The organism is Burkholderia sp. Bp9143, assembly GCF_003853645.1.
Taxonomy (GTDB): Bacteria; Pseudomonadota; Gammaproteobacteria; order Burkholderiales; family Burkholderiaceae; genus Burkholderia.
The window spans coordinates 57672-108482 of sequence record NZ_QTPO01000029.1 but is presented as its reverse complement, the minus strand read 5'-3'; the positions used below and the strand labels follow the sequence as shown (position 1 = coordinate 108482).

The 50811-nt window shown below is 62.8% G+C and carries 38 protein-coding genes and 2 pseudogenes; 14 read left to right on the top strand and 26 right to left on the bottom strand.

Annotated elements, in window-relative coordinates; translation table 11 throughout:
• Positions 1-760 precede the first annotated feature (760 nt).
• The 4 genes and pseudogenes from DIE23_RS22130 to DIE23_RS22115 all read right to left on the bottom strand — a co-directional run.
• A pseudogene (locus DIE23_RS22130) lies at positions 761-880 on the bottom strand (IS5/IS1182 family transposase); the annotation flags it as partial.
• Positions 881-974: 94 nt separating this feature from the next.
• Positions 975-4442: an adenylate/guanylate cyclase domain-containing protein gene (locus DIE23_RS22125; protein WP_124614082.1), complete on the bottom strand. Its 3468-nt coding sequence runs from the start codon at positions 4440-4442 to the stop codon at positions 975-977.
• Positions 4443-5018: 576 nt separating this feature from the next.
• Complete coding sequence (locus DIE23_RS22120) at positions 5019-5318, bottom strand: H-NS family nucleoid-associated regulatory protein (protein WP_124614081.1); 300 nt, start codon at positions 5316-5318, stop codon at positions 5019-5021.
• A gap of 150 nt (positions 5319-5468) precedes the next feature.
• Positions 5469-5816: a VWA domain-containing protein gene (locus DIE23_RS22115; RefSeq protein WP_260436139.1), complete on the bottom strand. Its 348-nt coding sequence runs from the start codon at positions 5814-5816 to the stop codon at positions 5469-5471.
• Positions 5817-6477: 661 nt separating this feature from the next.
• Between DIE23_RS22115 and DIE23_RS22110 the strand changes: the two genes are divergently transcribed.
• A complete protein-coding gene (locus DIE23_RS22110) occupies positions 6478-7593 on the top strand; it encodes a porin (protein ID WP_260436138.1) in 1116 nt (371 codons plus the stop codon).
• 80 nt (positions 7594-7673) lie between these two features.
• On the opposite strand, the gene DIE23_RS22105 is transcribed toward DIE23_RS22110, so the two are convergent.
• The 5 genes from DIE23_RS22105 to DIE23_RS22085 form a co-directional block, all read right to left on the bottom strand.
• Positions 7674-8369, bottom strand: a complete 696-nt coding sequence (locus DIE23_RS22105; RefSeq protein ID WP_124614079.1) for a GntR family transcriptional regulator — start codon at positions 8367-8369, stop codon at positions 7674-7676.
• A 146-nt stretch (positions 8370-8515) separates the two neighbouring features.
• On the bottom strand, positions 8516-10129 hold the full coding sequence (locus DIE23_RS22100; protein ID WP_124614078.1) for a bifunctional 3-(3-hydroxy-phenyl)propionate/3-hydroxycinnamic acid hydroxylase: 1614 nt from the start codon (positions 10127-10129) through the stop codon (positions 8516-8518).
• A 90-nt stretch (positions 10130-10219) separates the two neighbouring features.
• Positions 10220-11653 (bottom strand): aldehyde dehydrogenase family protein, encoded by a 1434-nt coding sequence (locus tag DIE23_RS22095; protein WP_124614077.1) that lies wholly within the window; start codon positions 11651-11653, stop codon positions 10220-10222.
• 75 nt (positions 11654-11728) lie between these two features.
• Positions 11729-12292 carry a VOC family protein gene (locus DIE23_RS22090; RefSeq protein WP_043184200.1) on the bottom strand — a complete coding sequence of 188 codons (564 nt, stop codon included), beginning with the start codon at positions 12290-12292 and terminating at the stop codon, positions 11729-11731.
• 28 nt (positions 12293-12320) lie between these two features.
• Positions 12321-13169, bottom strand: coding sequence for a fumarylacetoacetate hydrolase family protein (locus tag DIE23_RS22085; protein ID WP_124614076.1), 849 nt, complete (start codon positions 13167-13169; stop codon positions 12321-12323).
• Positions 13170-13289: 120 nt separating this feature from the next.
• On the opposite strand from DIE23_RS22085, the gene DIE23_RS22080 reads away from it, so the two are divergent.
• From DIE23_RS22080 to DIE23_RS22065, 4 genes are all read left to right on the top strand, one after another.
• Complete coding sequence (locus DIE23_RS22080; protein WP_124614075.1) at positions 13290-13871, top strand: amino acid synthesis family protein; 582 nt, start codon at positions 13290-13292, stop codon at positions 13869-13871.
• 161 nt (positions 13872-14032) lie between these two features.
• Complete coding sequence (locus DIE23_RS22075) at positions 14033-15115, top strand: alcohol dehydrogenase catalytic domain-containing protein (protein ID WP_260436137.1); 1083 nt, start codon at positions 14033-14035, stop codon at positions 15113-15115.
• A gap of 80 nt (positions 15116-15195) precedes the next feature.
• Positions 15196-15732, top strand: a complete 537-nt coding sequence (locus DIE23_RS22070) for a cupin domain-containing protein (protein ID WP_124614074.1) — start codon at positions 15196-15198, stop codon at positions 15730-15732.
• A 44-nt stretch (positions 15733-15776) separates the two neighbouring features.
• Positions 15777-16370, top strand: coding sequence for a malonic semialdehyde reductase (locus DIE23_RS22065; RefSeq protein ID WP_124614088.1), 594 nt, complete (start codon positions 15777-15779; stop codon positions 16368-16370).
• Positions 16371-16541: 171 nt separating this feature from the next.
• Here the strand turns inward: DIE23_RS22065 and DIE23_RS22060 are convergent, their stop codons facing one another.
• On the bottom strand, positions 16542-17492 hold the full coding sequence (locus DIE23_RS22060) for a LysR substrate-binding domain-containing protein (RefSeq protein ID WP_124614073.1): 951 nt from the start codon (positions 17490-17492) through the stop codon (positions 16542-16544).
• Positions 17493-17622: 130 nt separating this feature from the next.
• Between DIE23_RS22060 and DIE23_RS22055 the strand changes: the two genes are divergently transcribed.
• The 6 genes from DIE23_RS22055 (at position 17623) to DIE23_RS22030 (ending at position 21861) form a co-directional block, all read left to right on the top strand.
• Positions 17623-18810 (top strand): acyl-CoA dehydrogenase, encoded by a 1188-nt coding sequence (locus DIE23_RS22055; protein ID WP_124614072.1) that lies wholly within the window; start codon positions 17623-17625, stop codon positions 18808-18810.
• A gap of 6 nt (positions 18811-18816) precedes the next feature.
• Positions 18817-20055 (top strand): CaiB/BaiF CoA-transferase family protein, encoded by a 1239-nt coding sequence (locus DIE23_RS22050; RefSeq protein ID WP_124614071.1) that lies wholly within the window; start codon positions 18817-18819, stop codon positions 20053-20055.
• A 4-nt stretch (positions 20056-20059) separates the two neighbouring features.
• Positions 20060-20326, top strand: a complete 267-nt coding sequence (locus DIE23_RS22045; protein ID WP_124614070.1) for a hypothetical protein — start codon at positions 20060-20062, stop codon at positions 20324-20326.
• A 559-nt stretch (positions 20327-20885) separates the two neighbouring features.
• Positions 20886-21092 (top strand): type II toxin-antitoxin system VapB family antitoxin, encoded by a 207-nt coding sequence (locus tag DIE23_RS22040; RefSeq protein ID WP_124614069.1) that lies wholly within the window; start codon positions 20886-20888, stop codon positions 21090-21092.
• Positions 21089-21472, top strand: coding sequence for a type II toxin-antitoxin system VapC family toxin (locus DIE23_RS22035; protein ID WP_124614068.1), 384 nt, complete (start codon positions 21089-21091; stop codon positions 21470-21472). Before DIE23_RS22040 ends, DIE23_RS22035 begins: the two co-directional genes overlap by 4 nt.
• Positions 21473-21546: 74 nt before the next feature.
• A complete protein-coding gene (locus DIE23_RS22030) occupies positions 21547-21861 on the top strand; it encodes a helicase (protein ID WP_124614067.1) in 315 nt (104 codons plus the stop codon).
• Positions 21862-22022: 161 nt separating this feature from the next.
• Here DIE23_RS22030 and DIE23_RS22025 read toward each other — a convergent pair whose 3' ends face one another.
• The 4 genes and pseudogenes from DIE23_RS22025 to DIE23_RS22010 all read right to left on the bottom strand — a co-directional run bounded on the left by DIE23_RS22025 (position 22023) and on the right by DIE23_RS22010 (position 33945).
• A complete protein-coding gene (locus DIE23_RS22025) occupies positions 22023-30530 on the bottom strand; it encodes an RHS repeat domain-containing protein (RefSeq protein WP_124614066.1) in 8508 nt (2835 codons plus the stop codon).
• An 83-nt stretch (positions 30531-30613) separates the two neighbouring features.
• Entirely contained in the window at positions 30614-31690 is a 1077-nt protein-coding gene (locus DIE23_RS22020) for a hypothetical protein (RefSeq protein WP_124614065.1), read from the bottom strand.
• Positions 31691-32389: 699 nt separating this feature from the next.
• Positions 32390-32527, bottom strand: a pseudogene (locus tag DIE23_RS22015) (helix-turn-helix domain-containing protein); the annotation flags it as partial.
• A gap of 299 nt (positions 32528-32826) precedes the next feature.
• Entirely contained in the window at positions 32827-33945 is a 1119-nt protein-coding gene (locus DIE23_RS22010; protein WP_124614064.1) for a hypothetical protein, read from the bottom strand.
• Between the two features lie 626 nt (positions 33946-34571).
• On the opposite strand from DIE23_RS22010, the gene DIE23_RS40305 reads away from it, so the two are divergent.
• The 3 genes from DIE23_RS40305 (at position 34572) to DIE23_RS21995 (ending at position 36861) form a co-directional block, all read left to right on the top strand.
• Entirely contained in the window at positions 34572-34904 is a 333-nt protein-coding gene (locus DIE23_RS40305) for a hypothetical protein (RefSeq protein ID WP_260436136.1), read from the top strand.
• Positions 34905-35203: 299 nt separating this feature from the next.
• Positions 35204-35476 carry a helix-turn-helix transcriptional regulator gene (locus DIE23_RS39655; protein ID WP_185646513.1) on the top strand — a complete coding sequence of 91 codons (273 nt, stop codon included), beginning with the start codon at positions 35204-35206 and terminating at the stop codon, positions 35474-35476.
• Positions 35473-36861, top strand: coding sequence for a HipA domain-containing protein (locus tag DIE23_RS21995; protein WP_057929648.1), 1389 nt, complete (start codon positions 35473-35475; stop codon positions 36859-36861). Before DIE23_RS39655 ends, DIE23_RS21995 begins: the two co-directional genes overlap by 4 nt.
• Before the next feature lie 546 nt (positions 36862-37407).
• Here the strand turns inward: DIE23_RS21995 and DIE23_RS21990 are convergent.
• From DIE23_RS21990 to DIE23_RS21935, 12 genes are all read right to left on the bottom strand, one after another.
• A complete protein-coding gene (locus DIE23_RS21990) occupies positions 37408-37932 on the bottom strand; it encodes a hypothetical protein (RefSeq protein WP_124614063.1) in 525 nt (174 codons plus the stop codon).
• The gene (locus tag DIE23_RS21985) at positions 37929-39473 is read right to left on the bottom strand and encodes an NAD(P)/FAD-dependent oxidoreductase (RefSeq protein WP_124614062.1); all 1545 of its coding nucleotides are present in this window, start codon (positions 39471-39473) and stop codon (positions 37929-37931) included. Before DIE23_RS21985 ends, DIE23_RS21990 begins: the two co-directional genes overlap by 4 nt.
• Positions 39470-40882, bottom strand: a complete 1413-nt coding sequence (locus DIE23_RS21980; RefSeq protein WP_124614061.1) for a radical SAM/SPASM domain-containing protein — start codon at positions 40880-40882, stop codon at positions 39470-39472. The genes DIE23_RS21985 and DIE23_RS21980 overlap by 4 nt, the downstream gene beginning before the upstream one ends.
• Positions 40872-41735, bottom strand: a complete 864-nt coding sequence (locus tag DIE23_RS21975) for a hypothetical protein (RefSeq protein ID WP_124614060.1) — start codon at positions 41733-41735, stop codon at positions 40872-40874. The genes DIE23_RS21980 and DIE23_RS21975 overlap by 11 nt, the downstream gene beginning before the upstream one ends.
• The gene (locus DIE23_RS21970) at positions 41725-43161 is read right to left on the bottom strand and encodes a hypothetical protein (protein ID WP_124614059.1); all 1437 of its coding nucleotides are present in this window, start codon (positions 43159-43161) and stop codon (positions 41725-41727) included. The genes DIE23_RS21975 and DIE23_RS21970 overlap by 11 nt, the downstream gene beginning before the upstream one ends.
• Before the next feature lie 9 nt (positions 43162-43170).
• Complete coding sequence (locus tag DIE23_RS21965) at positions 43171-44697, bottom strand: ferritin-like domain-containing protein (protein ID WP_124614058.1); 1527 nt, start codon at positions 44695-44697, stop codon at positions 43171-43173.
• Positions 44698-44918: 221 nt separating this feature from the next.
• Positions 44919-46910 (bottom strand): hypothetical protein, encoded by a 1992-nt coding sequence (locus DIE23_RS21960; RefSeq protein ID WP_124614057.1) that lies wholly within the window; start codon positions 46908-46910, stop codon positions 44919-44921.
• A 33-nt stretch (positions 46911-46943) separates the two neighbouring features.
• Positions 46944-48140 carry an FAD-dependent oxidoreductase gene (locus tag DIE23_RS21955; RefSeq protein WP_124614056.1) on the bottom strand — a complete coding sequence of 399 codons (1197 nt, stop codon included), beginning with the start codon at positions 48138-48140 and terminating at the stop codon, positions 46944-46946.
• Between the two features lie 1004 nt (positions 48141-49144).
• On the bottom strand, positions 49145-49465 hold the full coding sequence (locus DIE23_RS21945; protein WP_124614054.1) for a DNA-binding transcriptional regulator: 321 nt from the start codon (positions 49463-49465) through the stop codon (positions 49145-49147).
• Between the two features lies 1 nt (position 49466).
• Positions 49467-49592 (bottom strand): hypothetical protein, encoded by a 126-nt coding sequence (locus tag DIE23_RS40300; RefSeq protein WP_260436135.1) that lies wholly within the window; start codon positions 49590-49592, stop codon positions 49467-49469.
• 50 nt (positions 49593-49642) lie between these two features.
• On the bottom strand, positions 49643-50176 hold the full coding sequence (locus tag DIE23_RS21940) for an RES family NAD+ phosphorylase (protein ID WP_124614053.1): 534 nt from the start codon (positions 50174-50176) through the stop codon (positions 49643-49645).
• Positions 50173-50604, bottom strand: a complete 432-nt coding sequence (locus tag DIE23_RS21935; RefSeq protein WP_124614052.1) for a DUF2384 domain-containing protein — start codon at positions 50602-50604, stop codon at positions 50173-50175. The genes DIE23_RS21940 and DIE23_RS21935 overlap by 4 nt, the downstream gene beginning before the upstream one ends.
• Between the last annotated feature and the right edge of the window lie 207 nt (positions 50605-50811).

Here is a 50811-nt window from a genome sequence, read left to right as displayed (position 1 = left end):
AATAACCACCGACAATCACCCGGTCGACCGGCCAAGATGGTTGTCGGTAAACCGGCCAAGCTGCTTGACGCTATCTAGTGTTGGCGCGTTGCATGGCGAGTTGCGCCTCTTGTAATCGGGTATGGACGAATTCTTCCAGATGTCGCGCGTCATTCAAGGGGTTGTCGTGCTTTCTATGCACGAACTGGCGGTTTTGTCCTAAAAGTCAATATCGATCAAAGACTTACAGAATCGCACCTCGTACCAACGATGAAGAGCTGCGGAGCCTTACTGCAAGGCGCTCCCCCGTCGTTCACCGCCACAATCTGCACGGAAAGTACGACACCCCCCTCTACGAGGCCGTTTCGCCGCAGTCGGAGTAGGTAGAGCGAAAGAAGCTGAGTGCTTGCTCGGCTTCTTTGCTTTGTACCTTGAAACGGGCTTGGTTTGGAAGGTTGCGACGACTCGCGACGTAATGCGTTCCAATCCGTCGGAGCGTTGCAAGCTCAACAGTCTTGATGAGCTAAGTGAATCGCGTGGGACGGCCCGGCAGATCTTCGCGCAAATTTGCTCGCGAGCAAGGAAGTCCTAGATCAACTACGCAGCGAGATTCGTGCAATGAATGCACGGGAGGCCATGCTTGTTGAGGCGCGAACCATCGAGGTAGATGACGCTATTCGTCGAAATGCCCTGATGAATGCGGCGACGACACTCGTTGGACTCGCTGGCGGTGCGGCGATGCTGATCTTTACGATCCGTATTGTACGGCGGGTTCGGCGGTCAGCGCGGCGCGATTCGAAACCGGCAGGCGGCCTAAATTCTTCTCTCGCCGTGGCTTGACTGGCGGCAGTAATGGCTCGATCAGTCTCCACAATTCGTCATCGATGATCGGCTTGCCCATCTCCTCTGCCTCGGTTGTTCCGATGCCTGAGGTTACAGCTCACCGCACAAGTTAACAACCCCACGGGGCCTTTTTGAAACCGTCTCTAAGAGCGTCAGCGTCTCGTCGGCAATGTTGGCGCAAGGGCATCAAGCAATTCCTTGGCCTCTCGCAAGTCAGCGGTGTCGAAACCCTCCGTAAACCTGCCGTAGACCTCGGATAGCGCTTGCCGGGCCTCCGCGATTTTGCCTTTGCGCTGCCAAAGCCGGGCCAGGCCCAACGCCGCGCGCAATTCCAGCGAGCTCGCACCTTGATGGCGAGCCAATGCGATCGCGTCGCGAAAACAGGTCTCCGCTTCGCCGCTGCACGCGGCCAGGCAATCGTCAGTGTTCAACGCGCCGAACAGTATGCTGCCCTTGAGCCGATGCAACTCCGCCTCGTGGCAGCGCTCCCCGGATTTGTGGACGAACGTCATTGCCTCTTCGAGCATTCCGAGGGCAGTTTCCCCGTTGTCCGCGCGCCGATAGCCGTCGGCAAGAAGGGCCAGAAAGTACGATCGCTGGTCCTCGCCGCCGGCAGCCCTGACGGCGGCCAGGCCTTCGCGCATTTGGGCGACTCCCTCCAGGGGGCTTTCGCGCTCAGTCAGGGCCCAGCCCCGGAAAAAGGTTCCCCACGCGAGCCAATATGGCAGCCCTTCCTCGGTCGAGAGCGTGATGAGAGCATCGGCGTGCTCGAGGACCTGCGATGACTCTCGCCGGAGCTGATGCAACTCGGCCGCGTAAGCCAAGGCGTTTGCCAGGGCTGGACCAAAGGCAAGCTTTTGTGCGAGCGCAAGTGCCTCGAGGTTTCGCTTGTACGCCTGTTCGGGGTAACCCTGAAGCCACAAGGTCAGAACCAGGATGTCCAAAGCCCAGATGCCGGGATCCAACGCGTGAGCAAAGACATGTGCTTGATGCTGCTCAGCGTCGTAGAGGGCAAGCGCTTGTTCCGCGTGCGTGCGTGCGGCTTCGAGCTCCCCCTGGAGGAGGAGGCACATACCTAGTGCGTCGTGCGCGTTGACGAGCAAGGCCGGATCCTGCGCGCGCCGCGCCATGTGGAGCATCCGTTCGGCCAATTCGCGCGCAGTGGAATACTCGGCGCGCGACACATAGTGGATCCTCAGTCCAAGTTGCACCGCGAAAAGCTGTGATGTTTCGCCGATCTGCTCGCACAATGCCAGCGCGCGGGTATAGGTCGCGGCCACCTCCGGCGCGCCATAGCCTCTCACGTCCATCAAGGCCGGACCCAGGGAAAGCAACAGCGTCAGTTCCCAATGCGCGCGTGCCGGTGTATCGGGCAGACGCTTGAGCAACTCGAGCGCGATGCCGAGGTGATGCATCGCGTCCAGATGGGCCGCATGTCGAACGGCCTGTTGCGCGGCACGATGCAGGTACTCCACGGCTTTTGGAATGTTGCCGCTCAAGCCGTAGTGATGCGCCAGTTCGCTGCAGTAATCCGCGATACGGGTGGGAAACAGCGTCTCGATCGCCTGCGCAGTGCGCTCGTGCAGTGCGCTCCGGCGTTCCTTGAGCAGTGAATGGCCGGCAACTTCCTGTGTCAGTGCGTGCTTGAATGAATACTCGACCTCCGGAAACGCGGGCCGTTCGTAAATGAACTCGGCGGCTTCCAGGTGGGCAAGAAGCTTGCGCAGGTGGTCATCCGTGTACGCAATCGAGTCGCCACACAGGCGCTGAATCAGGCTGAACGGAAACTCCTTGCCGATGACGGCCAGCGTCTGCAGCAAATCCTTTTCCGCGACGGGGAGCCGGTCGATACGGGCGGCGAGCACGCCCTGAACGGTAGTGGGAATATGCAGCGCCGCCGGGGTCTGCTCGACCCTGCAATGGCCGGGATCGCCGAGCAGTGCTTTCTCCTCACCCAGCGTCTGGACCACTTCCTCGATGAAGAACGGATTGCCCTCCGTCTTCTCCAGGATGAGCTGCTTGAGTGGCACGAGGGAGAGGTCGTCACCGAGCAGTGCCGTGAGCAGTCCCTGGGCTTCGGCCGGGCCCAGAGGTTCGAGACGCAGCTGGCTGCAGTGATCCGCGTGCTGCCAGCCAGGCTGATACTCGGGCCGGAAATTCACAAGCAGCAGGATCCGGGTGCCTGATAAGTGTTCGAGCAGGTACGCGAGGAAGGCTTCCGTCTCGCGGTCTAACCATTGCAGGTCCTCGAACAACAATGCGATCGGCTGATTACAGCTTTCGCGTGCAAGCAGTTGCGTGATCGCGTTCAGTGTCCGGTCCCGCCGGATCCGGGGATCCATCTCCGCCAGCGCCGAACCGGCTTCACCGACGCTCAGCAGATAGAGCAGGTAAGGCACGAGATCCTCGAAGCTGCGCTCAAGCGTCAGCACCTTGCCCATGACCCTCTCCCGGCACCCTCGCACGTCGTCTTGACTAGTGATCTGGAAATAGTTCTTCAACAGCTCGATGAGCGGCAGATTGGCGAAAGCCTTGCCGTGTGATACCGAAAACGTCTCCAGTACCAGGCAGCCGCGCCGGGAGCGCTCCTTGAATTCATGGAACAGTCGCGATTTGCCAACCCCGGCCTCGCCGACCACAGCAACCACTTGCCCGCGGCCAGTTCTGGCCTCTTCCAGCGCCCGGTTCAGGTGCTCCAGTTCGGCCTTGCGGCCTACAAACCTGGCGAGACCACGGTGCGCTGCCAGTTGCAGGCGCGTCCGCAGCGCGCCGAGACCCAGTACCTCATACACCGAGAGCGGTTCAGGAATGCCTTTGACCTGGGTGGCTCCCAGGGCCCTGAACTCGAAATAACCTTCGGCCAGCTTGTGGGTCGCCTCGCTCACGAGAATAGACGAGGGCGTGGCGATCCCTTCCATCCGGGACGCAATGTGGATCGTGTGTCCGACCGGATCGTAATCGGTGTGCAGGTCGTCGGTGCGGATCGAGCGCACCACGACCTCCCCGGTGTGGACGCCGACGCGAATCTGCAGCGGAATGCCTTCCTCCAGTCGAATGCGATCGCTGTGGTGGCGCATCGCCTGCTGCATGCGCAGCGCCGCGAAGAGCGCGCGCTGCGGATGGTCTTCGTGCGCGATGGGCGCGCCGAACAGAGCGAGGATGCCGTCGCCCAGCGACTTGGCCACGTAGCCCTCGTAGTAGTGCACGGCTTCCATCATCAGGGCGATGACAGGCTCGATCAGTCGATGGGCCTCTTCCGGATCCATGTCGTGGATCAATGCGGTGGAACCGGCCATGTCGGCGAACAACGCCGTAACGGTTTTGCGTTCTCCGGCGGTCTCACCTCTCGCTTCCATGGCCGCCTGCTCGGCGCGGATACGTTCGGCAAGATGGTGTGGCGTGTAATGAACCGGCGCTCTGGATGGCTCTGGAATAAGCTGCGAACGCGGAGATGGCGCGGCCGGCGCCTCGGTTAGGGGGGTGCCGCACTCATTGCAGAATCTGGCGGAAGGCGTCGCGTCGTGTCCACAGCGAGGACACGCGCGCGTCAGAATGGCTCCGCACGCTTCGCAGAATTTGGCTCCGGTGAGGTTCTCGTATCCGCAGTTTGCGCAGTGCATAACATCGTTTCCCTTGCCAACCGCTCCATTTAAACATTATGCGCCGCATCCGCTAGCAACGAAGAGAGGGCCGGATGGGAAGCAAGGAGTCGAGGACATCAATCGCGCGTAGTGCCTCGGCGACACTCGGGGGACCTTTACTTTCCGTGCATTTTTCGGGTTAGCAGACTTTAAGCCTGGCCACGCTTTGTTTTGTAACCCCAATTCGCTATCGTTTTAAATCAATGCGTTGCTATCTACCAATCGATCGAAGCGTCGATGGTGGGTCAAGTCCAGCGGACGCAATCGTGCCCCTTACCGCACTCGGAGGCTAGCCTCGAGCTGCCCGAATCTCATGTCATCGACCTGTTCATTGGCCTGTATCCAGTGACAATTGGACCGTTCGACCGACGGGGGTAGGTGACATGCGAGCAACGCGACAAAGCCATTTGCACGGTCGCCCTCGAAAATCCAATCCTGCTTGTGAATGCATCACGGTGATGCACCATTTCCATTCAGCGATCTCCGGACTTGCTGCGTGGCAGATGCCGGATCTCGGGAAGTCCGGCACCTGCTTCCTGTTGGAGTCTGTGAAAGTTATTGCGTCACCTCCGCCGCCTTTTCGATCAGAAATTGCGCGGGATTATCGCCGAGCCAGCGCGGTCGCTTGCCGCGGCCGCTCCAGGTCGCGCCGGTATCCGGGTGTCGATACTTCGGTACCGCCGGTTGCCCCTTTCGGCCGCCGGCTTTCATGCGGATCTCGTCGATCGAGATGTCGTAGAGCCGCATCGTTTCTTGAATCGACTCGATTTGCGACGCGCGCTCTTGGTCGCGTACCGATGCAATTTGTTGATCGAGGTGTTTTCGCTGCGCCAAAAGCTCCAAATACCCCGCCATGTGGTTTTCTCCTCGTCGTTGGTGAATGACAAAGTGATATTGCCAGCTGTCTTAAAAATCGAGAAATGGAGTTGCGTCGAAAGCCGGGTCATTTCAATCGAACAAGCAAAAAAAATCCTCCCGGACGCAGGCGCCTGGGAGGAAGGTGGATCAAATTGATCGACGAACAGCTTCGATCACGCATCGCGGAAGCTCATCGGGGCTCTTTACGACAGACATCTGTTCCGCGTAGCCGCCCGACTTCATCGCGGCCCGTGTCTGATGAACGCCGCGGGTGCTATCGCCAATAAATATCGTCACGACCTCAATATCCGCAGACTTCGCATACGCGTACGCGCTGGCCAGCATCTCAGGATCGCCCGCTTCGCCGTCCGTCAATACGATCAGCAGACGGCGTGCCTCATCACGGAAGTCGAGCCGAGAGAGCGCGATAGTCATCGCCATCCCGGTCGCCGTCGCGCCAGCGCGAAGTGCGACGGCATCACTTCGACCGGAAATCGACGACCACGTATCGTCGAAAGACTTGATGATCTGATAAGCACGACCGAAGCCAATTACTTCGTTTGGTATTTGGGGTGATCGTACCTTTCGTGCAAAAAGTGGCGGTGATCAACCGAGGAGCCGCCTACAGCAAGGCTTTGCCGCTTTCCGCCTTTCGCACGAATAGCGATATTGCAACTTATTGATTCGCAGTGGCTTTTTCGCCCAGGCTGCCAGATTCCACACGAAAGGTACGATCACCCCTCGAACCATTTCCATTTCAGAAGCAAGTCCATCGGCCAGCCCGATTCGGGCCGCTTAGCAACGCCACCGGCGTGCGCTCGACAGCACCAATGCGTCTGCATTTCCTGACGAGGCTGCAGAAGGCGAGGTCGAGCGACGCCGGTCTGCCGACCCGGCAATGCATCGGCCCGTGGCACCCGCCAGCCAATTGCGGCGGACACCCTCTGAATCCGTCACGGCACTTCGAATCCCGGCCTCCGGCGCGCTTCCCACCATCCATGTTGCGGCGCACTAGCGCGTAAACACGGGGTTCTGCAACTTGCGGCGCCGTATAAAATGTGCGCACTAAATATAAATATGCACAAAATACGATGACGTGCTCGAAGTTGTAATTTGTGCGCGTTGATGCTTCGCAATTGGTCTGGAGGAGACGTCGGTGAAAAAATGGGTCATTACGTCAATTGCCTGCGCGACAGCAGGCCTGGGTCCGGTATCGTGCGCCTACGGGCAAAGCAGCGTGACGCTCTGGGGTTTGCTCGATGCAGGTGTGTCATACATCAGCAATACGTCGGGCCACTCCGCCTGGCGGCTCGATGACGGTATCGCGTTGCCCAATCTGCTGGGATTTCGCGGGACCGAGGATCTCGGTGACGGCACCCGAGCTGTGTTCCAGCTGGTGACGCAGTTCACGCTGCAGGGCAACCTCGTCGCTCAAAAGAGCAACGGGAGTGGCACCGGGACCGGGCTTTTCGCGCGCAATGCGTGGGTCGGACTCGACAACACCCGCTTCGGCAAGCTGACGCTCGGACGCCAGTACGACTTCATGGTTGATACGTTGTTCGCCGATGTCGGGGCCGATATGGCGATGTATGGCGGCGGATTCTACGGCTTCCGGGATGGTCCGTTCGCGAAGCTCGGCATTCCCGATTCTCCGCCGAACGAGGCGTTCGACTTTGATCGCATGAACGGCGACACGCCTCTTGGCAATGCGGTCAAGTACGCGAGCCCGTTGCTGGGCGGATTCCGATTCGGCGGGATGTACGCGTTCGGCGGCACGGCTGGAAATTTCCGGCAGAACAGCGCGGAAAGCTTCGGTGCCAGCTACAGCGCTGGCGCGTTTGCATTCGGCGCGGCTTATACCGACGTGCGTTATGCGTCATTGCTCGGCGACAGCATCAGGAACTACGGGCTCGGCGCGAAATATCGCGGCGACAAGCTGCTGCTGACGGCGCTGTTCACGGACACGCGCAATACGCACAACGGCGCGGTCGTCAACGCGGCAGAGGTCGGCGCACTGTATCAGTTCACGCCGGCGTTCTCGACGAGTCTCGCCTACACCTACATGTGGGGGAATGACGTCGTCGACCGCAACCACGCCCATCAGTGGGGGGCCGTTGCGAAGTACCATCTGTCGAAGCGGACGGCCGTCTATCTGCAGTCGGTGTATCAGCTGACGAACGGGGGGGCGAACGCGTCGATCAACGGGACGTTCGGCCCGTCGAGCAGTCGCTCGCAGTTCATCGGCCGGATCGGCATGCAGACGATGTTCTGATTGATCCGTGCGACGGCGGCGGGAGTCGTCGTCGCAATGGGGTTCATTCGTAGACGCAGCATCGGGGCACTGCGCGCGACTTACTGCACCGATGCCAATTGCCGTTCCAGTGCGGCGGCAACACGAGTCAACGTCCCTTCGATATGCTTGCGCAGCAATTTCGCTGCCTTGTCCTTTTCCCGTCCGATCGCCGCTTTCATCAGCGCCTCGTGTTCCGCGCCCTTGTGGCGTTCCTCCGTCCGATGGAGCGCCGAGTAGCGCCGATAGCGTTCGGCGCGGTCGAACAGCGATCCGACCATGTTCAGCAGCAGCGGGCTCGGCGTCGCGGACAGCAACGCCATATGGTAGGCGCGATGGCGCTCCGACCAGTCGTCGTCGAGGGCCACCGGGCCGGTACCCATCCGCTTTTCGGCGAGGCTCAGCCGATGGAACGCCGTCAGCACGGCAACTTCCCAGTCGTCGTCGCCATGCTCGATGGAATCCATCAGCGCTTCGTGTTCAAGCAGGATGCGCAGGCGCGTGATGTCCTTGAAGTCGTCGATACTGATCGGTGCGACCCAGAAGCCGCGATTCTCGGTCGCCTGCACGATCCCGTCCTGCGCGAGACGGTTCAGTGCCTCGCGGATCGGCGAACTGCTGAGACCATAGGTCTTCGAGAGGCTCTCGACTTTCAGGCGCGTGCCGGGCTCCAGTTCACACCGGATGATCGAAGTCTTCATCCGCGCGAAAGCAACATCGATGAGCGGGGCACCGTTGGAGGCAGGTGTCGGATCCATGGCGTGGCATTCCGGATTGTCAATGCGGTAATTTTATGCGCAAAGCTCACTTCTATGCAAGATTGAGTCGGAAGGCTCGCCGGACAAAAAAAGCGCTCGGGCGAAGCACCGAGCGCTGAAGGCTGTTACATGACGCGCGTTCCGGATCAAAGGCTCGTTGCCGGCGCGTCAAGTGCTTGCGAGCCGTTGGTCGCCAGCGCGCCCACGAGCTCGTCGAGCAGCGCAAGCGCCTCATGCGGCTCACGGCAACCACCGTACACATAGTGATCGGGGCGGGCGAGAACCACACGGCAATCGTGTTGCGCCATCCAGCCGGTCAGCACGCCACTAACGTCCTGATACGTATCCGGCGAGGCATCGGGCGCGAGCGCGTCGGGCCCGATCGCGACGAACCGGATCGCCGGATACTGCAGGCGATCGCATGCCTGCCGAAGTTGCGCGACAGTCGCGGCATCGGTACGTGCGTCCACCGCGAGCCGGAAGGTCGCGCCGGTCACGTCGTCGAGCAGGCGCTCGTCGCCGGTGGACGTCCGCACGCGTGGTTGCGGAAACAGCAGCCCGCGTGGCCCGTCGCTCGAAGCGGACAGAAAGCCGTTGCTCAACCCCGGGATCAACGATTGCCGGACCATTCCCCGCGGATTGGCGGCCATCTCCGCATGCAAGCGCTCGTCGCGCGCGCTGGCCGCGACCGGATCGCGTTCACAGATCAGCTTGCCCAGTTCCTTCGTCACGAGTGTCGTGCGCTTGACGTGCGGCAACCGTTCAGCCTGGTAACTGTCGAGCAGTGCCGTACCGGCCTTGCCGCGCGTAACCATCGCGAGCTTCCAGACGAGATTGGACGCATCCCGAATGCCCTGACACATTCCCTGCGCGAGGAACGGCGGTGTCATGTGCGCTGCGTCACCGAGGAAGAATATCCGCCCGGCTCGCCAGCTGCGCAGCACGAGCGCGTGAAACCGGTAGGCGGATGCACGCCAGATCTCGTATTCGTCGTCGGCGAGCCAGCGCGAAATCAGCTTTTTCACGAACTCGGGCCGGCAGGCCTCGGCAGGCGTCTCGTCCGCGTTGATCATGAACTCCCAGCGGCGGCAGCGGCCGGGGCCGACGACGAACGTCGACGGGCGCGCGATCTCGCAATACTGCACGTTGGTTGCCGGCAGGCTCTCGCCGGCACCGTCTTTGAGCATCACGTCGACGACGAGCCACGGCTCGTCGAAGTCGAGATCCTCCATGTCCAGGCCGAGCCGCGTACGGATCGGGCTCGTTCCTCCATCGCAGGCCAGCACATGGCCTGCGGTGAACGTGCGTTGCTCGCCCGACGCCAGCGAGATCGTCACGGATGCGGCATCGTCGTGTGATTCGACCGCGGTCGCTTCCGCACCGAGCTCGACCCTGACCGACGGGTAGCCGGCGAGATTGTCGCGCAGGATCCCTTCGATTTGCGGCTGCATGAACACGTAATTCGGCGCCCAGCCGAGCTGGTATGGCGGGGCTGCCGCGTCGATGCGGCGGATCACCCGCGTGTCGGTCGTCCGGTATTCGGACGGGCGGTACGGCATCACGTATTGTGCGATCCTGTCTGCGATCCCGAGGTTGGCCAGGATCCGCATGATTTCCTGGTCGAATCCCATTGCCCGCGGCTTGTCGTAGACAGTAAGCGACTTGTCGACGACGAGCGTGCGCAGGCCGGCCTGACCGGCCAGGTTGGCGGCGACTGCGCCGACCGGGCCGAGACCGACAATGATCAAATCGAAGTCCACATCTCCTCCATGTTCATATTCGTTCCGCCAGAGCCGAACACGTTCGCCCGGCGGCGGGGGCGGGTCCACCGGACCGTCGCCCGACTGATCTCAGTATGCCTTCGTGTAGGCGGTCTTGACGGTCGTGAAGAATTCGGCGGCGTATCGGCCTTGCTCGCGCGGGCCGTAGCTCGACGACTTCGTGCCACCGAACGGCACGTGATAGTCGACCCCCGCGGTGGGCACGTTGACCATCACCATCCCGCTGCGCATGTGTTGCCTGAAATGCGCCGCATATTTCAGAGACGTCGTACAGATGCCGGCTGACAACCCGAACTCGCTGTCGTTCGCGATCTCCAGCGCCTCGTCGTAGTCCTTCGCCGGAATAGCGCACGCGATCGGGCCGAAGATTTCCTCGCGCGCGATGCGCATCTTCGGCGCCGCATCGGAGAACAGCGCTGGCGTCAGAAAATGGCCTCGTGTGCTGCGGGCGACGGTCGTACCGCCGCAGATCAGCGTCGCCCCTTCATTCCTGCCGATTTCCACGTACGCTTCATCCAGTCGCAGTTGCTCGCTGTCGACAACGGGCCCGATTTGCGTGTCGGCGTCGAGCGCATGCCCGACGCGGAGCTGCTCGAGCGCCTCCGCGACACGGGCGATGAAGCGCGGATAGATGCCTTTCTGCACGATGAAACGGGATGACGCGGTGCAGCGCTGCCCGGTCGAGTAATAGGCGCCCTGTATCGCACAGTCGACGGCGACGTCGAGGTCCGCGTCGTCGAGGACGACGAGTGGATTCTTGCCGCCCATCTCGAGCTGCATCCGCTTGAACTGGCGTGCGCCCTGCAGCAGCAGGTTCCGCCCGGTATCGACCGATCCGGTGAACGAGATCGCGTGGATGGTCGGCGAGGCGACCATCGCGTTGCCGACGACACTGCCGCGTCCCATCACGAGATTGAATGTGCCGGGCGGAATGCCGCTGCGGTGGATGATGTCCGCGAGCGCCCATGCGGATCCCGGGACGAGGTCCGCCGGCTTGAAGACGACGCTGTTGCCGTACGCCAGTGCCGGCGCGATCTTCCAGGCCGGAATGGCCATCGGGAAGTTCCACGGCGTGATGATGCCGACGACACCGACCGGCTCGCGCGTGATACTGACGTCGACGAGCGGCCTGACCGACGGCAGGGACTCGCCGCCCGAGCGCACTGCTTCGGCGGCGTGGAACTTGAATATCTGCCCGGCACGCGCGACTTCGGCAATGCCCTCGGCAAGCGTCTTGCCTTCTTCGCGCGATAGCAGCGTACCGAGTTCGGTCTGCCGCGAGAGCAATTCGCTGCCGATCGCGTCGAGTGCATTCGCTCTGGCCTGGATGCCGCTGTCCCGCCAGCCGCGCTGAGCGTCGCACGCGGCGTCGATTGCCTCGTGTGCCTGCTCGACATCCGCGTGCGCATAGTCGCCGATCGCGTCGTCGAGATCGGACGGATTGATGTTGCGGCGTGAAGTGGCGCCGGTGCGCCACGACCCGCCAATCAGATTGCACTTCATGACCAGTGATCTCCCCCAGTTTCGCAGGGTGGCGTCCGCCTGCCGTCGAACGCGGCGGACGCTGCGGATTGGTGTCTATTCGTCGAACGCGGTGCGCTGGGCGGCGATGCGTTCGCGCATTGCCGCGATCCATGCGTCGCGCGTCAGGAAGCCCGGGCGGCGCTGGCACATCGCTTCCGTCCGTCTCAGGACTTCAGCGCTCGGGAGATCGAGATCGAGCGGCTCGCGACAAGGCTGCGCGGTGAAGAACGGGCTGTCGACGTAGAGTTCGATCGGATTGCCTTCAGGATCCTTGAAATAGATCGACCACGCGTTGCCGTGATCGACTTGCTCGATACCGGCGACGCCCGCGCGTTTCGCGCGTTGGTAATACGTGCGCAGATCGTCCAGCGAATCGAGCAGGAAGGAAAGCTGGTTGACCGGGTTGAAGGGGAGGTCGGTGGGCTTTCCATCGAACAACACGAGCTGGTGATGGATTTCCGGATCCTGCGTCATGAAGTACAGATTGTGTCCGGTCGACGCGACACCCTTGTCGCTGATCACGAATCCGAGTGCCTTGCGGTAATAGTCGACCATCCTGTCGAGGTCGCTGCAGAAGATTCCGCAGTGGGTGAACTGAATTTTCGGCAATGCTGCCATGATCGTCTCCTGATAGTTCGAGTATCGCTCACGCTTCGTCGGCCACCGGGTTCGACAGCGTGCCGACCCCCGGAATCACCACGTCGAAGGTGTCACCGGGCTTCAGGAATACCGGCGGCTGGCGCTTGAAGCCGATCCCGCTCGGGGTTCCGGTCGCGAGGATGTCGCCCGGCTGCCAGTCGAGCGCCTGCGATACGTACGCGATCAGGGCCGGAATGTCGAAGGCGAGTTCGGACAGCTTGCCGATCTGCATCTGTTCACCATTCAACAGACCGTGCACCGAGAGTTCGCGGTAGTCCGGAATTTCGTCGGCCGTGACGAGCCACGGGCCGAGCGCGCCGGTGCCGCGGAAATTCTTGCCCATTCCGTACTGGTGCGTATGGAACTGCCAATCACGGATGCTGGCGTCGTTGAAGCACGTATAGCCGGCTACGTGGCTCATCGCGTCTTCCGGTGCGATATGCGAACCGCCGCGGCCGATCACGACCGCGAGTTCGGCCTCGAAATCGAAATTGTCTGAAATGGTCGGACGAATCAGCGGCGCACCGTGCGGCAACAGGGTTTCCGCGTAACGATGGAAGATGACGGGGTACTTGCCGACCGTGCGCCCGGCTTCCGCTGCGTGCGCGACATAGTTGATGCCGACGCAGATGATCTTGTTCGGGCGTGGAATGACCGGCTCGAGTTCGACATCGGCCAACGGGAAATCCGCGGCCGCGGTGACGAGCCGGCGTGCTTCCTCCAGCGCCGCGTCATCCGCGAGCAGCGATGCGAGATCGGCCAGCGCGGGCAAGCGCGACGCGAGATCGACGATCCCTTCTTCCTTGATTGCACCGAAAGCGGCCTTACCGGCCCGGCGATACGACACGAGTTTCATTGCTCCTCCATTTGGGCACAAAACATGTTTTTGTGCATATTACATCGGAATGGATATAATGCAAGCACGGGAGCACAAACTGGCTCCCGGCGATCCGAACAATTTCCGTGGAGCAGAAAGATGCCGCTGGTCAATGTCAGAAAGATCAAGCTCGACCTAGAGGAGGTCTGGCACGAAGGGGGAGAGCGCGTGAGCGAGCCGCTGCGGGTTGCGGTCGCGACAGCCATCGTCGCGAATCCGTATGCGGGGCGGTACGAGCCTGACCTGTTGCCGTTCATGCAAGCGCTGCGCGAACTCGGGCATGACCTGTCGTCACGCGTCGTGGCGCTGCTCGGCGGCGCGGAGAACGTCGAGGCATACGGAAAGGGCGCGATCGTCGGCGAGGATGGCGAACTCGAGCATGGCGCCGTATGGCACGAAGCCGGCGGCTGGGCGATGCGGGAATCGCTGGGCCAGCCGAAGGCAATGGTGCCATCGGCCAAGACGATCGGCGGCGTTGGTACGCGCCTGATGGTACCGCTGGGCCATATTCAGGCGTCTTATGTCCGCAGTCACTATGGCACGTGCGAGGTGACCGTCTGGGATGGCCCGCGCCGCAACGAGATCGCGTTCGCACTCGCGATGGCGACGGGCGGGCGCGTGCATGCGCGACTGGGCGGCCTCGCGGCGTCGGACGTCAAGGGTCTCGACGGCCTGCGATGAAGTTCAGGCGGAATTTGTATTTTTGTGCATAAAAATTGATATCATGCATTTAGCCTGGCTTGAGTCGCAGACAGATGACCGGGCCGGTGAATGTGTGTTGTGAATACACGAAGAGTGACGGACAGGAGACAGGCATGACGAAGATGATGCGAGCAGCACGGATGCACGATGTCGGCGCACCGATGGTGGTGGAGGATATTCCGGTGCCGTCGCCGCGGCCGACCGACGTGCTGGTGAGAGTCAAGGCATGTGGCATCGTGCCCAACCTCGGCAACGTGCTGAGCAACTGGCAGAAATGGTTTCCCCACTTGCCGCTTCCCCGGCTGCCGGCGATTTTCGGTCTCGACGCGACGGGTGTGATCGAGGAAGTCGGCAGTCAGGTCCACGCATTCAACGTGGGAGACCGCGTTTATGTGAATCCGGCGCGCTATTGCGGCGGTTGCCGCGCGTGCCGCTCGGGTGATACCACGGCCTGTCCGTACTACACATTCAATGGTTATTTCGGGTTCAGCCAGCGATCGCAGGTTATCTTCGACGACTATCCGTACGGCGGGCTGTGCGAGTTCATGACCGCGCCGCAATACAGCCTGGTCAAGATACCCGAGAACCTGAGCCATGAGACCGCAGCGCGCTTCGGCTATCTTGGCACCGCCTATCGTGCGCTGAAGAAGGCGGAAGTCGGGCCAAGCAGCACGATCCTGATCAACGGCATCAGCGGGACGCTCGGTATCGGGGTTGCACTGTTCGGACTCGCGCTTGGTGCGCGGAAGATTCTCGGTACCGCACGCAACAAGGAGTTGCTTCAGCGCGTGAAGGCGATTGCGCCGGATCGCATCGAGATTCTAGCGCTCGACGACGAACCGGTCGACACATGGGCGGCGCGCATCACGTGTGGAGAAGGTGTTGACGCGGTGATCGACGCCCTGGGGCCGGGCGCGCCGCATACGACGCTGCAAGAATCGTTGAAGACGCTGCGCCGCGGCGGCCATCTCGTCAATATCGGCGCGGTTGCCGGCGACGTGCCGGTCAATCTTCACTACATGATGGACAATGACCAGCGCCTGAGCGGCTCCGCCTGGTTCACGGCCGGGCAAGGACAGGAAATGGCGGACATGGTCGAATCCGGCGTCGTCGATCTGTCGGTCTTCGAACACTGCACGTTCAAGCTGGAGGACATCAATGTCGCGCTGGGCGGGATCGAGAACCGCAACGGCGGCTTCAGCAACTACGTGATCTGTCCGTAACGCACATCGGCGACACTTCTGCACCACATCGGCGCCGGGGTGTCGTCGGCCGAAAGCGTTTCCTTTCAGCGAGGCAGCTCATGCACATTCGACGCGTGGTGACCGGCCGCGATCCGCACGGCCGGTCCGTCGTGGTTTCCGATGGCCCGACACCCCGAACTGTTCTGTTCGACTTCATTCCCGGGCATGCATTCGCGCAGGTGTGGACGACTGCGGCTTCTCCGTCGCTGGCGACGGCGGCCGATCCGACGATCGGAAAGGACACCCTGATTCCGCCGGCCGGCGCTACCAGCCTCCTGGTCGTAACTTTTCCGCCGGATCAGGTCATGGCGGCTCCGCAGTTCGATCCCGCAGCAGCGGCAAGCGAATGTGTCGCGCGCATGCCGGATCTCGCAGCGACGTTCGAGCCCGACCATCCAGGCATGCATGCGACCGAAACGGTCGACTATGCGATCGTGCTGTCGGGCGAGATCTGGCTGGAGCTCGATGACGGGCAGGCGACGCGGCTCGGGCCGATGGATGTCGTCGTACAGAACGGCACGCGCCATGCATGGCGCAACAACGGGAACAGCCCGGCGATCGTGGCGTTCTTCATGGTCGGTGCGACGCGCACTTGATTCGCACGCATGGCCTTTCGATGGTCGATCTGGAGGAAAACGGAATGAGCGAGCCGCTCGATACCCGCACGCGCCAGCAGTTATTTACCGACGCACGCAGCCAGAACGCGTGGTTGGACCAGGCGGTGCCCGATGCGGTGCTGCGTGACCTGTACGAATTGAGCCGGTGGGGCCCGACGAGCATGAACTGCTCGCCGATGCGTGTCGTGTTCGTGCGGTCGCTGCCAGCGCGCGAAAGGCTGTTGTCGGCCGTTTCTCCGGGGAACGTCGAGAAAGTGCGTACCGCGCCGGTCGTTGCGATCATTGCGCAGGATGTGGCGTTCTACACGCAGCTCGACAAGCTGTTTCCGCATCGGCCGGGTGCAGGGAAGATGTTCATCGAGCAACCGGAGCTGGCACGAGAAACATGCTTTCGCAACAGCTCGCTGCAGGGTGGCTATTTCATCATGGCGGCGCGGACGCTTGGTCTCGACTGCGGGCCGCTTTCTGGATTCGACGCGGCCAGAGTCGATCAGTTGTTCTTCGAAGGCACGGCATTGCGCGTGAACTTTCTTTGCTGCCTCGGGTATGGCGATTCGGGCGGACTGTTTCCCCGCAGCCCGCGGCTCGATTTCGACGAGGCATGCGAGATTCTGTAGGTCATCCGCGCGGCGATCGGTTATCCGGGCCGCGCTTGCTCATGCGATCGACACCACCGCGATAGTCGATCGCAGCGGATATCGTGCCGGGCGCGGCGACGAAGTTAGTCCGCCGCCCATACGCTTCAGCTGACGCGCACACTTGCGAAACGCCGTTTCGATCAGATGCAGTCACTGTGCGGGCCGGTGATGCCGAGCACCGCGTGATTGAGCCATGTGCGCAATGTTCTCGTTGTATCGTCGCGCTTCGCCGCTCAGCCATTCCCGAAACGCAGCCAGCGTCGAGCTTTCCGCCTTGGCTTCCGGGTAGATCAGGAAGTACGCGTTCCCGGTCGGATGTTCGTAGCGACCGACCTGCACCAGCGTCCCGCGCGATAGTTCGTCTTCGACGAGCAGTCGAGGAATCAGTGCGATTCCGATTCCGCTCGATGCCGCTTCGGCCAGCATCGAGAACAATTCATACCGCGGTCCGGACAGGTCGCCTTCCATTTCGAGTCCTTGCGCCGCGAACCACTCGCGCCATGCGTACGGTCGCGTACTTTGCTGCAGCAACCGATAGCGCCGCCAATCCGCCCGGGTCGGCTGGGTGCGCGACGCGACAAGCTTCGGGCTGGCGACCGCGATCACGCTTTCCTGCATCAGCAAGTCGCCGGCCGTACCGGGCCAGGGCGCGGGGCCTGCGTGGAGCGATGCGTCGAATTCGGTCGCATCGAACATGAACGGACGCGGCATGGCGGTCAGATTGACGGTGATGTCCGGATGCGTATCGATGAACGCCGGCATGCGCGGCAGCAGCCAACGGGTCGCGAAGGTCGGCACGGCCGCGAGTTCCAGGGTACCGCCTTTGCCGCCCGTCGCCATCATCTCCAGCGCGTCGTATTCGATCTGATCGAGTCTCGATGCCACACGGCGGCTGTACGCCGCACCGGCTTCGGTCAGTGTCACGCCGCGCCGGGTGCGCCGAAACAGCTTCACGCCAAGAAATGCCTCAAGCACACCGATCTGACGACAGATCGCACTTTGCGTGACGGCGAGCTCGTCCGCCGCTTTCGTGAAGCTCTGGTGGCGAGCGGCGGACTCGAATGCGGACAAGGCCGTTGTGGAGGGGATCGTGCGGCGCATGATGCGTGTCCAGGTGAGTAGTGAGATCGACGAGTGATATTTTTGCACATGTTGGTGCGAACAAATCGTTTGTTTTGACGGTACGTGGCGAATAAAGTTGGCGTAACACCTTCACGCGGTCGATCAACAAATGACTAATGCACACAAATCGATTTCGTTTCAATGGGACGACCCGCTGCTGATGGACCAGCAGCTTGGCGAGGGCGAACGCATGGTGCGCGATTCCGCGCACGCGTACTGTCAGGAGCGGCTGGCACCGCGCGTTCTGGATGCGTTTCGTCGCGAGGAGACCGATCGGGCGATCTTTCGCGAATTGGGCGAGCTCGGCCTGCTCGGTATCACGATTCCAGACACCTATGGCGGCGCGGGTAGCAACTATGTCAGCTATGGCCTCGTCGCGCGCGAGGTCGAACGTGTGGATTCCGGCTATCGCTCGATGATGAGCGTGCAATCGTCCCTCGTGATGGTGCCGATCCATGCATTCGGTCATGAAGCGACCCGCCAGAAATACTTGCCCAAGCTGGCATCGGGGGAACTGGTCGGCTGCTTCGGCCTGACCGAGCCGAATCACGGTTCCGATCCGGGCGGCATGGCGGCGCGCGCGCGGAAGGTCGACGGCGGCTATCGCCTGACGGGCAGCAAGATGTGGATCACGAACAGCCCGATCGCGGACGTGTTCGTCGTCTGGGCGAAGGACGACGAGGGCGCGATTCGCGGCTTCGTGCTGGAGAAGGGCTGGAAGGGTTTGTCGGCACCGGCGATTCACGGCAAGGTCGGGCTGCGTGCGTCGATCACCGGCGAGATCGTGATGGACGACGTGTTCTGTCCGGAGGAGAACGCGTTTCCGGAAGTCCGCGGCCTCAAGGGGCCGTTCACCTGCCTGAACAGCGCGCGCTACGGTATCGCGTGGGGCGCGCTCGGCGCTGCCGAGGATTGCTGGAATCGCGCTCGGCAGTACGTGCTCGATCGCAAGCAGTTCGGCCGGCCGCTCGCCGCGAACCAGCTGATCCAGAAGAAGCTCGCCGACATGCAGACCGAGATCACGCTCGGCCTGCAAGGCTGCCTGAGGCTCGGCCGGATGAAGGACGAGGGCACGGCGGCCGTCGAGATCACGTCGATCATGAAGCGGAACTCATGCGGCAAGGCGCTCGACATTGCGCGGGTCGCGCGGGACATGCTGGGCGGGAACGGGATCAGCGACGAATTCGGCATCGCACGGCACCTCGTGAACCTCGAAGTCGTCAACACGTATGAGGGTACGCACGACATTCATGCGCTGATCCTCGGCCGGGCGATCACCGGCATTGCCGCATTCTGAGCCGCCATGGAAACGATCGCACAGCAAGGCGCATTGGCCGGCCTCCGCGTACTCGATCTGTCGCGGGTGCTGGCCGGGCCGTGGGCCGGTCAGCTTCTCGCCGATCTCGGCGCGGATGTCGTCAAGATCGAGCGGCCGGGGACGGGCGACGACACGCGGGCGTGGGGCCCGCCATGGCTGCTCGACGCAGACGGGCAGTCGACGGGCGAATCGGCGTACTACCTGAGCGCCAATCGCAACAAACGCTCGATCGCGGTCGATCTGAGCCAGCCGGACGGTCAGTCGCTGGTTCGGCAACTCGCGCAGCAGGCCGATATCGTGCTCGAGAATTTCAAGGCCGGTGGCCTTGCACAGTACGGGCTGGATTACGCGAAGCTCAGCGCCGAGAACCCGCGCCTGATCTACTGCTCGATTACCGGGTTCGGGCAGACGGGCCCGTATGCGTCACGTGCCGGCTACGACTTCCTGATACAAGGGATGGGCGGCCTGATGAGCGTGACGGGGCGCGCAGACGGCACGGAAGGTGCCGGTCCGGTGAAGGTCGGCGTCGCGCTGACCGACGTGATGACGGGGCTGTATGCGACGGTTGCCGTGCTGGCCGCCGTTGCCCATCGTGAGCGCACGGGGCGTGGACAACACATCGACCTGGCGCTGCTCGACGTGCAGATCGCCGCGCTCGCGAATCAGGCGGCCAATTACCTGATCGGTGGCATCGTGCCGCACCGGATGGGGAACGCGCATCCGAACATCGTGCCATACCAGGATTTTCCGACGGCCGATGGCTACATGATCATCGCAGTCGGCAATGATGGCCAGTTCACCAGCCTGTGTGGGGTGCTCGGTCAGGCGCAGTGGGCGAGCGATGCTCGTTTCGCGACGAATCCTTTACGCGTACAGCATCGCGACGAACTGGTCGCGCTGATTGGCGCGGTGACCACGTGCCGGTCGACCAAAGAGTGGGTCATTGCGATGGAGGAGGCGGGCGTGCCGTGCGGGCCGATCAATGGGCTCGACCGGGTATTTGCGGACGAACAGGTCAAGGCGCGCGGCATTCGTATCGAGATGCCGCATGCATCGGCCGGCAGCGTGCCGCTCGTGGCGAATCCGATCCGAATGTCCGATTCGCCAGTCCAGTATCTTCGTCCGCCGCCGCGGCTCGGCGAACAGACCGACGAGATTCTGGGCGCATGGCTGGGACTGAGCCACGACGAGATCGACGCATTGCACGAGCGAAAAATCATCTGACGTCATGAATTCAACGCCTGATCATTTCCTGGGTTGGGACGCAATCTGCGAGGCACGAATGGTTGCTGCGGCTACCGCGAACGCGGACGATGCTTCAGTGTGGAGATGGTTTGCTGCGATGCTCGAAGAGCGGCGCATCCGCTGGCGCTTCATGTTCAATGCGTGGGTCGTTCATGTCGACCGGAAAGAGGTTGCAATTGAACCCAGCTTCTATGAGGCGATCCGGTCCGCCAAGTACGAATCGGAAGAACTTGGCGTTGGTGCACTTTAGTAGTGTTTAACTGAGAACCGACCGTATCATTTGCGGTGCCAAGAAAGACAATTTCGCGAGCAAGTATCAACATTTATCCCATCGCGGCGGGCGCCACGGTGTTCAACGTGCTGGTCGTGATTTGGTTGGGGGCACATCCGCGAGATGGGCATCCTATATTTGACATAATATGTATGATCGAATTTTTTTTATTTATTTATTTATTATTATGGGGTCGGTGTCGTAATTTGACTTCGCACCAGCCGCGCATGCCGGTTTCCGGCTGCGTCGAGATAATTTGCCTTTGGGCGCGACCGCTTTCCGCGGTCGGAATTTGTGCAGCAGCCCATTGCACAATTGCTCTGGTCGCCCGGCAAGCTTGACGACACCCCACAGCCGCCTTGGTGTGCGGGAAAGTCGCTCGAGCCTGGATGGTGCGCAACGTATTGACCATGCAGATTGAGTCGGCGGCCCATGCGAGCGTCGGCAACGCCGTGACGAATTTCGCCAGCCTTATCGCGACTGGACCACTTCTGAATTGATGCTAAAATTGATGCGGAAACACATCAAAGGAGCCATCATGCGTACCACCGTCACCGTCGACGACACGCTCTATGCGCGCGCACTTGAACTCGCCGAGCCGGGCATGCCGCCGGCCGACTTGTTCCGGGCAGCCCTGGAAACGTTCGTGCGTGTCCAGGCCGGTCAACGTCTGGCCGCGCTGGGCGGTCGCGCCCCCGAAATGGCAGATGTGCCGCGGCGCTCACCGGAGGCTACCGCCCGATGAGTGTCCTGGTCGACACGTCCGTTTGGGTCGAGCATTTCAGGCGCCCGCTACCGGCGCTTATCCAGCTGTTGCGCTTCGATGACGTCTTGACGCATCCACTCGTGATGCTCGAACTGGCGTGCGGGACGCCGCCCGAACCGCGGGCCCGAACGCTGGGAGATCTCGCGCTATTGCGCCAAACGCGCCTCGCGACGCCAAGCGAAGTTGCGGACTGGATCGAGCGGGAACGGCTGTATGGACGCGGATGCGGCGCGGTGGATTGCACGCTGCTGGCGTCGGTGCTGTTGACCCCGAGCACTTGGCTTTGGACGCGCGATCGGCGGCTCGCGCAGTTGGCGGAACAATTCGGGGTTCTCTACTTATCGCCTGATCTGCATTGAGCGAAGCCGGTGCCTGTTCCAACTCACGTTCCGTAGCAGCGTTAGAATGGCGCCCCTTCTCATGGGAGACGAAAATGTCCTGGTTCGTTTACGAAGTGCCCGAATATCACGAAGACGCTGCGCGCATCGAGCCCTTCAGCGACTTGCGTAGCCGCGTGCTGAAAGTCGGTGGCCCGGCCATGGCCGACGAACTGGAAAGCGTTCGCGAGAACGCAGCGGCGACAGCGGACACACCCGAGCGTCCGCTGCGTACTCCGGAAAATCCGCATGTCTTTCCGATTCCTTACGCCGAGTCGATGCTTCTGGTCGGATTCATCTTCGATCTGAAACGCGAATTCCGGCAACTGGTCGTGTCACCCGTGGAAATGCCTTGGCTGAAAGACGCGTAAAAGGCGGTCGGAACGGAAGGTAGCCATCCTCACCTACACGAGGCGGACGCCGGTCGACAGCACTGCTCAACGCGATCTGCCGATCTGAGTTTGGTATCGCAGTCAGACTGCAAGCGGCGGCCTCGCCCCCGATCGAGACCGCCGGCCGCGCCGGACCGCGGCTACTGCGTACCCATCGTGCCGTACGAAGAGTTGAGCGAAGGCGACGACAGCAGATGCGTCCCGTCACTGGAGTCCGCGCGGGCCCGGATGAGCGGTGTCTTTTCGTCCTGTGCCTGCGTGCCGGGCAATCCTGACGGAGCGGGCTCACCGACACGCGCACTGCCGACGCGATCGGAAAACTGGCTCCTTGCCTGGTCCCACATCGTCTTGCCGTCGTTCAGCAGCACGTCGCCGATCCCGAACGGCAGGCCGCCCACGGCGCCCGTCCACGTCGCTTCCGCGAGTCCGAGGCTCCACGGCTTGTGCTCGATCCCGTTGGTCGCCATCTGCGTCAAGTCGTTTGCCGCGATGCCCTCCGTGACGTTCACCAGCATCCTGATCCCGGTTCGCGCCAACAGGCTCGGTATCGCCTTGATCGCATCCGCGGCCAACGTCGCATAGCCGAACGACATCGCACCGAATAGCGCACCGCTAGCCGCGCCGATCTCGAGCGCCTGCGCAAAGCCTTTGCGGGTGAATTCGTTGCCGGGCCGGCAGTCGTATTCGAAGCCCGAAAACCCGACGCCGAACATCGTGTTCGTGGTGACTTGCGTCAGGAAGTTCGCACTCGTGGCGGCGAGCTTCGACGTCGTCGACAACGTGATGTTGAAGCACGACGACGCCGACGAGGATGCCGTCGAACTGCCGGCGGACGCCGTGGATGCAGCACCGTCGACGAGCGCATCGCCGCCCGCCTCGCCGGCCACCAGGCCGTCGGCCATGCCCTCCTCGAGCACGGCCACCGGCGCTTCCGCCGCGCCGAACGTGAAGAAGCTCAGGACGAGGCCGGCGACCATCAGGGCCGCCATCCCGATGCCGATGCCGACCTGCTCGCCGACGGTCATCTTGTTGCCGGACGGATCGGCAAACACGAGCGGGTTGTTGCCGACGAACAGGTACGGGCTCGCGGTCTGGCGTGCCGAATCGGCCGACAGGAACCGCCTCAGCCCCGGCGAATACAGACGCGCGCTGAAGTTGTAAAGCCCGCTTGCGTCGTCGTATTCGCGTCCCATGAAACGGAACGGCACCGCGGCCTGGTTCGGACCGTCGCTCGATGCGAGCGAACCGAACGCGCGATACGCGAATCGGGCAACGAGCTGGTTTTGACTGTCGACGACGGCCCAGATGCTCTGCGCCGCATCCTTCAACGGGAAATAACGCTGATCGCTGGCCGCGGCCACGAGCCCCGTCGGCCCGTAGACGAACGCCGACCACGTGCCGCCGAGCAACGCCAGCAACGGGCGCCTGCCGAGGCCGTTGAAATAGACGTCGGCCTGCGTTGCGCCGCCGCGCAATCGCGTCACGCGCTGATCGACGCCGTTGTACGCGAACTGCTGCGTCATGCCGCCGTTCGCCGACGCGACGCCCAGCACCATGTTGGTCGCCGCGTCGTAATCGAGCGTCATCGTGCCGGTGTCGGTCAGGTTGCCGCGTGCGTCGTAGGTGAACGACGTGCTCGCGCCGCCGTCGATCGTCAGCGTGTCGAGCCGATTCGTGCCCGCCGTATGGACGAACGCGTACGCCTGCCCGCCATCCTGCGTCAGCGACCAGATATTGCCGTTCGCGTCGTACTGGCCGACCTGCTCGCTTCCTGTCGACGCATCGTCGACCGACGCATCGACCAGCCGGCCCTGTGCGTCGTAGCTGAACGCGGTCGTCGACGTGCTCGGCGTGTCGAACGCCAGCGAGATCGTGCGGGATTGCGGGGCCCCGTTCGCGTAATAGCCGTAGCCGATGGCGAACGACGCGCTGCCGCGACCGGCGACGGCGACCGTCTGCGACACCGGCCAGCCCGGCGACGCATAGCCGTATGCAGCCGCGAGCGTGCCGCCGTTGCGGATCTCCTGCTCGATATCGCCGTCGGGGGTGTACGCATACGAGGCGATGTCGGTCGGCGTCGTCGGGGACGAGCCGATGCCCGTCACGTGTGCCGCCTGATCGTACCGGTAGTACACGTTCGCGAGCGGTGACGACGACGGATATGCGATCGAAACGATCTGATCGAGATTGTTGTACGCGTAGCCGACCGCGCCGCTTGCCGCCGGCAGCCCGTCCACCGCGAGCGTCGCCGCCGTGACGCGGCCGTTCGCGTCGTACGTGAACGATTCGTTGACCTGCACCTGCCTGGCGCCGGCGATATTCGACGGCGCGAGGTTGTAGGCGACCGATGCAGTCTTCCGCCCGATCTGCGTCGGGTCGTTGCCGTTGCCGTCGTAGTCGTTGCGACGGACCACGGTAAACGGCACGTCACCACCCGGCCATCCGGGGTCGCTCGCATGCGCGCTCAGCGTCGATTCGTCCCACGGCTGCGCGACCGTGCCCTGTTCGGTCACGCGGCCTAGCGCGTCGTATTTGAAGTAGATGAAGCCGAGCGTATCGGGATCGAGCGCCGGCTGCACGAAGCGAACGCGCGAGCTGCGATCGCAGATGAACGCGGTCCCCGCGCTGTCGGTATCGGTCGACTCGAGCGTTCTGCCCGCGCCGTCGCGCTGCAGCGCCGACACGTATGCGGCCGGATCCTGCTGCGGCGAATCGGTGAAGCTGTTTGGCTCGCTGATCGACGTCGTGCTGCCCGTTGCCGAGAAATCGACGCTCGCGAGACTCTGCCCGGACACGGCGCCCGTACGGTCGCTGATGCTCGATCCGACTTCGCGGCCGTGCGTGTCGCGCAGACGCAGCAACTGGTTCTTGACCGGCCCCGTCACCGTCTGCGCGACATAGTTCGCGGGCAAATCGAACGCGCCGGTCGTATTCGCGCCGAACGCGATTTGCGTCGTCTGGCGTTGCGCGCTCGTCGTGCTCGCCAGATCGTGCACCGCGTACGCCTTGCCCGGCGCGCCCTGCTCGATGCGCCGGGTGCGCGGCGATGCTTCGAACCGATAGCCGAAGTACGGATAGCCCTGGTCGTTCGAACGGCTCGCGACGCCGTCGTTCTGCCCGGCGTAGTAGTCCGCGACGTCGCCGGTCATCGCCCACGTATCCTGCGTCGCCGCGAGGAACGCGCCGACATCGACGAAGCTCGCGCGATAACCGAACAGCGGCTGCGTCGCGCCGCCGCCGAAGCTGGCCGGCGCACTGCGCGTAATCGCGATCGTGCGGCCGAGTGCATCGGCGATCGTGGCCGACACCACCGCGTCGCTGCCCAACCATTGCTGGGTCTGGCGCTTGCGCCCCGCGCCGTCGCGGAACGCCACCGCCAGCCGCACGCCGGCGAGCATCGCGACGTTGGTCAGCGCCAGCGTATTCGGGCCGGTCGACAGGCGGATCGCGGCCGGATCGCCGGCGTTCACAGCCGTGCTGAACAGCAACTGACCGTCGCCGAAGAACGCCACGCGGCCGTTGCCGAGCACCAGCAGCCATTGCACTGGCAGGTTCGGCGGCGCGCCGAGCGGGTTCTGCACGATGCTGCCGTCCGGTGCGGCAAACGAGAACCCGGCGGTGGGATCGTAGCCGATCGAATAGCCGGCGCCGAACGTCACGCCGACCGCACCGGCGAGCGTGCCCTGTGCCGCGATCTCAACATAGAACGCGGTGGTCGACGCACCGCCGAAGTTGCCGCCCTGCCAGGTCAGCGTGTCGTTTGCCGCCGCCGTGTGCTGCAGCGCGCCGCCCGAGCAGCGCCAGTTCGTCGCGACGTTGCTGGCCGCCCAGCGCTGCTGCCACTCGTCGCCGGTGATGAACGTCTCGAGCGTGCCACCGAGATCGGGGCTCACCGACAGATCGGCGTTCGGCGCGGCGGCATCGAACCTGCCGCCGGCATTGCCCTCGCGCGACAGGAACGCGATCGACATCGTCTTCACCTGCTGGTCGGTGCCGATCGTCGCGGTCAGCCGCTGGAACGCGTTGTAGCGGCGCTGCATCGTCGTGCCGGCCGCATCGAGCGTCGCGGTCAGCAACCGGTACGACGGATCGTAGACGCGCACCGTCATCTTGCTGACGAGCGGCGTGACGAACACGTTGTCGAGCAGCACGACGTCGCTGCTCGCGTTGGCCGCCGCCACCGCGAGCGTGACGCTGCCCTGCCCCGCCGTCACCGGAATGCCCAGCGTGCAGTAGACCCACGTGCCACCGGAATCCGCGAACGGCGCGAAGCGCGGCGTACCCGCCGTGCCGTCGACGCTGAGCGTCGCCGTGAAACCCGCGCCGGCCACCGGCGTGAAGCCGGCCGGCGTCTTGTACCAGAAGCCGAGCAGATAGGTGGCGTCGACATTGGCCGGCGAAAGCTGCACCGACACCGTGCCTTCGCCGTTCGGCGCGAGCGCGAGGCTCGTCGTGCCCGTGTGTGCGTCGCCGACCACCGAGCGGCAGCCGTTGACGTTCCACCCGCTTCCCGTCTCGTACGATTCGAAGCCGTAATACGCGCACTCGCCGCGGGCGACCGACGCGTTCGTGAACAGCGCGACGGCGAACGCGGAATCGGTGCCGTACAGCGTAGATTGCGCGACGCCCATTGCATCGCGGGTTTCCGTCGGCTGACCGTACGGCGTGCAGGCGATCGTCGCGGTCGATGGCAGCCAGCCCTGCGGCGCGGCGCCCGCATCGCGTCCGGTGAACGGAAACGGCACCCGTCCGTCGGCGCTGCGGATGAATTTCCCAGCCTGGGCCGGCACCACGACGCCGTCGTACACGCACGGGAACAGCGCGTAGGTGCTCGCCGACGCCTGGGACACGACGGCTTCGCCGCCGTCGCGGCGCCAGTGCGTGACGCTCTGCGCGATATCGCCGAACCGGTGCTGCGCGAGCAACGCGGCGGCCGGCGCCGGGTCGTTCATCTCGTACGCATAGAGGGTCGTGTTTCTGAACGTCTCGAGCTGCCCGGTGCCGCCGTACGTCGTGGTGTCGGTGCCGACGACGTTGCCGGAGAACGGCGCGGTGAAGCCATCGCCCACGTAGCGCGCCGTCTGGCTGCTCGTCACGCCGTCTTCGATCGTGGTCTGCGTCGTCCGGCACAGGAAGCCGCCCTTCAGGTTCAGCGTGCCCGCGCCCGGATCGGTCGGCGACGCCGCGCGCGCGACGTACACCTTCCACTGCGTCGTCGTGGACGCCAGCAGCGCGCCGGTCGTGTCGTAGGTGTCGACCTGATGCAGCTGTCCGTCGAGCATGTCGTAGAAATCGCTGCCGTCGCGTACGTTCAGCCCGTTCAGGTAGCGGTTCACGGTCCGCCCGAACTGCGGCCGGGACGGATCGCCAGTGCCCGGATAGACGATCGACGTGTAGTACTTGAATACCTGGCCGGTCGGATCGCACGCAGCGGTTGCCGGCTCCGGCGCGAAACAGGTCGCGCTGGTTTGCCCGAGCCCGTTGTCGATCGACAGCCCCGTCACCGCGTAGTGGTGGAGACGGCCTTCGACCGCGTCGCCCGCGTAGCTGTGCAGGATGATCCGCGACGCGTTGTCGAAATCGCCGTCCGCGCCCGGATACGCGACGAACATCCCGGCGCCGCCAGGATACGTGCCAGCGCCGACGTCGCCTTCGTCGGCCGTGTAGATGCGCTCCTGCGCGAAGGCCTGCGCGGAGATCGACACGCGCCCGTTGCGCAGCAGCGTCGCCGCGGCCTGATCGCTTTCGGGCGACGTGCTGTCGCTGACGAAATACGCGAGGAACTGCGGCGCCTCGTCGATCACGGCTTCGGCATTCAGCACGTAATTGCCGTCGCCGCCGAGCGCTTCGTTGACGCGCGACTGGATATCCGCGCACGGCGTATGGCCGACGACGCCATCCCATTCGCACGCGTGGCCGCGGAAGTACAGGTACTGGCCGAGCGTCAGCCAGTCCGTGCCGCCCCCCGACGGCCAATTGGACGTTTCGCTGAAGTCGATCGGCAGCGTCTGTGCGGGCGTGGCCGGCTTGCGTGTCCACGCGCCGAAATCGGTGTTCGGATCGAACGACAGCACCTGCGCGGTGGTGTCGCCGCCGCCGTTCGGATACGCGAGGATACTCAGCGCATAGTCCGGGCCATAGGCATAGCGCTGCTCGAGGCCGGTCGGCGCGCTCTCCGCCTGCAGCGTGTTGTTCTCGAGCCAGGTCTTGCCGTTGAAGCGCAGCACATGCCCGGCCACCGCGACGAGTTCGTTGCCGATCGAGCCGGCGATGCGTTGGACGCCCGGATCCTCGCTGTCGATCCGGTCGTCGAACGTGTGAGTTTTGATCGGCAAGACGGGCCGATACAGCGCGTCCCACTGGACGATCGTCACCGTATAGGAGATCTGCGTGTCGCTCGTACTGAGCAGGTTGCTGACCGCGACGAACGAATCGGACGGGCTGAGCGTCACGCTCGACGGGCTGGACGCCGAAAAATTCCCGATCTGCGATCGGGTTGCCGCGCCCCACTTCAGGCAGGCGTCGAGCGCGAACAGCGACACGTTGCCCTGCATGTCGAGCAGCAGGTAATACTCGTTGCACGCGACCGCCAGGGCCAGCGCCTGCACCGTGAAGTGCTCGACCGTCCATGCGGCATCGGGCCACCGCCAGGTGACGCGGTCGTAGCTCGTGGTCTCGTGGACCACATCGGTCGTCGCCGCGATCAGGAACGTGTCGCCGCCCGTGAGCGACACGCTGCCGCTCGGGCTCGAATACGTGAGGCTCGGCGTGTTGTAGCCGGTCACGACGCCGTTGATCGTGGCCGGAATCCATTGGGCCGGACGGGCGTTGTCAGCCTGGAAGATATAGACGGTCGTGCTGTTGCTGGCCGAGCCCGGCGCGAACGACAGCGCAAAAAAATCCTCGCAGGCGACCACCTCGAGCGACGACAGATCGAGGCCCGTGGTATTCCTGAACAGCACGCTGTCGGACGTCGGCTGCCACTTCCGCCAGCTGCCGAGCCAGCTGTACACCTCGACCGACAGTGCGCCGCTGGCCGTCCCGTACCAGGTCACGACCGCGTAGCCTTTGCCGAAGAACACGCGCGGCGTCGCCCCCGCGAACAACGTGCCCGTCGGCGGCGACACGGAAAGCGAGCGATCGCAGATGTCGAGCGCCTGCTTCGTGTAAACGTAGGTCGCCGTCGCGCCTTCGCTGTACGTGATCGACTTGAGCGCGCCCGGGCTCGCGCCCGTTGCCGTCGCATCGAAGTAATAGTCGAACGCGAGGCCGGGCAGGCTTTCGCCGGCCGCGTTACTGAGCACGATGCCGGTCAGGAAGCGCTTGCAGGTGTCGCCGAACAGCTCGCCGGTGTGCGACGTGACGTTCGCGACCGGACTACCGGCGCCACCCGCCGGGCTCGACGGCCGATAGTCGAATGCGAAGCTGAACAGCGGTGCGCCGGTGGCGTCCGCTACCGCGATACGTTGCAGATACAAGGTTTCGTAGCGGTCCTGATACGCGTTCGGCTGCGTGTCGGGCACGGACTTGTGCGAATCCGCGTATTCGCGCGGGCTCTGCGGCGTCGTGTTGGCCCACATCTTGTCGCCATACTGCAGCACGACCTCGCGGCCGAACACATCGGTCATGCCGGTCAGATAACAGGCCTTGGTGTAAGGTAGCCCGCCCGCACCGACGAGTTGCTCGACGTTCGGCAGCAACCCCGCGCTCGTGCGCGGCCAGTCGTTGTAGCGATACGCGATGCCGTCGCCCCACGGGTTCGTCACGGCGCTCAGATGCCACGCGCGCGCGTACTGGTACTGGCCGTCGGTCGATCCGCTGCTGCCCTGCCACAGCGCGACCGGTGCGCCCGACGTGCCGTTCCCCGACGCCCACCGCACGCCCCATTCGATACTGTTGCCCACCGATGCCGCATAGTTGCCCACGTTCGCGCTCAGGCCGCCGAACGACAGCCTGAGCCCGTTGTCCTTGACGATCACCCAGCGCTCGTAGCACGCGTAGTAAAGGATCTTCCAGAATTCGTAGTTGACGAGCTGATACGATTCGCCGCCGTCGAACACGTTGAGCGCCGCGCCGTCGAGCGCCAGTTCGTACAGCTGCTGATTGGCGTCGTCGGCGAGCTGCCACGCGGACGCACCCGTCGACGATACGCGCGAGGCCGGCGACAGCACGAGGCCGTTCGCGCCGAACGCGGCGACGACCGCGGCCGGTACCGTGCCGCCGTTGACGAGCGAATCGGCGATCGTGCCATTCATCGAGAAAACGAACGGCGTCGTCGGCTCGCGCGCGAGATCGGTCGAGATGCTCTGGCTCACGTAGCAGTAGCTGCGGGTGGCCGGCATCAGCGAGCCCGCGTCGTTCAGCACGATGGTCGGCGCCGGCATGGTCCAGCCAAGGCCGAGCGCGCCGGTCGGCGCATCGCGGTTCCACGTGATCGAGCCCTCGTGCACGTTGCTTTGATAGAGCAGTGACAGCGTGAGGTCGAGATTGTCACCGGCGGTACGTCCCGGCATCGACAGCAGCGTCTGCGTGAAGTTGATGTCGCCGCGAAACAAGTTGACGCTGCTGCTCAGATCCCCGACGCTGCTCGAATCGAACTGGAACGTACGAATGGCCGGGATCTGCGAATTGGTGGCATCCGCAGGCATGGCACTCTCCTTGAGAGAGATGAGCGAGATGAGCGCGCCGGGTGCGGCGCGTGCGGGCAAACGGGGGCGAGCGCCCCCGCCCGTCAACCGACGAGACCGACTACGACGATGCTCGCGTAGCTGTTTTTGTCGTCCTGGTGATTGTTCGACCCGTCGGACATCCAGGCCCAGACGCCACTGGTCTGCGCATGCGAATGGTTGCTCGGGTCCACACGGGTCTGGTTCGGGCCGGCGCCGATGGTGCGCACGTGGTGATCCTCGGCGTTCGGGTATTGCGCCTGGAATCCGGTCAGAAAGCTGACCCCATTGGTGATCGTGGCGCCCATCGGGATCGACGTCTCGCCCGTACCGACTTGTGCCTGATACGGTACGACCACGAAACCGGGATCATTGATCGACGTCGCGATCAGCGAGCCGGTCGCTGTCGGATTCGCCGCACCGTTGCCGGACGCGTCGTGCATCGCGGCGGTCGCCGAGATCGACGAGGTATTGTTGATCGGCGACGATGCACCGACCGATACGGTTACGGTCTCCACATGATGATCCGTGTTGCCGTAGCTCAGGTAGAACCCGGCGAGCGTGGCCTGCAGGACCGGATTCGGCGTGCCGGGGAGCAGGATTCCGGGGCTCTGGTTGTGATCGGCCACCGCATAAGGCGGGCTCAGCAACACCTTCGATGTGGGGGCGCCCGTCCACGCAATCACCGAGACCGTGACATACGACGCCTCCTTGTCGATCGGATGCCCCGATGCGTCGTCGAGCACGACCGCCGCGCCGACGGTGATTTGCTGACTGCTTGGCTTGCCCGTCGTGAGCAGAATGCTCATTTGCTCGAAGTGGTGGTCGTCGCTGCTGCCGAACGACAGCTGAAACGACGCGATTCCGGCAAGAAACTGCGTGACGGGATTATTGAAGTTAAAGGGTGTCGAGCCACCGTTCAACACCACATTTTGACTCAGGATTTCCAGCGCCATTTTGGTCCCCGTTTCATTGCGGTTGAACAAAAAAATGCAGCCGTCTTTTCTTGTGGTACGAATGATGTGCGACCGACGATCAAATATCAAGGTCGGTTTGAAAAAATTTTGGACGCCCGCGAGCGCTTTCGAATCGACGGCGATTCGTAAAGTCCTTACCGGCTTGGCCCTGAAAGCTCGTTGCATGACTGCCCGGTTCGGTGCATTTTTGCGATTTGCTTTCACGACTGGAAGGCGTGTCGCTGCGATAGTCGAAGGCTGAATGTCGACCGCCGGCGTTTGACCGCCAAGATCCGGATAGAAGCAAGAGACGAGCCATCACAGGTGTTCGAAACGGGAAGACGGATGGCCGTCAGGTATGTGCTGAAGCGGCAACAGCGGGGGACGCCCGGACGTATGAGCCCGCGTGTACGAAATGTGGAAGCGAGAGAAACGGCGCCTGGTCGACGGCAGACGGGTTCCGGCGGTCTGCATTCCACCTGCAGGAAGTCTGCCAGGGATATTCAGGTTATTCTGTTTTCCTTCCGGCACAGAGATCGATCCCCGTTTAAGTAGAATGATTGTTGCTGGACTCGGCAATATCTTCGAGCTGTTTTCGGTAAACCAGCCACGTCCAACGTGATTTTAATACCACCTCACACATCACCCGATTTAATTCAGTACAAATATCGAACCATCAATTAACATATAAACCACCAATACTATAGACTCTTTAAAAGTTTTATTCAAATTAATGAAATTGCGTCTCTGCATATAATCGACCCCATAGGCAAGAAAATACGGCAATTAACCTCTTCTCGATGGCATCGATATTCTCGGGAGGCCGGGGCGCGTCACGTGGCTTTCCACCGCATCAAGCCCGATACGGCAAACGTCCGCCAACCCTCACCCCTGCAGCCGCTCACCCGTTCGCCGCAGTTCGCGCCATGCGCGCGGCGATATCGCAAACCGTTCGCAAAACGCGCGACTGAAATGCGACATGTCGTTGAATCCCCAGCGCAACGCGATGTCGGACACACGCCGCACCACGCATTGCGGGTTACCACGACGACGCCATCGAAAACTTCGCCTGCGGGCTGTGCGACAACCGCAACTTCATTCATCCGGAGCGACATATCCGCGAGCGCAGCACCCCCGACGAACATGTCGCGGGAACACGCGGCAAACGGCACGCGTGGCGTTCGATGCATTGGCTCGCGCGGCTCCCCGGACTTTGTAGGCATGGGACTTAAAATCCACCGTCCTAAGGTGGGCCGGTTCGACCGCGGCTCCGGCAGCATGGATTACCTCACCGTGGACCAGGGATCGTCATGCTTTCCTTGTCACACCAGGCCAGCTTTTGCGAGCGAGATGATTGAATGGGCCTTGCTTGGCAAGGCCGCGATTTTCCTAGCAATCTCGTCGCTATCGTCGATACCCATCGCGCGTTGCATCATGCTTCTGACTACGCGCTTGCTACCTTCGATAGCAAAGGTCTGTAACTCGCCGCTAGTCTGCCGCCAGTAGTCGGAGTCCTCCGCGTGGGTCGTGAAGCTAGTGAGCAAGCCTGCCTGCCCCGTCCCAGCACTCACGTTGAAGCACAAATCGTTGTACTCCTTCAACTTGCCGTCAAACGTGACTAGCCAGCAGTCTAGCCCATGACCATTCAGCCCCTGGGTATCTGCGATGTTCATCGCATTGAACAGGAGGAGATCAAACGCCCCGTTGAGCGCAATCGCGCACATGTCCTCTGCGTGTCGAGGCTTCTTTCCATCCCTGCGCGCGAAGTTTTTTTCGATTCGACTGCGCACATGGTCGTGGGCCCCTGAACACTCCGATTGCGTCGCAAAAACATAGCGTGCTATTGCAATCTCCCTCAACGATACAGTGCCAATCAGCTTTTTGTACTCCCGGAGATATCTCCGAAATTTTCCTAGTGACGAGAATTCGGCACCGTCCCGATGGACGACGAGCATGAGCAGGAGTGCGCTGAACGATAAAGCCAGAATGGCTTGCTGGTCGCCATCGAGACCCTCGAAAGTCAGGTCGGTTCGACCCAAGCCAGAAAAATCTGGATCAGGTTCCTCGTCGTGCCAAATCAAACCGAATTTGTGAGCAAACCGGTGAAGTCGCGCGGCGCGTGACTGCGCTAGATGCGCCGGCATTTCCGAATAGGCGAAGAATGGAGTCATCCCATAGCGTAAGCCTTGTCGATCACATTGCCGCAGGAAATCGACCCACTCCAACAGTTTGAGCTCGGCGAGCGTGGCGTCTGTCGCAGGACGGTCAACCTCGCAGGCCCGATCAACCTCGATCATCAGATTGTTGTCGGTTACGAAATTCGTCTCGATTCCTCGCGCCTGATTGTATCGAAGGCGATCCAAGGTAAGAACGGGTTCATCTTCGTCGGCAGTCGGTCGTGAGGCTTTGACTGCGTGGAGCTTGATACCAAATTGCGTCATTCACGGTCCCCGTATAAAGCATTGAATGCGTTGCTCGCATCGCTCGGCAAGTCCGAGAGCGTCGCGAGATCAAACTTCGCATAGATCAAATTATCGAATGTTCGTGTTAAAGGGCTTGATATCTATCATTGCTGTGGTACACCACACAGTCAGCTTTGAAGCGGCCGAGTCGGAGCAAAGCGCATAGATGAAACCACGGCAACTGTGCAGCAGGCTGCTGCACAATTGCCGTGTCGGATCGTGTTGGCAAAGAGAACCACCGGTGGCCGCGCGTACATTCCCATTCTCTGGCGGCCCGCGCGAACGGCCTTGTTCTGTTCGGCTCGGGCGCTATAGAGGACCATGCAGCGATTCATCTCGTGGCGGCGTTGCTCTCGTTGACGGAGCATGTGGGTCCTGCGGCACGTGTGATGCCCCGGCACCGGTCCACCCCATCGAAGGACTGGGATGTGCCGGAAGCCATTCGTGCGCTGCCGTACCTTCCGTCGATCGAAAGCGCTTACGCGTAAGGGTATCGACGGATCATCTACGCCCCCGAGCTACACCCGGACCGACCAGCTGCTTGAGGTCAGTAAGGACGCGCTGCTTATCAGTGGGACTACGGCAGTGACCTCTCACAGGTATTCATGGCTTCCGCCCGCTTCGGTGGAGCCACGGGGCAGGAAAGCCTGCTGAACCGTATCATCGCCATTTCGGCCATCGTCGACATTCCTACGAGCGGCGGCATCGAATCGGTCGCTGACATCTACATCGCGAACGGGCAAGACGTCTGGGCGCTCAATGGGTTCACGGAGGTGGACGAGTTCCTGACCGCCCATCGCCTGCTGCGTTGGGAAGACGATCTGACCCGTCTACTCGACGCAGGGACGGTCTCGCATGAGGCGGTCACGGAAGCGATCCCGCGTACCCACGGGATCGCGACCTTCCTGGCCAAACACGCTGCAACGCGGCCGGACTAAACGGAATAAGCCACACGGGCCCTGCGTCGCGGTAGGCGGCACAACGGAGAATCGTCGAGGTGCCGCCGACCGCCCTCCGGATTCGTGCCGCCCAACCAGCCGCTTGAACCCAGCAGGATAATTTCTCGATAGAGAATTTATTGACCGATTGACCCAGATTGGGTTATTGTTTCTCCAACGGGAAATTACCATGTAATTGCTCGAGTATGACCGGATAATTTCCGAATCGAGAAACTATGGCGCGTACCCTCTCGGCGCCCGGACCGCGACCGGGCCCTCAAATTCAGGACCTCAAGGCCTTGGGCGAACTGGTGCGCAGCCGCCGGCTGGAGCTATCGCTTCGCATCGACGACGCCGCGCACGCGTGCGGCGTAGCGTCGAACGTGTTTTCGCGGCTGGAGAACGGCGGGCCGGTCGGAGTCGATCGGCTGCTGCGCGTGCTTTTCGGGCTCGGGCTCACCCTGCTGGTCACTACCAAGGAGGAGGCGATTCGTCTGCAACCCGCGCTGCCGATGGTGCACGGTGGTCGGACATCCGAGGCATCGCGTGGAGACAAGGAGACCGACGTATGAACCACGTTCTGCACGTTTCGACGCACGGTGACGCGGTCGGGGTTCTCAATTTCGAGTCGCGTGAGGACCGCTACGGCTTCGGGTATGCCCCGGCGTGGCAGAACAATCCCGCGGCGTACTATCTTTCGCCCGCCCTCCCGCTCGACCGCGCGCCGGATAGCCCCGGTTCCGTCCAGCGCTTTCTGGAAAACCTGCTGCCCGAAGGCCGCGCGCTCGACATCGTGTCGATCGTCAACCAGGTCTCGAAGAACAACATCTTTGCACTGGTCCGCCTGCTGGGTAAAGAGCCGGTCGGAGCGTTCAGTTTCCTCGCAATGGATGCGACGCCTGACGAGGCGGCGCGTATCGCCCACGAGCAGATGGGCGAGCCAATGCGTCGGCCCATCACCAATGAAGAGCTAGGGCAGCGTATCCGTGAGCGCGATGCGATTCCGTTTCCGGTCTGGGACGGCAAAGTGCGCCTGTCCTTGGCCGGCTACCAGGACAAGCTGCAGGTCCTCGTCGAGGGCGAGCAGCTCGCGCTTGCCGACGGCTCGCTCAGCTCGACGCATCTGCTAAAGCCCGAAAGCCGGAATCCGCACATGCCGTACATGGTGGCCAACGAGCACTTCTGCATGACCCTGGCCGCACGCCTGAATGTGCTCGCGCGCCTGCAGTTGCCTGTTGCGCCTGTGTCGATTCGTCGCCTGCCGGAGCCCATCCTGCTCATTGAGCGGTTTGACCGCATCGTGCAATGGGATGCCGACGCCCCGGGCCGTGCGAAGCACGTGCTGAGAACGCACGTCATCGACGCCTGTCAGGCCTTGGACCTGCCGTCGACCTTCAAGTATGAGCGCAACCTGGGTGCGGGCGCGGATGTGCGGAACATCCGCGAGGGGGTGAGCTTTGAGCGCCTCTTTACACTGCTCGACAAGATGGTGACGCCGGCGAGTGCGCGGCCCTATCTGCTGCGCTGGTCCATCCTCCAGCTGCTGCTCGGCAATAGCGACGCCCACGGTAAGAACCTCTCGATGCACGTGCGGCCCGCCGGACTCGTACCGGCACCGATGTACGACCTCGTGTCCGTCAACGCTTATGGCGAGCACGTCGAGCGCGACATGGCGATGGCCTATGGCGATGCCTTCCTGCCTGAAGAGGTCACGCCCTACGCGCTTGCGGACTTTGCGCGCCGTACGGGCACGCGCCCCACGCAGCTCGCTCGCGAGATAGGCGTCATGGCTCGCGGCATCCTGCGGCTCGCGCCCGAGCTGGCGGCCTCTGAGGTCTACGTGGGCGGCGAGCGCGACGTCGTGCACCAGGTGTCTGATTTCGTCAGTGCGCAGGCGAATCGACTGCTTGTGCTCGCGCGGGAGGTGCCGCGGGTCGACCCCGGACTCTTCGAATGATGGTGCCCGGCATCAGCAAGCCGAACAGATAGGACACCGTCCCCGAGACACTGTGCGTCGGTCAAGACCGCGCAAACCTGCGGCATGAACCGCTTCCCCCACACGCGGGCCGCGCTGACCGGCAACCATGCGGCCAATGGGCCGGCGGCAACGGCCCCTTCCACCGCCGACCGCACGGCAAGCGAAGCGCGCAGGCCCGAAGCTGAAAGCCGGGCCGGAGGCGTCAGCCGAGCGGAGCGAGGGAACGATGGAAGCCCGACAGGGGCGAAACCCCGCAGGGGGTTCGATGCGCCACGCGCACGACAGCGCAACCGGCCATCTCCCAAGTGGCCGGGGACGCCCATGTCAGATTTCGGGCAAATGCTGGTGAGCGCAGCCGTTAAAATCTACACAAGCACCCTCAACCGTCGTGGGTTTCGCCCGTCGTGAACACTGAGCTCGGCAATATGCTCGGCCGCTGGAAACTCGGGGATGCAACCGTTGGAAAGCAGCGCCGAGCAGTCGTTCGCGCTGTTGCTGCCGAGACTGATCCTGTCGATGGAAGGGTTAGGCGCCACCGTTCGGATACCGGTGAATGAGTTGCATATAGGCTCGATTGAGAAACAGTGCCAACTCGGCCATAGCCTTCATTTCGGAAGTGAACGACTTGTCGGTTAGTAGCTCTTGATCAAAAAGTGGCTCGCCCGTTTCTTCATCGACCTGAAACCTCGCGCCAGAGCGAAGAATCCCTTGGACCTCTCCGCCCGCCTTGAGCTCGATATACGCGGAGTGAAGTATGCGGTTTCGGTCCCTTCTGAGTTGATGCAGTCGTTCGACGGAAGATGAAAAGGAGTCTTTGAAATCAGCTTCTAGTGCCTGAGGCAGTTCGCACTTTGGTAGCGCCTGCAAGAAGAGTTCGTGAACGCGGTCAACGAGCTTATCATTGGTGAGGTTTCTCAGATCGGGAGGTGGCCATTTCAGGCGGTCTGGATCGAGGATGAACCATCCAATCTCCCGAAGCTTGTTCTCAATCCATTGGAATGAGACGGCAAACTCCCCTATGCGTTGGTAAACGGCTTGTTCGTTGCTCATCGAATGTTCCTGTGGCGCCTAGGTATTCCCGCGCCGAAGACAGCGGGCTCGACCATTTGCTTGCTCCACAGCCATTCGAGCAGCTGTTGCGCCCTGGCCGCTTCCATCGATCTGCCGAGAAACGCAATCAGCTCGAGCGGATGCGTTGCCCGCGTCAGCATGTCGAGGAGTGGAAACAGCGCCACGCCATTCCAGAACGCGACGGGTCGATCAAGACTCGGATGCTGCAAGGCGGGATGCGCGGTGACGCGGTCGCCGGTCGCGCAAGGCACCACGACGATGCCGGTATTGCGGGCGAAGCGGATCGGACTGTGCAAGGGCAACGGAGGCGCGGGCTTGCTGGGCTCGGGCTGGTTCGACGGCACGTGCGCCAATTCGTCTTGCAGCGCGTGCGTCATGAGGTCTACGCGCGCCGCGGTTTCGTCGCCGAGCGAGGACGCCGCAACCGTATCGGACGTCAATGCGGGCGTCGAGCGCAGGCGCCAGAAAGGCGATTCGGCGCACCATGCCTGACGGTAGTACCCGGCGGTCCATGCGAGGTGACGCGCCGCGCTTTCGATCAGGCGCGATTCGTAAAAGCGCTGCGCCAGGTCGCGCTCCGAGGCATCGCTTGCCCGGCACCACGTGTTGACCGCGATAGCGGCCTGGAGCGAGAAGCGCATCGCCTTCTCGACGCCCGAGGACGAGATCGGGTCGAGCGCGAAGGCCGCGTCGCCGAGCTTGATGCGTCCGTCCTGCCAGGAGAGCGCGTCGACGTAAGGCGTCGATACGCACATGCGCGGCGAATCGCACCAAGGCAAACCTGCCATGTCCTTGAACAACGCGCTTCGCGTGCAGGCGTTGCGCAAGACAGACTCCGGCTCGCGTTCGAGCGCGTCGTCGCGCGCGGAAGGATCGAACGTGAACATGACGCGGTAACGGCCGCCCGGCAGCGCAGCGCCCCACATCCATCCGTCATCGAGCGCTTCCACGCGCGTGGCGGCATCGGCATGCGCAGCCCGCGTTTCCATCGTGGCTTCGGCCCATACCGTGGACAGCCGACGCGCGTGCAAGCGCTGCGGCTCGCGCCGGCTCTGCCGGCCCTGGGCATCGAGCAGCACGTGCGCCTCGACGTTCCGCAGCCCGTCGGGCGTAGCGATCTGCACACGCCAGGCACCGGGCGCTCCGTCGACTTGCGCGAGGCTCGCCGGCCGCAGCACTTCCACGCCGCGCGCCACGGCCAAGCGCAGCAGCGCCGCATCGAATGTGGCACGCTCCACGACGGCGCCGTCGTGCGCCACCGTCTCGATCGATTCGCTCGTCCAACGTACGCTCGTAGGCTTGCCTGCGAGGATGGGAACGGATTCGAGCACCTCGTCCGCGTCGAGGTAGCCGATGATGTTTCTGACACCCGGCGTCAGCGCTTCCCCGATCTGCGGACGAGGCCATAGCGGGCTTCGCTCGACGAGCAGCACGCGATGCCCGAGATGGTTCAAGCGAAGCGCCACGCACAGGCCAGCGGGACCGGCGCCGGTCACGAGCATGTCGAACGTGCGATTCACGCCGTTCCCGCACTACTGGACGACGCGCCAGGCGAACCGGCAAACCAGGCCGGCGCATAGCGCGCGAGCCTGCCGTGCGCGCCGATTGCATAGTGCAGCCAGCCGCGGATGTAATCGCAGGCGCTGCGTCCGCGCTCGAGGACCTCGTGATGGCATCCGCCGCCGCAAAGATAGCGCGCCCAGCATGCATTGCAGGGCTGTTGCTTGTGCACGTGACGCTCGGCGAGCCAAATCGTCTGGCGCGCCTGATCGACGCCCGTGGAGAGATGGCCCATGACGCCGGCCTCGTCGCCGACGAAGCGGTGACACGCCGCCAGCTCGCCATCGGCGGAGACGCCGAAATACCCCGCCCCTGCGCCGCACGGATACGGCCGATGCGTGCCGCGCTGGATTTCGCGCAGCGCGTTCTGCATGTTCGAGAACGGGTAGCGCTCGCCGCGCATGACCTTTTGCTCGAACGCGAGCCCGCAGGCGATCATCCCTTGCAGCATGTCTGCCATATCGTCCGGGCCCATTTCCGCGCGGCCGTTCGAAGCGCGCAGCAGCGGCGAGAAGCCGACGCTGTGGAACCCCATGTCGACGAAAGTATCGAGCGTGCTCGGCAAGTCGAGATTGAACGGCGTGACGGTCACGCGCGCCGAGACCTGCATGCGCCGCTGGCGTGCAAGCAACGGCGTCACGCGCTCGACGATGTGATCGAACGAGCCCATGCCGCCCTTGAACGGACGCAAGCGGTCATGCACGGGCGCGGGGCCGTCGAGGCTGACCGTGACAGCGAAGCCGTGCTCTTCGAAGAACGCCCCGTCGTCTTCCTGCAGCAGACTGCCGTTCGTCGTCACCGAAAATTGGCATCGGATTCCGCGGGCATCGGCGCGCTCCCTCGCGTGGACAGTCGCCGCGCGCAGCACCGCGCGATTGGCGAGCGGCTCACCGCCCATGAATGCAAGATTGATCTTGCCGCCCTCGCTCGCCTGCTCGATCAGCAGGTCGACTGCCGCAAGCGCGGTTTCGAGCGGCATGTTCTTCGCCTTGCCGCCAAATTCCCCTTGCTGGGCGTAGCAATAGGTGCAGCCGAGATTGCATTTCTGCGCGACGGCAAGCGACAACGCGTGCACCGGCATCTCGGTCAAAGGCTCGTCGTCGATCGCCGGGCGCATGTCGAGCCCGCGGCTCGCGACCAGCGAGGCGACGGCCTGCGCATCCCCGTCCTCGAGCGCCGCCTGAAACGCGTCATGCAGATCGTGCGGCACATGAAACAGGCGGCTTCCGTTCACGAGCAACAGTTGCGCGCCCTCCGCATCCTCGACCACGTGGATCCCGGGATGCCGCGGGCGCGACGCCTCTACAATGCGCGCCGCCATCGCCGACGCCAGCGGCGCGAGCGGCTCAACAGCGCGGTCAGGTTTCATCGGCATCCTTGCCGCGGATCACGAACTGCAGATCTTCCTGCCAGGAACGGAACAGATCGTCGTAGGACCACAGCCGCGTGTCGACGCGATTGTCCGGCACGTACGTGCCCGTGCGGCGCTTGGAGAGCCACATGTCGCCGCGCGCCAGCCCGTCGTCGCCCGGCTCGACATTGACGAAGTCGGGTCGCGACGCGGCCCAGTAGTAGCACGCGCATTCGCGATAGTCGTTCTGCCAGGGCGCGCAGAGGCCTTGCGTAAGCTCGCCCGGCTTCAGCATCTCGAGGTTGAAGCTAGCGGTGTCGCCCTCGAAAAAGCGCCTCAGCGTCAGCGTCGCCTTCAGGGTCTCGGTTTTGCCTTGGTCGTAGTACACCTCTTCCAGGGCGTTCTCGTGAGCCGTGAATTCGCATTCGACCGACTGGCCCTGCAAATGCACGATGCGGGCGATGGAGTTCGACCACTCCATGAACGACACCGCATGGGGATTGGGCTTGCTCGCCAGCGTGACAGGATCCCCGTCAGGCAGCACCGGCCCTTTCGTGAGGACCATCGTGCCGACCTTGTGGCCGTCGAAGCTCAGCAGGCGGCGCGACTTGAGATGCTCGTAGCCCGGCTCCGCATCGACGATGTAGTTGTTGTTCTCGACCAGCGTGATGCCGACGAATGCGCGCCGCCAGAGATTGCGGAAATCGAACTCCAGGCCCGGGAAGCAATTCGAAATCGCCGTGCGCGGCAGCATCGAGGCCGGGTTGCCCACGCCGCGATGGTGAATCTGCGCGGTCAGGTTGGACGCGCGGATCTCCCCGTTGCCGGGCTGCTCGTGGTCTTTCGGAACGTTCGGATCGTTAGCCGACATGCTTGTCTCCCTTCGGATCAGGTTGTCCGAACATCGCGTCTCGCGCCGCCTTGATCACAAGGTTGATGTGGCGGCGCGTAAGCGTCAGGCTACGGCCATCCGCCCCGCGCATCAGGGCCGGCATCTTGCGCAAGCCCTCGGCGGTCAGGTCGCCGATGTCCTCGGGCTGGCGCAGCAGCTTGGCGAACCACGGCGCGCCACCCGCCGCCAGCGTGCTGAACACGCGCTCGTGCAACGCACGCAGCGCGAGATTGTCGACGATCGATTCGGCGGCAATCGGCTCGTAATAGCGCTCGAAGTCGGCCGTGTTCTGCCGCACCATCGTGCTCGCGACGTTGAGCCTTCCGTTGACCGGGTTGCCGTTCATGACGGCGGTGTTCATGAGGCGGATCGTTTCGAGCGCACGCAGGACGATCTCCGTGGCTTCGTCGATCGATACGCTCTCTTCCGGGACGTGGATACCGTGGAGAATCTGCTCCATCTCGTCAGACACCACGCGCACCGGCATGGTATCGGGCGCATAGGCCGGCGGCCCGGCGCCGATATAGCCGTGCGCACGCAGCGTGGAGCCGCCCCTCCTCGTCAGCACGACTTGCACGTAGCCATCGCATTCGTCGTCGAGATAGCCCCAGCTGACTTGATTGCCATCCTTGTCGGCGTATCCGGCAAAAATCTGCGCGGGGTTGGTCGGCGCGGGATGCTCCTTCGTGGGGCCGCCCGCCTCCCTGAAGCCGAGCCACTTGCCCGGCGTCTCGGCGTAGAGCAGGAGATCGTCGCGATCGATAACGGGATCGAGCTTCAGCTCGTCTTCGCGTTCCTTGTCCGAGGTGCGGCGCACCAGCCGCGTGCCGTACACGATACCAGCGGCAGGGGTGTAGCGCAGGCGGATCTCGGGGAACTGCGCCGTCGGCTTGACGAACTGGACGTGGCCGAGCGGAAGATACCGCCCCGGGCGAAAGTGCTCGCAATGGCCTTGCATCGCGTGCCGCTTGTGATCCTTGAGGCCGGTCAGGTTCGCGTGGATCTTGTCGTTCGCGTCGTTGGTGCGGCGGTAGATCTTGATGTTGCCCAGATGGATATCCCAATGCAGGGCGTCGAGATCGAGTTGTTCCGCCGCGAGCAATTGCAGCGTGAGCGGCTGCAGCGTATGGGGCGCCTCGCTCGTGCGCGCAAACACTTCGAGAAAAGGCGCGACAGGCCGCACCTTCTTGTTCTCGTCCTTGAAGCGAATCGTGTCGGGCACATAGGCATTCACGATCTCGCCGCTTTCGGGATCCACCTCCAGCGTGGTGCACGGCACGATGCGTCGAAAGTCGAGCGGGTTGTCGGGATCGACGACGAGGTCGAAAGCTTCCAGCGGCGTCGCCGCAGCGCCCAGCCTGCCGACCGCAATGGGCGGCAAAATCCGGAGTTCCAGTATCGGCATGTGCGGCTCCTAGAGTAGCGCCAGGTCGACGTCGCCGGACAGGATGCGCCTGGCGACGGCGGCCAGGTTCCGGTCGGCTTCGCGCAGACTGAGCAAATACGGATGGCGCGCGGCATCGGTCTTGGCCAGCAAGGCCGCCACGAGGTTCTCCGAGGCCGCGAGCAGATCGAGGTGCCCGCGCCAGCGGTTTGCCTCACCGAACGGGCTGTTGAGCGTATAGGGCATCTGGAACGGCGGCCCCGCGAGCGACGCGTCCGGCTCAATCGACACGCGCGACTGCATCAGGATCTCCGAGAGCGCGCGCAGGTTGTACATCTCGCCGAACGCCGCATTGACGATCGTGCCGCGCGGCGTGAACTGCCCGGCCGCATTGAGCCCCCCGTAGAGCGTGAAGCTATGGATCAGGTACTGCAGCAGCATGCGGTAGCGCAGGTTGAACAGCGACGCCCACAGCTGGGTTACAGGCTCGGTGATGGGCGTCACGGGTGCGCCGCCCTGCTCCGGCTCGAGCTCGGGGTCGAGCGACACGTAGGGATTCACCGCGACGGGCCGCGAAGGCCGCCAAATGTCGTCTACCTTCGCCGCGTGCAGCTCGGCCACCGCTGCCGGATAGGCTTCCGTCCAGGCTTCTTCGAGAAAGTCGTCGGGGCGTGCGGCAAGCCAGATGTCAACGCCGCACAGCTCGCCTTCGAGGACCGCAAGCATCTCGACATAGATCCGCAAAAAGCGCACGAAATGCGAGGGATCCTTGCCGTGGGGCGCCTCCCCCTGCTTGGAGATCTTTTCCAGCGCGTCCACCGCGTCGTCGCGCGAGGTGGCGGGCATCACGAGCACGTCCGGCGTTCCGCCTAGAGAGCGACCGCCGCCGCCCCTGTGGCCGCCCTTATACCCGCGTCCCCATTCGGCGAAATCCGCCTGGCAGCGGTAGGTGTCGGCCTGGAAGACATCATCGGGCAGGTGGTCCCTGACGAGCGGAATCAGCGTATGAAACAGCTCGGCGACCTGATGAGGATTGGATGCCTGCTCGCCGACGCGCCGGCGGATATCCTTGCCCAGCTCGCCGCCGTCCCAATCGAGCGGCGCCTCCGTATAGACGTATTTCGCGAGCGAATCGAGCGTCAGCGGTTCGAGCATGAAAGGGAACGGATAGAACGGCGTATCCCACGGGTAATCGTCACGCTCGAAATGCAAGGGCGAGCCGATCAGACGCAGCACGTTCTGCACCGTGATCAGGTGGCCCATCTCCTCCTTGGCGATGCCGAGGATGGTTTCCTGCCAATTGCGGACCGTGTCGCGAAACGCCTCCGGCACCTGCGGCCCGCCCAGCGAATAGCCGGCGTACAGATACTGCACCATCAGGCAATGTTCGATTTCCGCGTCGATGGACAGCAGATAGGTGACGTAGTCGCGCGTCGACAGCTCATGCTTGAGCAGAGGCTCGATGGAAGTGTCTTCGGCGACCGGCTCGCCAAGCGCAAGCCCCTTCAGGGATGAACCGCCGGGCGCGAGATGCCGCCACAGTCTGAGAGATTGCATTGCCGCTCCTTATTTCCTTATTAACTACGTCTGAAAAAGAGGGTCGTGCAGAACGACAGGGAATGGCTGGTATTTCAGTATTGATGCGCGCCAACCGTCTTTCGACTGGCCGCGCGGTCGTTCGAGCGGGCGCGTCACCGCCCCTCCCGCTCGCTTTTCGCGGCTCCAGCTCTCCGTAGAGATCCGCGCCACGTTCAACTGCGACCGCATGCGCCGAACAATCAGCGTGGCTGGCAGATGAACGGGTATTCCGAATCATCAATCAACGGCTCAATGTCGAAGAAATCGTTGAGCACCGATTCCGCCGTGCAATAGGCGCCTTCCACCCAAGCCTGATCGTTTGAGTAGCATTCCCCGACGATAAAGATGGGCGCATCCTTGCCGTCAATCAGCTGCGACGGCTTGCGTATTTTTTGCTGGACGTCGGCAACGTCGTAGTGCGCGGCCCACGCATGGTAGCCCGCACGGAACGGCGGCAGCGACCAGTCGACATAGGCCGCCTCGAGCGGCTCGGGCACGTTCGCAAAGTCAGAATTCGGCCCAAAGTGCAATTCCGCCAGCTGCTTTCGCAACATCTTGACCATTCTGTCGGGCACCTTGCGCGGCCCGATCAGGGGTTGGATATCGTCGGCGGTCGGCACTTGCCGCTCTTCGTTCGGCCCGAGCTCCAACTCGCGCCAAAACGTAGTGAAGGTTTCGTCGTCGTAGGAAGCCAGCAGGCCGTAGACCGGCTTTGCATCCTTGTCAGCCGCGTTATTGCCGAAGTAGACCACCATGCGGATCGGCGTGTCGGTCACGCTCGGTCCCATGGTGTTGCGCTTTGCGACGGCGAGCAGCAACGTTTCCTGTTTGACGGTCATCCGCTCGCCGGCAGCTTCTTCCACTGCCTTGACCAGCTCGTCGGCGCTCGCGAACTGGACATTCAGGATCGTGTCCGAACCGGACATCGCCTGCACGAACACTGGCGGAAAATCCTGCTCCTTGAGCGACGCGATCACGGCATCCGTTACTTCATAGCCGTTGATCTTTGGCGGATAGGGCGTAACCGGGTCCAACCACCATTCCTTCTCGAAGAACATGCCGACCTTGTAAGACGGCTGCATGATGGCCGACTCGAGATAGAGCTTGACCTTCTGGTCGTTCAGGACGTCCAGTCCGCCCCGATCGTCATAGCGGGAGCCCTGGGCAACCTGTTCGAGCGCCGCGCGCGGCATGGCCAGCCAGGCGGCCGCCGTGGTCTGACGGGCAGCCTCCCGGTAGGGATCTTCCCGCTTCGCGATCGTGTAATGGACGACGCCGTTCTCGACATGGATGGAGCGCAGCCGCTGGTTCGGGTAATACTGAAGCGTGACGCCTCGCTGCCTCGCCAACTGCTCAATGGCCGCAAACAATGCGTGAAACATGCCCGAGTAGCCGGTCGTCAGCGTCATGTACTGATTGCCCGGCGTGAATTCGTTGTTCGCCTCGAAGGCGACCGCGGCATTCCAGTTGATCACGTTGGACGAGTATCCGTTGCCGTCCGCGGCATACTGATAGCCTTCCGAGCCGAGCTGGTCGTACATCAGGTTCCAATAGCCGATGTCCTTGAGCAAATCGCCTTTCTGGAAGATGGAGCTCGACGGCAGTTCGGCCGTGATGCGGCCATGCTGATAAAACGCGTCCCACTGCTTGCGTGTGCTCGGACCACTGGTGCTCGTGACCGACAACGCTTCGACGACGGCGAAGCCCTGGTCGGGCGTGGTCGCGGCACCATAGTTGTTGGCCGCGTACGGCGCTGGCGTGCGCGAAGAAATATCGTTTTGATAGAGATTCCTGGAGCGCAGGTAGTAGAGGGGATTGCTCGATTCGTTGAAAGGCACGGCATAGCGGTCGAGCCCGAGCTTGGCGATCACCGTCGTGACGAGCCGATGGCCCTGCGCCTTACCGTCGTTTTTACCGTTCCATTGCGAATAGCGCATGCCACCCAATTCGAGGTACGAATTGTCGGGATTGTTCTGGTAATGCCAGGTGCAGACCCGAGCACCGGGTGCACGGGTGCCCCGAAACTCCTCCGAAAAATCGTACTTGCCCCAGTCGAAGAGTTCCAGCACGTCGCCCTCCTGCAACTGCCGATCCGGATCGCCCCCCGCTCGCGTCTGGCCATTCAACAGTCGCCAGGCCGTATATAGGCCGGCCGCACCACACCCGAAGATCGAATAGGTCTTGCTTGCCATGGTGTCCTGCTCCCGTAGATGCGCGGCCTGCGCTCAGGCCAGCTTGTTGAAATAGCGGCTGCCGGTGGAGAAGTGCGAGATGTCGAATGGGGTATGACCGTCCAGGGTCAACTGGCAAAGAATTTCGCCTAGCAGCGGAACGAACTTTCCGGCCCAGCCGGTCGCATAGATGACGATGTCGCGGTGGTTCGGCACATGGTCGGGCGCGAAGTCGATCAGCAATTCCTTGTTCTCGATCTTGCTGAGTGCAACGAGGCAGGTCGACGTGAAGCGCGGAACCGGCTCGAGACCCTCCATATGCTCGCCGACCCACTCGGCCGTGAACGCGAGCTCCTGAGGATTCGGAATGGGCGTGCGCTGATCGGGGGACGTCAGCGGCGCAAGGACGAAATCGGAGGCGACACGGATATAGCCCGGGTAATTCCAGGCTACCTCCGGGAAGCCGTAGAACTGATTGCCGTTGTCGCCCACCGGATTCTGGAAAACGAACCAGGTGGGGTACTGGATATCCGGCCGCGTCTTGCGGTAGTAGGCCGAGGCCATATTCCAGTAGGTCGCCGCGATACGGAACCCCAGCAGCTTGAACACGTCGTCGGCATAGGGGCCCGGCGTCAGCACCAGCTTTTCGGCACTGAAGGTCCCGAGCGGAGTCTTCACTTCAAAGACGCCTTGCCGATGCTCGATGCCGATGACCGGCGCCTCCTGCAACAGCTGCACGAACGGAGAGCGCTGATTCCAGTCGAGCAGCGTCCGCTGCGTGGCCACGAGATCGATGCTGGCGCCCCGGGCCTGAAATAGTCCCGTATACGTCGACGGCAGATTGCGAAAGTGAAAACGCCGCTCCAATTCGCGCGCATCCAGCGTTTCATAGGCAACCCCTTCGGCCTTCAGCGCTTGCTCGGCGGCGGGGATATTGCCCTCTGTCGACTTGACTGACGGATCGCCGAACCACAAGGTGCCGACCGTGTCCATGAGCGGCAGCGGCGTCAAGCCTTGCAACTCGTCCCAATAGGGGATCGACTGCTTGACCAGCTTGACCATGTAGGCGTCGGGATAGGGGATGCGGAACTGGCGCGACACGCCAGCCGAGCTGCCGAGCTGGTTCACGAAGGTGAACTGCTCGAGCACCAGCGTCCTGGCCTTGCGCTTGCTGAGATGGTAGGCGGTCGATAGGCCCATGGGCCCTCCACCGACAACGATGACGTCATAACGATGCGTTGTGTCGTGCATGTTGGGGCTCCAGGGCATCCGGAAGCACATCGATTTCAGCGATCCGCGAGATCACGGTCCCGATTGATGCAGCAATGGCCGCGTCGCTAAGTCGAGCTTTAGAGAGGCTTTGAAAAGCGGAATTGATTACGCCAATTTCAAGCTTGGCGATGCGTCGTCGCCCGTATCACGCTTAGCCAGCCGCGCGGTCAAATTACATCCCTAGCGACGGTATGTGAGCAAGCTGGCAACTCTGACAGGAGGTTGAGATCTCAATCCCGGCTCGTCGCGACGAATCAAGTTTTCCGCCTATGTTCTTATAGCCGATGTAGATGTGGTACATGACCTCGGACCGGATCGATAAGGATGCTCGCAATCGCCCGGGTGGTAGACATCGAGTCCAAGTTCGATCAGGCCGGTCCCGCAGCTTCGAAAGCTACTTCATCCCACGTTGCCTGGATCAATTGTAAGCGCCCGGGGAACACATCTAGACGACGAGTATTTCGTGGCACCTTCTCAGCTTGTCAAGGTATGCGATGTGATAGCGTATCGGCATCATCGAGTTCGTCTCTCGCGCCGTCCGTTTCCAGTGAGTAATTTCCCCATGCGTCTTACAGTTGCCCAAGCTAACCACGTTGCCAAGGTTTTTCCGGAGTGTCGTGCTGAGATGACCGACTTCCTCGAGTCTGGTGCCGACAGACGCGAAAAAACGCTGCTCGAATCGATCGGGTAGCGCTACTTGGAAACTATGGCCCGTGCTTTACGCGTAGGGATCGTCATCGAGTTCCGGGTCCCTCAAAAGGTCGGCTCGGTTCTTGCGACGGAGATCTTCCAGCGAATCGAATTCGCCTCCACGGGCACGGATCGGCGCGATGCAGATCCGCAGAGATTTGGCTTCCGGCCGGCTTACTTCGAAGCCCGCCCGGCGGAAGCGGGCCACGGGGAAAAACGGCGGCCGAGAACACGACATCCGGTGTGACGCGGACAAGGGGTGTCGTCGTTGCGTCACGCAGCGCGCACCATCGTCAGCCGAAAATCCCGAGGCCATTCTTCTCCACAAGCTGGAGCATACGCGCGGCGATACCGCTGGGTTTCTTATCGCCCTGTTCCCACTGACGCACGGTGGACACCGTGGTGTTGAGATACACAGCGAACACGCCTTGACTGACGTTCACACCCTTCCGGATACGAGCAATTTCTTTCGCATCAAACTCCGGCGCCTTTTCGATGCACAGATCGTCGTACTCACGCATCGTCTTCTTGTCGATGACCTTCGCACGATACAAGCCGGAAGCAGCGCTATGAATTGCTTCCGACGCATCGCTTCTGAATCGTGCCTTAGCCATTTCAAATCTCCACTAAATCCTTCGATTCCAACAACCGGTCATGGACCACTTGGTCGGGATGCGTGGTCTCCAAGTCCGTCACCTCGGCCTGGAGCCGCTCAAATTCTGCTTCGACGTCGTACTGCATGGTTTCCCCTCTGTGATCGGTAGGGTGCGGGATCGCGACCGGCGCGCCGGTCAGCCCGGGGACTCGCCCCACGAGGCTTGGTCGCGCGGCAAGGCGCCCGCTGGATCGATGACCTCCAGGCGATCGGCGGCGTCCAGTTGGTCAACGAACAGCACCAGGTTCGTGCCGCCGGCCGCCTGCGTTGACGAAAACAGGATGCCCTTGGCGCCGGCGGCGATTACCTCATCGCCCAGCACCCAGCTGGGCGGCTCGATCCGCTCGTTGAACCAGTGCCGGCGCCAGTCGCAGAAGAACGACTCCCACAATGGCGACCAGTGGTCGCCGCGATAGCCCGCCGTGAAATCAACCACGGGCGCGGCCGTCACGCGATAGCTCACGAGCGTGCCTGGCGGCAGCGGCGGCGACAGCTGCTGGTACTCGGCCACCGCGGTGGCCACTTCGAGCGCCAGGTACAGCGCCGGCGTGCCGATCCGGTTCGCCCGCCCGCCTGCCTTCGCGGCCCCGGCGCCGCTGGTGGGCGCGACCGCCCACTTGGGCTGGTGCATCCGGTACGCGACGACGTCTTGCAGTGGCTTGAGGATCATCCGGCCGCGCCCGCTTCCAGCGAGACGACGTAGCGCAGCACGTCCTCGGCCCGGCCCGCGGAAACCAGCGTTTCGGCCGTCTGGTAATCGAACACGGCCAGCGGCTCGTTGCGGTACCAGAACAACGCGCGGTGCACGTCACCGGACAGGTCGGTCGCGGCGCGAATCACGCGGATCGCCTCGCGCAGGAAGTGCTGAACCGACGCCGACTCCGGGGCCCGCGCCACGGTGTTGCGGTGAACATGCGCCTGGTCGGCCAGGGTCTGCAGGTCGATGTTCAGGGCCGCCACATAGCGTCGGGCCGACAGCACGGGGGCGGCCGTGTCGGGTTCCCGCAGTGAGCTGAGAAAGGCCTCGAAGCTGGCGGGTGCGGCGCCGGCGGGCGTCGCTGCAGAGGCCGCTGGGCGGGGGGTCGCGAGGGTGTTCATGGTGTCGCGCTCCTTTTATGCACTAGTTATAGACACTTATAGCACACATTAGGCATCACCGAGGCACATTCAAGTGGCCGGTCGATAAGGAGGGCATGCGTGGAAACCGAAGCTAACGACCTCGGACCGAACTCGCTGCGACCGGGTTCAGGTGCGGTGGAATCGACCCAATCGGGGAATGAAAAATCACTCTGATAAGAGGAGTTA

Coding starts and splice junctions, on each gene's coding strand:
- DIE23_RS22125 (WP_124614082.1), bottom strand. CDS start 4,442: ATGCACTGCGCAAACTGCGGATACGAGAACCTCACCGGAGCCAAATTC.
- DIE23_RS22120 (WP_124614081.1), bottom strand. CDS start 5,318: ATGGCGGGGTATTTGGAGCTTTTGGCGCAGCGAAAACACCTCGATCAA.
- DIE23_RS22105 (WP_124614079.1), bottom strand. CDS start 8,369: ATGGATCCGACACCTGCCTCCAACGGTGCCCCGCTCATCGATGTTGCT.
- DIE23_RS22095 (WP_124614077.1), bottom strand. CDS start 11,653: ATGAAGTGCAATCTGATTGGCGGGTCGTGGCGCACCGGCGCCACTTCA.
- DIE23_RS22090 (WP_043184200.1), bottom strand. CDS start 12,292: ATGGCAGCATTGCCGAAAATTCAGTTCACCCACTGCGGAATCTTCTGC.
- DIE23_RS22085 (WP_124614076.1), bottom strand. CDS start 13,169: ATGAAACTCGTGTCGTATCGCCGGGCCGGTAAGGCCGCTTTCGGTGCA.
- DIE23_RS22080 (WP_124614075.1), top strand. CDS start 13,290: ATGCCGCTGGTCAATGTCAGAAAGATCAAGCTCGACCTAGAGGAGGTC.
- DIE23_RS22075 (WP_260436137.1), top strand. CDS start 14,033: ATGCACGATGTCGGCGCACCGATGGTGGTGGAGGATATTCCGGTGCCG.
- DIE23_RS22070 (WP_124614074.1), top strand. CDS start 15,196: ATGCACATTCGACGCGTGGTGACCGGCCGCGATCCGCACGGCCGGTCC.
- DIE23_RS22065 (WP_124614088.1), top strand. CDS start 15,777: ATGAGCGAGCCGCTCGATACCCGCACGCGCCAGCAGTTATTTACCGAC.
- DIE23_RS22060 (WP_124614073.1), bottom strand. CDS start 17,492: ATGCGCCGCACGATCCCCTCCACAACGGCCTTGTCCGCATTCGAGTCC.
- DIE23_RS22055 (WP_124614072.1), top strand. CDS start 17,623: ATGACTAATGCACACAAATCGATTTCGTTTCAATGGGACGACCCGCTG.
- DIE23_RS22050 (WP_124614071.1), top strand. CDS start 18,817: ATGGAAACGATCGCACAGCAAGGCGCATTGGCCGGCCTCCGCGTACTC.
- DIE23_RS22045 (WP_124614070.1), top strand. CDS start 20,060: ATGAATTCAACGCCTGATCATTTCCTGGGTTGGGACGCAATCTGCGAG.
- DIE23_RS22040 (WP_124614069.1), top strand. CDS start 20,886: ATGCGTACCACCGTCACCGTCGACGACACGCTCTATGCGCGCGCACTT.
- DIE23_RS22035 (WP_124614068.1), top strand. CDS start 21,089: ATGAGTGTCCTGGTCGACACGTCCGTTTGGGTCGAGCATTTCAGGCGC.
- DIE23_RS22030 (WP_124614067.1), top strand. CDS start 21,547: ATGTCCTGGTTCGTTTACGAAGTGCCCGAATATCACGAAGACGCTGCG.
- DIE23_RS22025 (WP_124614066.1), bottom strand. CDS start 30,530: ATGCCTGCGGATGCCACCAATTCGCAGATCCCGGCCATTCGTACGTTC.
- DIE23_RS22020 (WP_124614065.1), bottom strand. CDS start 31,690: ATGCAACGAGCTTTCAGGGCCAAGCCGGTAAGGACTTTACGAATCGCC.
- DIE23_RS22010 (WP_124614064.1), bottom strand. CDS start 33,945: ATGACGCAATTTGGTATCAAGCTCCACGCAGTCAAAGCCTCACGACCG.
- DIE23_RS40305 (WP_260436136.1), top strand. CDS start 34,572: ATGGCTTCCGCCCGCTTCGGTGGAGCCACGGGGCAGGAAAGCCTGCTG.
- DIE23_RS21995 (WP_057929648.1), top strand. CDS start 35,473: ATGAACCACGTTCTGCACGTTTCGACGCACGGTGACGCGGTCGGGGTT.
- DIE23_RS21990 (WP_124614063.1), bottom strand. CDS start 37,932: ATGAGCAACGAACAAGCCGTTTACCAACGCATAGGGGAGTTTGCCGTC.
- DIE23_RS21980 (WP_124614061.1), bottom strand. CDS start 40,882: ATGAAACCTGACCGCGCTGTTGAGCCGCTCGCGCCGCTGGCGTCGGCG.
- DIE23_RS21975 (WP_124614060.1), bottom strand. CDS start 41,735: ATGTCGGCTAACGATCCGAACGTTCCGAAAGACCACGAGCAGCCCGGC.
- DIE23_RS21970 (WP_124614059.1), bottom strand. CDS start 43,161: ATGCCGATACTGGAACTCCGGATTTTGCCGCCCATTGCGGTCGGCAGG.
- DIE23_RS21965 (WP_124614058.1), bottom strand. CDS start 44,697: ATGCAATCTCTCAGACTGTGGCGGCATCTCGCGCCCGGCGGTTCATCC.
- DIE23_RS21960 (WP_124614057.1), bottom strand. CDS start 46,910: ATGGCAAGCAAGACCTATTCGATCTTCGGGTGTGGTGCGGCCGGCCTA.
- DIE23_RS21955 (WP_124614056.1), bottom strand. CDS start 48,140: ATGCACGACACAACGCATCGTTATGACGTCATCGTTGTCGGTGGAGGG.
- DIE23_RS21945 (WP_124614054.1), bottom strand. CDS start 49,465: ATGGCTAAGGCACGATTCAGAAGCGATGCGTCGGAAGCAATTCATAGC.
- DIE23_RS40300 (WP_260436135.1), bottom strand. CDS start 49,592: ATGCAGTACGACGTCGAAGCAGAATTTGAGCGGCTCCAGGCCGAGGTG.
- DIE23_RS21940 (WP_124614053.1), bottom strand. CDS start 50,176: ATGATCCTCAAGCCACTGCAAGACGTCGTCGCGTACCGGATGCACCAG.
- DIE23_RS21935 (WP_124614052.1), bottom strand. CDS start 50,604: ATGAACACCCTCGCGACCCCCCGCCCAGCGGCCTCTGCAGCGACGCCC.